Genomic DNA, 55,854 nt, shown 5'->3' on the forward strand with positions numbered 1-55,854 from the left:
GCATCTTTTTTAATTAAGCCTTCTGCCTGCAGGAGGTTAGTAAAATAGACAAAAGACTGTTTAATTAACTGATTGGCATGTTTACTAGACCTAAAGTTATTGATTGTGTGGTATGAAATATGCTTGCCGCCAGCAATTAATCATCATTGGCAAATTTCCCTCTAGCATCCGTTCAATCTTTCTGCCAGAGAAAACTCTCGTCTAGAATAAGCAAAAAGCAAAATTTTAAACATCATAGCTGGATAATATGCTGGCCGACCAGTAACTAACTTGTCTTCTAATAGTACTTTGTCAGGAATAGAATCAACAAAAGTGCTAATAACCTGAGCAAGATAATTTTTAGGAATAGAAAAATCTAAATTGAGTGTTAAAGCAGTTTGACCTGCGATATAATTTTGATACATGAAAAGCCCACCTTTTTATTTTTGGTACTGAATTAATAATATCAAGGCAAAAATGTATATGAAAAATCCGCTAGAACTTAAAGGTTCTAACGGATTTTTTGCTTGTTAGTGTCTAGTTTTTTTCCAGACTCTTTTTTATTATGGAGATGAGGAAAATTTTACAATGATAGCCAATAATTTGAGGCTTAAAACATGATAAAATCAACATTTTTATAATTGTGAGTCATAATTAATTTTAAAAAGTTAGTCCAAACTTTTCGAATTTTATTGATAAAAATAATACTCTCAGTAAGAGCACTTTATATTTAACTACTACGTTTAAAATCAATGCTTACATTTTGCTTTACAATAATTTTTATTACTTCTAATAAGCTCAGTCCATTGAAATTTTGTGATTATTTGTAATTGACTATTATCAAAAATATGTTCAAGGCTTTGTTTAATTCCATTACAACATTTACAAAGTGTCCATAGATTTGTTTCATCACACCACTGATCTGTTGGAAGTAATCTGCGAGGAACTATGTGATCAACGTTAAATTTGATAGTTTCGTTATACTTTTTGCCACAAATCTGACAAGTATTATTATCTCTTTCAATACATGAATTTTTTGTATTTTTCCATTTTGAACTACGATAGAATTTTTCTGCACTATTACAATTACATGGGACATCTTTAAAACTCATTTAAAATCATCTCAAAACAATCATACAAAAAACTATTCATTAAAGCTAGTTTGTTTGAGGTTAATTAATCAGTCCTTATGGAATAAGAATGTGCTATTTTTAATATAGAGTCATTAAGCGCTGATATTAACAGCATTTTTGAGATAATTGCTCGTCAAAATGCAAAATAGAGGCCATGGTTATGCCTCATTTTTCCTAATACCATTCAAGAAAGATTGGAGTTTCCCTATGCTGCTGATCATGTTACCAAAGTCTTGGTCGCCGAACCTGTACTCCCTTTGTCCTCTTGTCCTAATTGTCAAGCTACTTTAGTCCACAACGATCATTACGGCTTTATCTATCCTTAGATGCTTCTAAACCCTTGTTGCTTGAACTACCGTCTATATTGTTCAAATTTCCGTCATTCTTTTATGACAAATAGTTCCATAGTTGATAAGTATGTTTTATTACTAATCCTGTAAAACAAAAAGTAATTCACGATTTAACCGCTGACCGCTCCTTTAATCAATTGCACGTACAGCCTACGGTTATCGTAATCTTAGTAATCTGACTACAAAGATTATGTTAGAAGTAAAAAATGTTGTCCTAAAAGAAAATACTTTAAGCATGACTACTTAGAGTGCATATAATTCATTATTTATCTTCATCAACAGGATTTGACAAAGAGCCAATAAAATTAGACATAGATCTATCTTTTCTGTTGCAGTTTATGTAGTAATAATTTTTATAATAAAGTTCCTTGATAATTTATTGGATCTAAGTGAATACTTGAACATTCATCTAAAGGGCCAGAAATACAATAATATTTAAAACTTAATTTGTGCTTTTTGTTTACATTATACAGTCGTAACAAAATAAATTGTTTTCCATATTTCTTTGATGCATCTAACTCATTCCTTGATAAATAAAAAGGTTGGACTATAGAACCACTAGTAGTTTTAACTTCTATATACAAAGTTTGACCATTTTCATCTTTTGATTGAATATCATAGCCAGCTCCATCTCCTTGATCAACAGAAACATGAATTATACCATCTGTGGTTCCAAGATGTTTTTTTGCCCATTGCTTTTCATATTCAAAAACAATTTTCTCACCTAAAAATCCCAATTTTGAATTTTGCTTTTCTTTAGCCTGATAATCTATTTGCTTTTTAATTTTAACTACATTTTCTGTATTAGTGTTATATGTTAACTTATTATCTTCAACTAAATTTACTTTATCCAAATTATCAGAAACATACTTTATAAAATTAGAAGTTTCAATCTGCTTAATTTTACTTTTTGCCCTTTTTATCTCTGATGAACTATCATTGATTCTTAAAATATAATTTACTGTTTCATCTATATTATTAACAGAATATAATTTTGCTTTTAGCTCCTCATACAATATTAGCATTTTACGCAAATCATCCAGCAATTTATCATTAGATGGAAAACTGTCTTTTTTATATTCAAAAGCAAAGATATTTCCCTTTTCATATCCTTTAGCTAAATGTGTGTCATTAACAGTAGACTGATCAAGTAGGTTAATATTTCCTATCATGTCTTTGTCAATTAAAGTTAAATTTTCACAAAAATAATTTGATACTAACTGTATCTTTTTCAAAGCATCCTTTCTACCATACCTTTTAGTAAAAAAAGTATAGCCTTGATTTAAGGACAAATAAACTTTATTCATATTTGCCGAAAACAAGTATACAATATCAAATCCGCGTTCTGCAGTAGTGGTAATATCTTTATCAAAAATTGCTAACCATGGAATTAATGCCCATTTACTTTGTCCGGCGGAACCTCTCAGTTGAATAGAAGAAGAAAGCATACTTTTATCTATACAATTTTTTAAATCATTTCTTATTGATCCAGCTAATTTATTTCCTTTAAATTGTTTTTTACTTTCAGTTTTATATTGGCTTAGAATTGTTTCTAGTAATTTTTGTAAATTCATAATTATCTAACTCCAAAAATTCAATTTTTCAAGTTTACTATAAACTACTTTATAATATTTCTGACCATTATAATCAAAATTTAGAGCATCAAGATCCGAAAATTTATATTTTTCTACTTCTTCTTTTGGACACCCTTCTAAATATACCTTCCAAAAAGCTGAATATTCTGTATCTTTTAACTGTTCTATCGAACTTACTTTTGATTTAAAATTCGCCATTTTTGTTGGATTAATCGGACCATCCAACCAATAACGATAACCTAAACAAATTATTAAAGCCTCTGCATCATAATCTTTTTCCCCGAAACTTTTTGGATCTGAAATTTTTTTAGCTTTTTGCTTATACTGCTCTTGAACTTTTTCTTCATAGATAACAGACATTGAACGACCACTATATTTATCAAGTGTTCCATATAAATCTAAACAAGATCTCAAATAATACCATTTCTCAGTAATCGAAATTGTACAATTAATTTCTTTTGCAATGCCATCAATCCAGTTTTCAAATTTTTTAATTGCTTCCTCAGAAGAAATTCCTGTTCCCATTACCAAAGAATTTGTATTTAAACTTTTATTTTTCAAGTCTGCTTCCAGATAATCGGAAAATATTTGTTTTTCTTTTTGTTGAAATACATATTTTAACAATTGATTAGGCTCATAACGTATTTCAGAGAGCATAACTTTAATTGCTACTACTTCCAAATTTTTTTGGATTTCACTATATTTTTCGTTATCCATATTTTTAACATATACAAAAAATTCTTTATATGATGACATAGCCTGACTTGTACTATCATCTTTAATTTTAAAAAGCTTACCCAATCTATTTTCATCATATACATAGTTTTCAAATTCAATTATAGAATAATTACTGGCAAGCTCATTTATATAATAAACTGCACTATTATTAACAAAATCAGGAGGATTGCTTTTTCTTTTCTGAAACAAGGACATTATATAATTTTCAATCTTTGTTTCAATTATCGAAGTATCTACTTTTCCCTTGTCTTTATTGATACCAGCACTACCACTTTCTTTGAGTCGCGCTAGTATTTCTTTTTTTTCAGAAATATAATTAGGATCAATTAATTTTTGATAGAATTCTCTTTTAAACAGGTACAAGTATATCACCAGTAATTCTTGATCAATTTGAACATGAAATTTTTTTCTTTGATTATAAAACTCATTTTCCACATAAAACAAATATTGATTTGCATCCCTAGCAGTAAGCTTATCTGAAACAAATAAATCAGCGATAGCATAAAAATCGAATTTTAATTTCAATCTTTTTCTTATTTTATTTTCTATATTTATTGATATATTTTCAGAGTTTAGCAAATAAGGTATAGTTATTTTCTGATCAATTATTTTTCTAAGGTAACTTTCCTCAACATTTATATTATCTAAATCTCCACCAAATATAATTCGAGTTTTTTGAATGAATAGAGTTAAAAAGCATATAGAGTTCACTTTGCATGTTATCAGTTAATCTATCAAAATCATCAATGACAAGTACTTTAGGTTTTTTCTTAGACTTTAAAGAACGTAAAGACCAACGCATTAAAATACTATCAATATCAACCCATTTACTTTTTATAAAGTTACCTAAAGTTGTTAAGATAGTCACTATTGTAGTGCTAAGCAGTAACCATGTACTATCATGGATATTCCTAAATGTTCCAACATATGCAAGAGCACAACTTCCAATAATAGATAAAAAGATCAATATCCAATAAATAGATTCCAAAATTGGCGACCATTTAGAATGAACTACTCTAAATAGGTTTTTCGAAAATGAATTTTTATTTCTAGGCTCCCATAAATTTAAAAATATAAACTTAAAGTTATCATTAAGATTTGTTAATTGCTTCTCCACTTCTTTTAGATATTCTGTTTTTCCACTTCCCCACTTACCTTGAAGAAAATAAGTTTTAGGATATTTTATTATTTGCTTAGCCAAATTTTTAGCTTGTGCACTTGTATCTATATGATCAATTTTTAACATTTGCAGCACTTTTTCTAATCAACTCTATTATTAATTACTTAAATTATATTACCTTATACCACGTCTTCACAACTGAACATCTAAAAAAGTTAGCGTCAACTTTTTGTGGGTAATAAATTTTTAGCCTTAACCTACTGCTATTAGTAGCTTGACAGTTAGGACAAGAGGATAAAGGGAGTACAAGTTCAGCGACCAAGACTTTGGTAACATGATCAGCAGCATAGTAAAAACGATAAAAAAAAGATTAGGATCTTTAATATCAAGTAAAAGTTTAGTAGAATAGTTATCAATAGAGGACATAGGGAAAACTCCAATCTTTCTTGAATGGTATTAGGAAAAATGAGGCGCAATCATGGCCTCTATTTTTGTATAAAAAATATCCTGTTAAAGAATACCACAAGGTATCCATCAACAGGATAAAGTGTACAACCTTTATTTTAAGTAATAAGTAGGTTTAAAGATTAACTGAATATAAAGAATTTATTTAACACAAGTACGCTTGGCCTTAACAGCGTATTTTTTTGCCTGAAAAACTGCTATAACTCCTATCAAGCAAAAAAAGCTAGATTATCATGCGCTTTGCACATCACAACCCAGCTTTACTTTTAATCTTCTTTATCATCTTTTCCCCAAAACTTTTTCCAAAAGTCTTTGTCATATTGATTCATTCGTTCCCCTGAACAATACCCATCTTTAAAACCATGGTGATTAAATTGACAGTGAAAACCATTAGAATTACGTTCCGACATCCGATGACGAATAGTTTCAATTTCTTCCTTTGAAAATTCATGATGTACTGCACTACGCCATTGTCTAAATGCCTTCATCCGAAAAGTCGGATCAACAAATTTTTGGGCTTGATGCTTAAAGTCATCATCCCAGCCATTAGCAATTTTTTCTAATTTTCGACTAACCTCAATTTGTTCCTCCTCACTCAAGCCAGAGAAAAATGATGAAGTATCATATTCTTGACTTGTTTTTTCTAATTTTTCAGCTTCTGTTTTACCTAGCGCGGTCAAATAAACACGTTTTACCCTTTTATCATTTTCATCAGTATTACGTACTATATAACCTTTAATTTCCATCTTCTTAAGCAGTTCTGCTAGGGAACCCGGTTTTAGAGCTAAAATTTCTGCTAAATAATTCTGAGTTAATCCATCTTCAAGCTTAAGAACTGCTAGAACACGTTTCTGTCCGGAAATTGGCTGTTCGCCTTTAAACATGTAATAGCGGCCGGCCCGCATAATAAAATAAAGTTGTTTCATTAAATTATCACTTGTTTGACTCATTATAAAATCTCCTTTTTCATTTAGTTAGGTACCTAATTTTATAATTAAATTATAGTTTCTTAATAAATACATTGTCAAACAAAATCATACAAATTATTTAAGAGTAAGTTGAATTAATTTACCACCACAGTTTCCACAAACATAGCGCCTTAAATTGATCCGGCGCACTCGCATAAAGTTTTGTCCACAATCCTGACAAAAATAAGCATAATGCACTTTTTTCGTATGCCGTAATCCAATATCAGGAGTAAACTGATAACCACCTACTTGATTAAGTAAAACTTTAAAATCACGGTCTCGATGGCGGTATCCTTTGCCAGCTAGATGAAGGTGATAATGAGTTAATTCGTGCTTGATAATCCCAATTAATTCATCATGATATTCTGGTAGCAAAAAATGGGCATTAATTTCCAAATGATGATCGTTTAAATGGTAGCGTCCTCCGGTTGTGGTCATTCGGTAATTAATTTTAACTTGATGTAAAAATCTTTGTCCAAAAAACCTAAGAGAAATCTCTTTGACCAACTGTTCTAATTCACACTGTGTCATTATCTTAAAAGCCTAGCATAAAGTGATGCTTCTTTTGGTGTTTTAATTCTTGCCTTAAGTGCCGTTACAAGTTTGCGCTTTAGCGGCTTTTCTCCCTCCATCCAAGTTCCAGTAAAAACATGAATTGTTTTCGAAGCTGCTGATGGATTGCATAAAACACCGTCAGGATAGAGGTGAATACCATGTTTCAGCATTTGCTCTTGATTATTTGGTTGCGCACCGTACTTAGTTTTTAAAATTGTAGAAACAGAGAGAGTATTCACACCGGCAAGCTGATTGCCACAATCAAATGCAAAGTTACGATTATCATAATAATCAACCATATCTTTAAGAAGCGGATGCTTTTTTTCAGCACCAAAAACCGCAGTAAACGGATTGTCCTTGTTTTCAAACCCAACAAAAGCACGATCACCAAGTAACTCTTTCAGATTGTCTAAGACCAAAACGTCAGTATCAAGATAAATACCACCATATTCATAAACGGCTTTGGCACGAATATAATCAGATACAAAGGCCCACTTTTTTGCCTGATAAGCTTGCTCAATATACTTATTTTCATGAAGATCAAAATTATCTTCAGACCATTCTATAAATCGATAATCTTGTAAATGTTTATGCCACGTTTTCATGCAACGTTGAATATTTTTGGGTTTCGGATTCCCGCCAACCCAAACATAGTGAATAATTTTGGGAATCATTTTAACTTCTCCTAAAAAATTTTTTGAACAATATTATGATATCCTGATTAAAATCAAGCTTCATCAAAAACATCAAAGTAAAATATAAGCAAGCCATAATAATTGATCTTATTGCCATATTTAAGAAAACTGATGTCACAATTTGTGGTATAACCATTCCAACTATTAGCACAATCACAGAAATTAAAAAATATTTGGGAACTTCTCTAAAAGAGTATTTAAAATCATACCCATCGCGTACAATCCATAACCGCAAAATTAAAACAATCAATTCGGTCGCTAATATGGCAATCATCGCGCCCGTGGCTCCATAATAGCGATCAAGAAAATAACTCAAAATTACTTCCAAAATTGCGCCAACAATTACTGGTAAGGCATAGTCTTGATCACGATGATTAGCAAGTGCAAACTGATTGGCAAAGACTCCACCCATCGGAATCATAATAATTGTTAATGAAAAAAAGAACATTAGTGATGTCATTGGAATATACTTAGCACCAAAGAAAAATGGAACAAATTCTTTTGTATTCGCCATAATAATTACTGCAAACAAGGTTCCTAGCATTACAGTCGCTTCCAGTGATTTTTTTAAAATTATTCGTTGTTCTGCCTTACTCTCACTTGCCATTTTGGGCATAATAACTAAGGAAATACTGGTAACAATCCCTAACACCATGTTTGAAATTCGCTGTGAATTATCATAAAAAGCAACTTGAGTGGAATTTTGAAACAACCCGAGAATCGGTTTATCAAGTGATGTATAAACTTGCGTTGCTATTTGAGGAATCAATAAAGTAATGATTGCCTTAATTGTTGTCTGAAACTGATAAAAATGTTTAATCGGTACACCAATATAACGATGGATATCAAACCAAAAAACAAAGGATCCCAGCATCGTTGAAATAGACATTATCAACATATATTTCCAAAGGTCGTCTGGCTTTTTTACCCATAATAAAATTAGCACAACAGAAACCAGCTTAACAGCTGTGTTCTTTAAAACCACTCGTCCAAATTCCGCTAATCCTTGAAAAAACCACGATATATCAACCTGTGCTGAAATTAAATATGGAACCATTAATAATAAGTAATTACAATATTTAATGTGGAAAAAACTTACGGCTGTAATTAGAAATACAATTGTCACTACGCCAGCAATTGCTTGAAAATACCACAATCCCCAAAACGCATCTGTCAAATCTTTTTGATTGCCGCAAGAGCGCACTTGTGAAATAGTTCTCATTCCAATATATGACACAGATAGAGTACAAAAAATCATCAAAAATTGCACGATATTGTTCACATTACTATAAATACCATATGTTTTAGGACCCAAAATTCTTGACAGATAGGGTACCGTAATTAGCGGAACTAAAACGAGAAAGATCTGATAAATAGCATTATATAAAATATTTAAAAAAGTTCGTTTCACAACTTTCCTCTAATCTTTAGTCATCATCTTAAAAATGGCATCGCAAGCCGAAACGCCTTGAACCTGATTTGTTAAATTATACCAATAATGTCGTTTTGTTTGATAATTATTGGGAGCAGATAAAGCAGCTACCAACTCTTTTTGACTTTTAACACACGGTCCTGGAACTACCTTAGTGTAAGGACCTATTAGCAGTCCCCGTTTCTTTTGATACTGTGCCAAAAAATTAGTAATAAAAATTATAGGGCGATCAAACGCAAGATAATCAAAATAAATCGAAGAAAAATCGGTAATTAAAAATGAAGTAGAACCAAGAAGTTCATACAAATCACATTCATGTTCAAACAAATAATCATCATTGAGGAAGGCAATTTGGGAATATTGACTAGTAAAATTTCCGACTAGCTTCTGCTCATATGGATGTAATTTAACCAATAAATATTGATGCTGCCTTTTTAAATTTTGATTTAACGACTCAATGTCAAAATCCGGTAGCGCAAAAAAATTACCTGCTTTAATTTGATTTATTATTTGACTATCTTCAAGTTCATAGCGAAATGTCGGCATATAAATCCCAATCTGAGCTTGATCATCAATTTGCTTAAATAAGTCATACAAAAGTTGCTTTTTAGTGATCATTGGATTTTTTAAGGCATCGGTACGAGGAAAGCCGACCTTCTGATACTTACTAGTATCAATTGCGCAACATGCACTCATCATAGTTTCATATAAGTCAGAACTTGAACAAACAATATCCACATTTTTTTGCCATAATTTTACGTTGCGCAGATCAGCTTTTCGATCAGTATTATTTGCCATAATACCCATTCGTTTAAGTGGAACACCATGCCAAAATTGCACATTTATTTGCCTAGAATGAATTTTAAATGGCTGATGAGTTGTTACAATAAATTTAGCCTGTCCAATCTTACGCCAAATTGAAAAGGACAAATGTGAGGAAGGCCACGGCTCTACAACAGTGACTTTATATTCCGGATGTTTTTTTTGAAGATACTTCGCAAATATATAACCATTCGATCCAGATCGACCAGCACCATTCAAGATAACGACACTTTTGTTATTGATGCGCGTAAAGCGAGCAACTAGTTTCATTAGGTTTAAATATAGACGAAACAAAAATTTTTTCATTAATAAACTTTCCCAATCTTTATTCTAATTCCAAATTATAAGAAACAACAGACTTAACTCAAGCTTTTTAATGTTGCTTATTACTTTTTTAGCAATTGTAAACTAGTATGGCATGATTCAGATGTAATCTTCAAAATCATTGAATGTTTTAATTACCAGATTCTAATAGTATTGTCTATTTACTACTATATTACCCAAAAAAACAAAAGATGAAATACTAGAAAAACATTTTTTATATTTACTACAGTTGTAAGTCTTTAAATTGTTAAATTTATCAAAACCAGTTTTTTAACTTTCTTAATTAAAAGATACTTACTGAGTTAATAACAAACAGAACCAAATCTATTAGATCTAGTTCTGTTTGTTATAGTCCAATTTATTACCACCGAACTCGATAAATACGACTTCTCGTTGTAGTCCCAGCAGAATTATGATATGAAATTGTCAGGTATAAATCATTTTGAGCAATTACTTGGATACTTTCAAGCTCCGTTGCATAGCCTGGAATATCAATATCTGCATTATCAAAATCTAAAATTTCCCACTCACGCATATTTGATTGCCCCCAAACACCCCACGGCATTTTAATAATTCTTCTTGGCTTTTTACTGACGCCACCTTTTACTGGACCATACTCACTTGAAATATAAACATTATTATTATCATCCAAATCAAACCCTTGTAATGAGCCAATTTTACTCTTAGCAGTAATATGCTTAATATAAAATTCACTTAAATATGGTATTTCGCCCAAATTAACATAACTACCATCTGTATCATCGATAGCCTGATTAATCTCGTTTAAATCATATAAAATAAAATATCCATTATCACCTTTAATAAGATTATCTTTTTTTCGATCAACTGTAGCTAACAGAAAAGTTTTATATTGCGGTGAAATTGCCGCATCAAATCTTAGAAAGTCTTTTCCCGTGAACCTACTAAACTCATCTATTCCACTAGTATCATCAACTTTTAACCCCCGTCCGGCTCGGTTAAGATAAGCGAGTCGAGAAAATTCTGTATTACTAAAATGTTGATTTTTAGAAGGAATTTCCACTCTTGCAAGTTGTGTAGACCAGCCAGCTTGATTTTTTTTAGTACCAATAAACCATTTGCTTTTTTGATTAGCATACATAAATGTCTGTGTATGACCACCCGCAATTTTTGATGCACTGAAAACTTTTTTAAAAATAGGATAGCGACGTTTTTTTGCACGATAGACATAATTATGCGGGTCGTGTTGATTGTTATATTGCAAAGCATACACATACTTACTGCCGATATTGCCTTTTTGAATAACGTTATTATGCAAACCTTGAAATTTGTTAAAAATTTCATTAACAATTGTTAATGAGAACTCCGAATTGTCGAGTTTAATTGTGGCTCCCTCTTTTCTAAAAGAAACATCATCGCAAATGCAAGCAAATCTATCGCCTACTCTAAACTAGTTCTTGATGCTTTTGCTAAAAGGATTGATTAATTTAATTATAATACCCACTAATTATAACCTTACCCTTTGATTATTAGTAATCTCTAGCAGTAGCTTCTGCCATTCAAATAAAACAAATAAGGCTTTTACCTTAACAGCAAAAGCCTTATTTGTTTTATTATTATGTTAAATGTCTACCAATTATATTACCTATAACTGAAAGAGTAAAACAAACAATGAAATACAGCACTGCTAATGCAGCAAACATTGGCAAAATATAATTAGCATTTTGGCCATATATTACTTGTGCATGCTGCATCATTTCTGGAACCACAATAATCGTTGCTAATGATGTATCCTTAATCAAAGAAACAAATTGACTAATAATTGTTGGAATCATATTTTTATAAGCCTGTGGCAAAATAATATGCCATAATGCTTGGACAAACGACATCCCCGTTGAACGAGCGCCTTCCATTTGACCACTAGATACAGAATCAATTCCTGAACGAACAATTTCTGCAATCATACTAGATTCAAAAATTGTCATCGCAATAATTGCTGCAGGAATTGTTTCCGGCCTTAGTCCAAAGTTTGGTAATCCAAAATAGGTAAAAAAGATTATCAATAATAATGGAACATTACGAATAATATCAATAATAAACCCAACTATTTTTGATAAATATTTAATCTTAGAATAGCGAATAATTCCTAAAATTGAACCCAAAATAAAACTTAGAATAACCGATATCACGGAAATATATATAGTTACCCAGAGGCCCATCAATAAAAAGCGTAAATTAAGCCATGTAAAAGCATTAATCCAATTTTGCATTTGACTGCACCTCCTCTAAGCTAATTTCTTTTCTAGATGTTGCATATAGTAACTAATTGGTAGGGTAATAATCAAATATAATACTCCAACTACCAAATAGCTGTTAATTGTATCAAAAGTTGTTGATGCAATCGCATTTGCTTGATACATTAAGTCAAAACCTGCAACAAAAGCTAGTACTGAGGAATTTTTAACTAGATTAACAAATTGATTGCCTAAAGGCGGGATAACAATTTTGAATGCCTGCGGAAGGATAATATATCTCATTGCCTGCCAATAGGTCATCCCTGTTGAACGGGCCCCTTCCATTTGACCGCCTGAAACTGATTGAATTCCTGAGCGAATTGTTTCAGCAATGAATGCTGATGTGTACAGTGTTAGCCCAATTGTTCCTGCGGTAAATCCATTTACTTTAACGACATACATTGGAATAACCAAATAAAAAAACATCGTAATTACAAGCAAGGGGATATTTCGCATAATTTCAACATATGAACGTCCGATTATTCGTGCTACTCGGTTGGGAACCACTTCCATTATTGCAAAAATTGTACCTATGACTAAACTAAAAAACAATGCAATAATACTAGATAACACAGTCCAGCCTAATCCTACTAACAACTGATTGCTAAATTTAGAAAATATATTGATCATTGGCGATACAGCTCCTTATAATTAAATCCCGGAACATCGCCAAACCACTTTTTAATCAAGTGATTGTATTCACCACTATGCTGCATTTCAAGAACTGCTTTATCCACAGCCTTGGTGAATGAGGTTTGTCCCTTATTAACTGCAACTCCATACGGCTCAACAGTGAAAGTGCCACCGCGAACTTCATACCCAGGATTTTGAACTGCCAATCCAAATAAAATACCATTATCAGTTGTTAATGCATCACCCTGATGTGATTTCAGAGCATTCATTGCTTGAGCATAATCTTGAAGTTCAATTACCTTTGCTTTAGGTGCAACTTTCTTTATATTCTGGACCGAATTTGCACCAACAACACCAATGACCGTCTTACCATTAAGATCCTTGGTACCTTTTATTTTTGAATCCTTAGGGACTAATAATGATTGACCAGCATCAAAATATGAATTTGAAAAAGAGATTACTTTTTTGCGTTCTGGAGTAATCGACATGGTTGCAATTACTGCATCAACATTACCATTTTTAAGTAAAGGTATTCTTGATTGAGAAGTTGTAGTTACGAACTCTGCTTTACCATCTGGTCCCAAAATATGTTTAGTGATATGTTTAGCCATATCAACATCAAAGCCTTTTTGTTCACCATCTTTAACGTCAACTAGCCCAAATAATTTCACATCACCTTTGACACCCCAGGTAATTGTTTTGGTTTGTTGCACACTATTTAAAACAGATTGATCATTCATCTTTTGACCACAACCTGTCAAAAATAGTACCCAAAACATTAGCGGAAATAGCCAAAATTTCTTTTTCATACTTGGCCTCCTTAATGTGAAATGATTTTACTTAGAAATTGTCGTGCTCGTTCCGTTTTCGGATGCTTGAAAAAGCTATCACTATTATCATCTTCAACTATGGTGCCTTTATCCATAAAAATTACCCGATTGGCAACTTCTTTTGCGAAACCCATCTCGTGTGTCACTATTAATGATGTCATCCCGCTTTCACTTGTAACCTTTTTAATGACTTGTAAAACGTCATCAATCATCTCAGGATCAAGTGCGGATGTTGGTTCATCATATAAAATTAATTTTGGCTTCATTGCTAGCGTTCGGGCAATGGCCACACGTTGCTTTTGCCCACCAGAAATTTGTGATGGCATATTGTGTGCCCATTTCTCTAAACCAACCATTTCAAGAAGCTCCATGGCTTGCTTTTTGTTTTCTTCTTCAGGTATATGACTAACAATTCTTGGCGCCAACATAATATTCTCTAATACGTCTTTATTTTTATACAAATTAAAGTGCTGGAATACCATGCCAACATCACTACGTAGAATATTTAAATTAGTTTTAGGATCAGACAAATCGTGGCCATTAACTATCAATTTACCTTTTTGAATTGATTCAAGACCGTTTACAGTACGTACCAAAGTGCTTTTACCAGAACCTGAAGGTCCAATTAAAACCACCGTTTCACCTTGATCTATCTCTAAGTTAATGTCGTGTAATGCGTGAAAATGGCCATAATATTTTTGCACATCGTGGAATTCTATCATCGACACTGTTATCGCCCCTTTCATAGTCAATACAAATTTAAAAACTAAGTATTTAGTAAATTCTACTATAATCTATTAAGAACTTTAAAAAATAAGCTCAATTTTAACAAAAAATTATATGTAATACACAAAAAAATTTATAAAAAACGTTTAAACAGTACTTCTAAAAAACAGCCAGAACATTATTTACGGCTATACTAAACGATCTTAAGAAAAAGCACTGTTTTAAAATTCACATCAAAACAGTACTTTTTTTAGGTATATTTAATTTTTATCAGCTAGTCGTTGAGAAAACTTTACAATTTCTACGATCACAATCATGCAAACTCCAGCAAATAAGACAATTAACCATTGAGTGGCATTCAATTCAGTTACATCAAAGAATTTAGTCATAAACGGCAATTCAACGGCAGCCATTACAATTGCTGAAATCAGAATAGCCCAATTAAACCACTTATTAGCAAAAATATTCGTATTAAAGATTGATTGATGAATATACTTAGAATTAACTGCATGAAATAATTGAATTAATCCTAAAGTAAGAAACGCCATCGTCAGTGCATCTGCATGTTGCAAATTTTCATTGCCAGTATGCGGGCCAAAATTTAGTCCTAATTGGTAAGTTATTAAAACAAGGATACCTTCTAAAATACCTTGATAAATAATCGAACTCGAAACGCCCCCGCTAAAGAAGTTTGATTTTTTCCCCCGTGGCATTCGCTTCATAATTCCCTTCTCAACGGGTTCTAGCCCCAACGCAATCGCTGGCAATGTATCTGTTACTAAGTTAATCCATAATAATTGCACCGGTGCTAAAATGTCCCATCCTAACATTGTCATCATGAAGACAGTTAAGACTTCACCAACATTACAACTCATTAAATATAAGATCGCTTTTTGAATATTACTGAAAACTTTACGCCCCTGCTTGACTGCCTCAACAATTGTCGCAAAATTATCGTCAGCCAAAATCATATCACTGGCACCTTTAGATACTTCTGTCCCAGTAATCCCCATGCCAATACCTATATCTGCTTGCTTTAAGCTAGGAGCATCATTAACACCATCACCAGTCATTGCCACAATTTTTCCCCGAGCCTGCCAAGCTTTAACTATTCTTACTTTATGTTCTGGTGATACTCGTGCATACACACTAAAGTCTGGCACATGTTGCTCTAAGTAGTTATCACTAAACTCATCTAATTGACTACCTGTCACAACTTGTTCATCTTGGCCAGGCTTTAAAATTCCCAACCTTTCAGCAATTGCTTGAGCAGTTACCTGAAAATCTCCAGTTATCATAATAGTTCTAATTCCGGCTTGATGAGCTTCGATAATAGCCTCTTTTGCTTCTGGTCTTTCAGGATCAATCATTCCTACTAAACCAGCAAAAACCAAATCTTGCTCAACATTATTAGTTGTAGGTTCTTCATAAAGTTGATCAACTTTTTTATAAGCCAAGCCTAAAACACGTAACGCCTTTTGAGCCATCTCCTTATTACGAGTTAAAATCAATTGTTTTTGTTTTTGAGTAATTGGAACAATCTGCCCATTTTGTTCAACTTGCGTCACGCGCTCAAGTAATTGATCAGGAGCACCTTTTACTGCAACCAAATATTGTTCATCGTCTTGATTAATAGTACTCATCAACTTGCGGCTTGAATCAAATGGCACTTCTTGTCTTCTCTTGTGTTTCTTTAATAATTCAGGTACTGCAATCTGATGATCAATCGCGTATTGAATCAAAGCTGTTTCTGTCGGATCACCAAGCAATGTATTACTATCATCTAATTTTGAATCATTTGCTAATATCATCACCATTAGTGCATGATTAGATTCTTCAATTTTTTGAGTAGCTGTATGCTGTTGATTATCATAAAATACTTGCTCAACCGTCATTTTATTTTGAGTTAATGTACCAGTCTTATCAGAACAAATAATATCGGTTGCTCCTAAGGTTTCAACTGCAGGTAATTTACGCACAATTGATTTATGCTTTGCCATAACTTGTGTACCAAGAGCTAAGATAATCGTAACTATTGCTGGTAATCCTTCAGGTATGGCAGCAACAGCAAGTGAAACTGCAACTAAAAACATATCAATTGCAAGTTTATCAGTCGGTTCCGTTCCCTTTTTAGTAAAGAAACCGACCGCAAATACAACCACACAAATCAGCAAAATCATAAGTGTTAAAGTTTTACCCAATTGATTCAAGTTTTGCTTTAAAGGCGTATCAGTCTCATCAGCATTATTGAGCATTGCTGCAATTTTACCAACCTCAGTATTCATACCTGTCTGAGTAACAATTCCTTCGCCTCGCCCATACGTAACGTTTGTATTAGCAAAGGCCATATTAACTTGATCAGCTAATGCAACTTTTTTTTCATCAATTTGAGTATCCGATTTATCGACAGGTACTGATTCACCAGTCAAAGCAGATTCTTCAACCTTTAAACTTTTTGTAACCGATAAACGTAAATCAGCAGGTACAACGTCACCAGCTTCAAGTAAAACAATATCACCTGGAACCAAATCTGTACTTGGAATTTCAACAATTTGTCCATTACGCCGCACATGCGCATTGGGTGTTGCCATTTTCTTTAGCGCATTAATTGCCTCTTCAGAACGGGCTTCTTGAAACACACCAAGAACTGCATTTAAGATGACAACTACCATGATAATTGCTGCATCAGTCCACTCTCGAGCAACGAATCCCGAAAGTAAAGCAGCGATTATCAAAACGATTATCATAAAATCCTTAAATTGCGCAATAAAACGTTGCCAAATACTAATTTTTCTTTTACTGGCTAAACTATTGGGTCCATATTTTTCCCTCATTTGTTTAACCTGAATGTCAGTCAAACCTTGATTACACGAGGTGGCTAATTGTTTAGCTACTTCTTCAGTTGTTTCATTATAAAAACTTTGGGGCATTTTTGACCTCCTAATATAAAAAAAGAGACTCGTATGCCTGACACACAAGTCTCACTAATTAAGATAAGTCCAGAAGTATTTCTTCGGTTGTTGGGCTTATCGCAGGTAATGCTGTTACTCCCTTATGATTAATTTTATTATAAATAAATTTATTGTTTTTAACAAGAATAATGATAATTAAAATGAGTAAAATAGTCCCGCTAAAGCACCATTAATAATACTGACTGCCGTTGCAACCAAAAACAAACGTAAGGCATGACTTGCAATCGCCTCACCATGTTTGTCATCAACCATTGTATGCATAATTCCCAAAGTTGTTCCTAAATTTGGTAAATTGGCAAAGGAAATTAAAAATACACTTACAATTGCTTGAGTTTTTAGCGGTACAGTATTCATATTTATTTGGTTAATTGCAACAAAAATATTAGTAAAAGCCTTAGTTGCAATTACAGTACCAGCACTAACAATAGAGTGGACATCTATACCCATTAAAAATGCAATTGGAGCACATACATAGCCTATAAGAGCCGTCAACGTTTTACCGCAAACCGATTTAAAGATAATATTAACAAAGGTAATTAAAGAAACGAAACCAATAATCGAAATCGAAATATTAATTGCTAATTTAAAACCTAGATTCATGCTGTCTATCAGCCTAGTAATGAGAGATTTTTGATTCGTATTTTGAGTAGAAATTTCATAACTGACTTTTGATATATCATAGGGGGCAACGATTTTAGCAACGATAATCGAAGTAAATAGATTAAGGATTAACGCCACAATGATAAATTCGGATTTAATAATATGCATATATGAAGCAAGCATTGTCAGCGTCGTATTTGACAATGTGTAAATTGATAAAGTAAATAATTGATTAGGCGACATATCTTTCATTTGATCTTTAAATGGAACAAAGACACCATTACTTACAATCGGGTAACTTAAAATTGTAAATGCATTAATTTCATCAATATGAAATAGCTTTTTCAGTACTTTACCTACATATTTGATAATGAATGGTAAAATTCGTAGATATTGTAACAATTCAATCAATGCACAAATAAATATCAATGGCAGCAACACATCTAAGAAAAACTGTGAAGCTGCTGCTGGATTTTTTAAATTACCAAAAACAAAGTTAACTCCTTTGCTACTAGAAGCACTAATAATATTTAAGCTACTCGATAAACCCTTAATAATCCAGTCACCAACCGTTGTCTTTAATATTAAAAATAAAATTACAACTTCAGTAACAAATAAATATAAAATTGATTTATAATCAATCATTTTACGATCAAAACTGACCCAATAAAGCAACCCTAATACCAATATTATTCCAATTAATCCCATAATTTTCTCCTTAATTGTGTTGCTTCAAGTAGTGTGAATACTCATCAATAATATTATCTACAAATTGATCCGTTAAACGATATTCAGGTACATCATACGTATTAGTGAGAATAACATAATCATTGGCCCCCGGTTTATAGTTTTCTTGCTTCAAGGTCCAATTTTGCTTTGTAAATTTCTTATATTCCTGTTGATTTAAATGATAAATTCTAACGCCATATGGAATTGTAAAAGAATCAATTACCTGTTTTCTGGTTTTACCTTCTAATTTAATAAAAACTCCCATTTCATTTCTTGCAAATTTTTCTTGTAAAAATTTTATGAGGTAGTCAAGATTTAATGGTGTTTGTAGCCAAGACTGGTAGGCTTCTTCACTATAAAATTTGCCAGACTGCATAGGCAGAGTATCTGTTGCAATAACTTCTTCTTGACGAGCACTAATCTCTTTTTGATCATTAAATTCAAACGCCATATGACAAAAATAATTTCCACGATATCCTCCTTGAACAACTAAAGTTTGGTCGAGTTGTCCATGGTTAACGCGGTGTTGGTGTCCACAGCTAAACCCATCAATTCCAGGTGTATTTGTTACTAATTTAAAAGTTTCATCTTCACCAGTAGCATAATTAATTTCGTTATGGGTAGTAAGATCACGTTCAATTCCACCATGATAGCCAACCAGCACTAGATCAACTTGATCCCGTAAAATCGCAACTTGTTTTTGCAGCTCTGGTAACGCCTCTTTAACAATTAATCCTGATGTTACATCATAGTCACTAATCATAGACATTCTGCTTGTTAACAAGCCAATAACACCAACTTTAATACCTGCCACCTCTTTAATTGAAAACGGAGGAAAAAGCAACTCATCATTATCTGAAAACGCATTACAACAGACGTAATCAGCGGTTAAATGTTTAACTTGCTCTTTTAAATAACGAACACCATGATCAAAATCATGATTCCCCGGTACCATAACGTCAAAACCAACTTTGTTGGCGTACTCTACTAGCGGTGAGATTGGTAACTCATCGCAAAAAAAAGTTGTCAATGGGTTGCCGACAAAAAAGTCACCACTATCCATTAATAATGAATTAGGATATTTTTGCTTTAATCCTTGCAAAGCTAACGCTGGCGCTTGGGCATTGTTCGCAATAAAACCATGGATATCCGTTGTGGTTAACACATTAATTTTTTTAGTCATCATTTTTTCCTTTACTTTAGTATTAAAGTTAACATTTAATTAAATTCTATAATAAATCGTTCGTAAATATCAACAAAAATTTATAAAAATTACAATGTAAGATTTATTTCAAAACAAAAAGGCTAACTCCCTTAAGATAATAGGAGTTAGCCTCAATCAAAAATAATTAACCGATTTATTTTAATTAAACAAAATTTACTTTATTCTAAGCCAGTCCATTTCCACTCTGTCACTTCAGGAATATCCTTACCATTATCACGAATATAATCATGGTGTTTAGCTAAAAGCGTATCCATTTGATTTACAAAACCTGTACTCTTAGAAGCATATCGTGGGACACTTAAAATAGCATCTTTCGCTAAATGGAACCGATCAAGTTCATTGACAACACGCATATCAAATGGAGTAGTAATGTCGCCTTCTTCTTCATAGCAATGAATATGAACGTTGCTACGACCGCGACCAAACCAAATTGATTCCATCATTGCCTTATAACCATGCCATGCAAAGATAACGGGAACATCACTTGGGAATAGTTGCTCAAATTCTTCATCAGAAATAGCTTCTGGATTGTCCTTAGTATTCATCAATTTCATAACATCAATCACATTAATGTACCGAATCTTTAAGTCAGAGAAATTCTTATGTAAAATGTCAATTGCTGCTAATGATTCCATAGTTGGTTCTGTTTCTGTTGAAGCGAAAATCACATCTGGCTTAGAATTTTGATCGGTTGAAGCCCAATCAATATATGATAAGCCATGTTCAGCAATCCTAGTTGCTTCATCAATCGAGAACCACTGTGGGCGTTCCTGCTTAGATGTTACCAAAATATTGATGCATTCACGGTCTGTAAAGGCCTTTTTAGAAACAGCCAAAAGTGAATTAGTATCAGCTGGTAAGTATTCATGAACAAGATCTGGCCGATTCTTTTCATACATATGGGTCAATATGCCTGGATCTTGGTGAGTATACCCATTATGATCTTGTTGAAAAACGGTAGAAGTTGCAACAAAATTAAGTGATGGATAATCCTTACGCCAATACTGTTCTTTGGCTTTTCTTAACCATTTCATATGTTGAGTCAACATTGAATCAACAACCCTGCCAAACGCTTCATAAGTGGCAAAGAACCCATGGCGACCAGAAAGAACGTATCCTTCAAGCCAACCTTCATCTTGATGTTCAGATAATTGTGAATCAATTAAACGTCCACTCGTTGCCAAATTTTCATCATTTGGTGTATGAATTGAACTTTCCCATTGACGTTTTTGCTCATCAATAAATTTGAACAGCCGATTTGACTTTGTTTCGTCAGGACCAAAGCCGCGGAAATTATCTGGATTGAGTTCTGCAATTTCGCTTAAATACTTCGCCCATTCCGTCATGTCTTCTGCTTCAATTGAACCAGGTTGATCAAATTTTAAAGCGTATTTTCGATAATCAGGTAAACTTAGTCGCCTGGAATTTTTACCGCCATTAGTAATTGGATTCATAGCCATGCGACTTTCACCAGTGACATTATCAGCAGTAACCAATTCGGTTGGTACACCGTTTGAATCAAATAGTTCTTCTGGTTTATAGCTCTTTAGCCAATCAATCAACATATCTTTATGCGTCATATCATCTTGAGCTACAGGGATTGGAATTTGGTGGGCTCTAAATGAATTTTCGATTGGATTACCGTCAAGATCAAATTTAGGACCAGTCCATCCTTTAGGTACACGGAAAATAATCATTGGCCAATTAACAATCGAAGCATCATTATTTTCACGAGCATGTCTTTGAATGGCCTTAATTTCTTCAATCACGGTATCCATCAGCTTAGCCATTTCTTCATGAATTTCCATATGATCCTTATAGCCATCAAATTCACCGCCTTGATAGGCTGAAATGATATACGGATGCCAACCCATACCTTCAAAATATTTAGTCAGCTCTTCATCGGTCATCCTAGAAACGATAGTTGGATTCGAAATTTTAAACCCATTAATCTGCAAAATCGGTAAAATCGCACCATCTTTAATTGGATTGATAAATTTATCACTAAACCAACTAGCTGCTAATGGTCCCGTTTCTGCTTCGCCATCGCCTACTTCAACGGCGGCAATAACATCAGGATTATCCAAAATTGCACCGGTACCATGAGAAATTGAATAGCCTAATTCCCCACCTTCATGCATTGAACCTGGAGTTTCAGGAGCAGCATGAGACGCAGAACCGCCTGGAAAACTAAAGCGCTTAAATAGTTTAGTCATTCCAGCTTCATTTTGCTGAATTTCAGGATAAAGTTCACTATATGAGCCATCGAGGTATGAATTAGATACCATCACTTGACCGCCATGTCCTGAGCCTTCAATATAAAACATGTCCAACCCATACTTCTTAATAACCCGATTTAAATGGGCATAGATAAAGTTTTGTGGTGAAATTGTTCCCCAATGGCCAATTGGCTTAGGTTTAACATCGCTTGCTTTAAGATCATCTTTTAACAATGGATTGCTCATTAAAAAGAGCTGTCCGACTGATAAATAATTGGCTGCCCGCCAGTGAGCATCAACGCTTTTAAGAAAATCTTTTGAATCGTAATCAACTGCCATACTAATTCTCCCTTGTCTTGAAAATTATTTCTTTGTTTATACACAGTATTATAACAGCTTTTGATTAAAGTTCAACCATTTTATAAATTGGAACGAACCAATTTCTGGGATAGTGTTTATACTAATTGACTTCTAATAAGAGTTGAATTCATAATAAATAGTTTTTACACTTAAGCATTAATATGGCGAAATACTGAAAAATACTTAATTTAAACACTCGGTAGCTTTAAATCCATTAATCTTATCAAATTAAAATGTTAAATTAATTGTAGGAGAAGAAATATGACGCAAGAAGAACGACTTTATGAAGTCAAACAGCTTTTGAATCAAAAACATCATCTAGTTACCAAAGACTTGGCTGCTTATTTTAATGTTTCCTTCGATACAGCACGGCGTGATATTATACGTTTAACAACAACCGGTCAAGCCATTCGCGTTCATGGGGGTTAATTTCTGTTAATCGTGATGATGTCCCTAACTTTTTGACTAGAAATAAAATTGATTCACCACTTAAGATAAAAATGGACGAAAAGGCAAAAAAATTTGTTCATCCCAACCAGTGTGATTTTATCGGTCCATCAACAACGTTAAAAAAATTATGTGAACTCATTAACGGAATTGATGTGCAAATAGTTACTAATTTAATTGATAACACTCTTGAGTTAATGCGTTCAAATCTTCCTCAAGTTCGCTTACTAGGTGGCAAAGTTGATAAAGAACACCGCTTTAATTATTCAGTTACATCGTTATAATTATTAAAACGAATGAGTTTCAATACAGCCTTTATCGGAACTTCAAATGTTAAAAGTGATGGAATATATCTTACTAAAATGAGTGATGCAGAACTTATTCGGGTTGCTGCATCTAGGGCTAAACAAATAATTGTAGTAGCCGAAAAACATAAATTCGATAATCAAAATACTTCTCCTTATATGACTATTTCTCTTGATCAAATTGATGTCCTAATTACAGATGTTTCTTTACCACCAGAAATCAAAAATCAATTTTCACCAAAAACCCAAATTATTTCCATTTTGAAGAAGTGATTCTAAGATGTATCTACGCAATAACAAAAATGATGAACAAGCACTAAACGAGGTTTATCAAATATTAAAACAATTTTACCAAAGCTTTTTTAGCAATATTTATAATGAATTAAATATTTTGAAGTACAAGAAATTACGCGATTCAATCGGATTAGTAATTTATAAATTCGATACTCACGACCATCCTCAAGCATATTGTACAAAATTAGTAATGTTTATTCAGGCATATGTTACTATTCACCATCTTCATTTATCTTCAAAACAACAACATCTGCTAAGGTGCCTAAGTACCAAATCTAAGGGTGTCAGCCTTAGATTTCTTTATACTGGACCTATTATGGATGATCAACAATTTCTTGATAAATAGTTAACTATAACAAAAAAACAGGCAATTGCCTGTTTTATTTGTCTAAATTAACAAAGGTGTTAAATCGCATATATTGATAATGTATTCGCATACTTGAAAACTCAAAAGGAGTTCCATCATCAAGGAAAAAGATTCCTTCCATTACTCCAACAGGTTCAGTTGGCTTAAGTCTTAAACATTTCTGATCCTCAGAACTTGAAGGTTCAACCGTAATATTTAAAAAAGCTTTAGTAACAACCTTATTTTGAGTATCTTCTAAGTAATTAAATAACGAATTTTTTAAATGTTCTGGTTTCAATTCAGGCACCACTTTAATTGGCAAATATCCTGTTTCAATCAAAAAAGGTTGTTTGTTTAACAACCGTAAGCGGCGAAACTCATACACAAAATCATTTGGATTTAAAAACAAATCCTGAACTATAGCATCTGATGCCTTAATAACTTTAAAATTAAGCAACTTAATTCCTTGAGTTTTTCCTGGTACCTTCAAACTATCTGTTAAACCCAGATTTGATCCCTCATACCGAAAAAGCGACTGATTTTTCAAATATAAAGGGTTAATAAATGTGCCACTGCCTCTTTTTTTAAAAACAATGCCTTGCTGGGAAAGTAACTCCATTGCCCTCTTCATGGATGAACGACTGACCTGGTAATGTTCCGCAAGACTTCGCTCATCAGGTAGACGCATTCCATCGTACTTATTCTCTAATATGTTCTGCTTAATATCATGCATCACTGTTCGATAAACAAAATCTGCCATGCTTTACCTCAATTACTTCACTTTTCTGATTGCATCAATTAACCACTCTGCAAAAGCTACTTGATCTACTTGAACTCCAACCTGCACGTTAGCAGGCTTATTAAAGAAATTATCAAAGTCAATCACTGATGCACCATACGCATTGGGACTTTTTGTATCAACAATTACATATGCTGGCTTAAATTCATACATTTGTGGTTTAAGCAGCATTCCAACTGCCAGCGCGTCATAAATTTCACGTCCGTTGGTTTCAGTTTTATCATTTAACTTAGATAACAAATGATAGAGCATATCACCCGCACGACCAAGTTTTTTAACTTTTTCCATTGTAGTTTGGGTAACAAAAGCTTGGTGACCAAGTTCTAAGGGCGCCAATAAAATTTTAACATTACTTGAAAAAACAATTTGTGCTGCCTCTGGATCACCTGCAACATTATATTCACTATATGGACCCCAATTTCCTCGACCAATAGCACCACCCATAATTACTAATTGGTCAATTCTTGACAAGTCTTCCGGATATTGCCGAAAGTAAAGTGCATAATCTGTTGCCGGACCAATCTGCACAAGAGTAACTTTTTCTTGACTATTTGCTACAACTTCATGGATAGCTTCAGCTGCTAGCTTAGATTGCAACAAACTTGTATCAGGTTCAGGAAAATCATAGCCATCCATTCCACTTTTACCATGAACATCAGATGCATCAATCAAATTTCGTAGTAAGGGACGGGAAGCACCTGAAACAACGGGGACATTTGTTTTTAAAAAAGTTTCCAATTTCAAGGTATTATTCAAAGTTTTATCCAATGGAACATTACCCCAAGTTGCAGCAATCAATTTAACATCAAGTTCACCAGAAAAAAGCGCAATTGTAATTGCAACAACATCATCGATTCCGGGATCAGTACTAATAATTACAGGTTTTTTAGTCATTTGCTTCTCCTCTTTTAAAAAGTTTATAAAGTTATCATACCAAATCTATCACCTAAATGACGTGAGAATTTAAATACCATTTAATTATTAGTTCTAAATTTTATAGTTATTTAAATAAATCATTTTTTTCGATCCTCAATTTCACCATTTGCATGAGCAATAATTACTTCATCGCACATCTTTAAAAACAAACCATGTTCTACAACACCGACTGTTTGGTCCAAATAACAAGCTAGCCCCTCAGGAATTGGAATCGGATCAACATGTAAATCAATAATAAAGTTTCCATAATGGGTTACAAAACGCTTATTATTTTGCACCCGCCATTCTGGATTTAGACCCGCATTTTTAAAACGTCTAAAATTTTGTTCACATGAAATTGGTAAAACTTCAACTGGTAAAGCAAAGTCGCCTAACTGTGTACACAATTTAGATTCATCCACAATCCACATTACTTTTTGAGAATTAACAGCTACATTTTTTTCCATTGTTAAGGCGCCGCCACCGCCTTTAATGCCATCAAAATTAGCAGCAAACCGATCTGCTCCATCAATTGTCAGATCTAATTGCTCAACATCCGCTAGTTCATCAATTTTGAAGCCCCAACTTTCCATTTGCCTTTTACTTCGACTTGAAGTAGTAACAATGTTAGCTAGTTCTAGTCCCTCTTCTTTTTTACGTCTTCCCAATTCATCAATTAAAAATGCAACTGTTGATCCTGTACCGATACCCAACCGCATTCCAGGTTTAACAAAACTTGCCGCCTTGACTGCCGCTTGTTTTTTTAGATTATCTTGTTCTTGTTTATTCACTATACATACCCTCTTTTCTAACCAATTAAGTACCCGTAAATCATTCTTATTATAGCAAAGATTATGATTAATTAAGACACAAAAAAAGACAAGTAACTACTTGTCTTTGATTAAATTCCTATTCTGGATCAATTTCAGGTGCTTGATTAATTTCACCAGACATCATCCAAATCCGTTTTTCAATGTCAGTATGAAAACCTGTCAACATATCATTAGTTGAATAGTCGCCTTCATTATCACTAACTTCAATACCTTTTTCATAAAGTTTGTCAAGATATTTGTAACCGGCAATTATTTTGGCATAGCGCTGATCAATTGTCTCATTCCAGTTACCCTTTTCATCCTCAATCTTTGTCTTTTCAGCGATTTCACTTAAAGTCGAAACAGGCGAACCATCAAGTGTAATTAATCTTTCTGAAACTTGATCTAATTGATCAGCTAACTCATCCATTACCTTATCCAAGTATGGATGCAACTTTAAAAAGCGATTACCACGCATATACCAATGATGTTGATGAACAATCATATGCATCTGAGTTAAGTCAGCAACTAATTGGTTTAAAATTTCTTTAGTTTGAGTATATTTCATTTATGAGCCTCCATGTTAAGTTTATTACTGAACTAATCATAACAAGAAAGCGAACACATTACCAAAATTTGGTTTTATCAAGCCTTAACTCATTCTTTGCTTAATCATATTTAAAGCCTCTGTAGCCTTTATAGACGTATCTTCAGAATGATAAATTCGATCTCGAGCGATTGATAAATATATTTTTTGACCATTGACTAATTCCAATTCAAAACCGAATGGATTCAAGTGCATTGAAATAATTCCCATAAAATAAATATGCATCATATCAAAAGGTAATGGAAATGATATCTTCTTAATTTCATTTTTTCCAACAATTCGAACATTTTTAATATCAGCAAGTTTAATGTGCTTTTCTGGGGCATTATTACCTAAAAATAATAACTTAAACTTTTGATAGCGATTACCGTAATCATAAAATATTATTTCTTGATCAGAAATCGTGAAGTAATTGAATTCATCCTGCAAAACATTTGGGTAATAAATTAATGTAATAAATAAAAAGACCAAGATCCCCACTAATGCACTCCAAATAACTGTGCGAAAATTCCATCCTAACTCTTCCGAAGTCATTAATAGTATTAAGTTAGACAGGTATCCAAAAAACAAACAACAAAATAGAGCAATTAATAACGGACGAAAATTTAATTTTTTACCAAAGGTTAACATATATAACACACTCTCTTTTTTAATAAAGTAATATACTACATTTTGTTAAAATTAAAAAGTCACCTATAAATTATAGGCAACTCCTTAATTTTAAATAACCCTATTCAGCTGTTGCTGCCTGCTCTTTCTTTAATAACACATTATCATAGTGCTTAATGAATGGATACCAAACAAGGAAAGCAACAATTGCACACACAATCGCCAAAACCCCTCCTTGCCAACTAGCAGTGGCAATAAAACCACCTAAGCCAACAGGTGTAGGCCATGGCTGTTGCACAATAATTTTTGGCACCAAATGCGAGCTAATTCCCAAATATGCCACAATACCTGAAGCAAGCGGTGCACAAACAAATGGAATCATTAAATCGATATTATATACAATCGGTAATCCGAAAATTAATGGTTCGTTAATATTAAAAATTGCCGGAACAATTTCAACCTTTCCCAATTCCTTTAATTGAGCTGAACGTGCTCCTATTACTAACCAAATAGCAACACCTAACATCGCTCCAGAACCACCGATGGTAATAAATGAGTTGGTGGGATCACCCGCAAAAAAGTGATATGCTCCCTTATCGTTGGCAGCCAAGTTTGCTAAAACGATTGGCGTATAAAACGAACTGATAATTGTCGCCCCATGGATCCCAAACCACCATAAGAAATGAATTAAGAAGATGATAATCAAAAAGCCCCACCAAGTATCAGCAATATCACTGATAAAGGAAAATGGAATAAATAATAGTTTAAAGAGATCAGTCCCTGCCATAACGAGTGCAGCGTTAATTGCTGCAATAACTACAGAAATACAAAAAGCTGGGATTAAAGCACTAAAGGAGTTAGCAACGCCAGATGGAACTGATGCTGGCATCTTAATTTGCCAGTTATGCTTAATAGTATAGCGATAAATTTGGACAGTCAACCAAGCTACGACTAACCCAATAAAGATCCCAACTGCACCAATCCGATATATACCCGAGTTATTGGCCTCATAACCGCCAGCAACCATCTGAGTTTTACTGAAAACTTGCACGAATTCCATTCGACCGTTTTTCCAGACCAACTCGGCTACCGTGATAAAGAAGCCCATCAAAAACATCATTAAACCATTCATCGGGACTAAGTTAATTTTTTCCTCATCATGATAAATTTTAGTATACGAATAAGCAAAGGTGCCTGAGAAGACTAAGGCAATAATTCCCATTGTCGCGTTATACACAGATTGGAATAAATTTGAAAACCGGCCAATTGTATTCGCATAAAAGCTGACAAACCCCGGTGTTTTAATAATCTGTGGCAACACCGTTAAAATTAAGAAAAATGCTCCAACAATTGAAAACGAGATCACACTGTAACCAGCATCCATAATTGCCCGCACAAATCTTGTTGCCGCAAATTTTCCAGCTGCGGCGGCAATTCGCTCCTTAAGCGGTTTCTTATTTGCTTCTGTCATTTTTAAAACTCCCTTCAATATAGCATATCCTTAATATACTACATATAACTATTGTAATCGTTTTCTTGAAAAACACAAACAATTATTTAACTTTTTTAAATGTATCAATTGTTTTGATATATCTATCTTTTCCGATTCGAATGTTATGAATTCGCCTCTCACAAGCATAAGCCAAAAGTATTCCACCAAAAAGCAATCCTAAAACCAAATAGCGGGTATCACTTGTAGTAATAAATGGAAAAAAATTATCATTTATTGGCAAAAAGATAATAATTGCCAGTAAGCAGTTGAAAATAATTTGAATCATTAAATAATGCCGAGTCAGTGGCACATCTGCTTTACGATTGTGCATTTTAGTCAACTGCTCAAATGCAGCCATACCCGATAAAATAGTGTCTATGCCTGCGAAAACAATACCCAACCATTTTTGATATTGTATTAAAATCAAGAGCCAGATTAAATTAGTGAATAGAAAAATAACAACACTATACCGAATCATCAAATAACGGCTAAAGTACAAATACTTAATATTATCTTCTTGTTTTTTGCGTTCGTAATCTTTTTGTTTTGCCATAGAATATACCTCGCTTTGTCACTAATAACATTATAGCGCTATTTCTAATCTTTTAATCATTTTCATTTTAACTTGATGGATATATCATAATTGGTATAAAATATATTTGTTAGCGCTATCTATAATAGTTATAAAAAGGAGATACTTATGTATTCAGCAAAAATGCCAGAGGGATTTTTATGGGGCGGTGCCGTTGCTGCTCATCAATTAGAAGGTGCTTGGAATGTTGACGGCAAAGGAATGTCAATTGCCGATGTAATGACTGTGGGGTCAGCAACTAAGCCACGTGAAATTACCGATGGCGTCATTGAAGGAAAGAATTACCCAAATCATAGTGCCATAGACTTCTATCATCACTATAAAGAAGATATCAAATTAATGGCAGAGATGGGTTTTAAGGCTTTTAGAACTTCAATCGCTTGGACCAGAATTTTTCCTAATGGTGATGACGAAGAGCCTAATGAAGCTGGTCTGAAATTTTATGACGATTTGTTCGCAACTTGCCATCATTATGGAATTGAACCTGTAGTGACTCTTTCACACTTTGAAATTCCGTTCAATTTAGTCAAAAAGTATAATGGTTTTACCAATCGAAAGTTGATTGACTTCTTCATTCGTTTTGCCACCGTTTGTTTCAATCGATACAAAGATAGTGTCAAATACTGGATGACATTTAATGAGATTGATAATCAATCTGCATATAATGAAGACTTTTTAATGGCTACAAATTCAGGAATTATTCTTAATAATCTCAGTGAGAAAGAAAAAGAAGCAGCCATGTACCAAGCTGCTCACTATGAATTAGTAGCTTCTGCGTTAGCAGTTAAGGTTGGTCACAAGATCAATCCTAAGTTCGAAATTGGCTGTATGATTAATTATTCACCTGTTCGGCCATTAACGCCATCTTCAGATGATGTTCTCTTGGCAGATAAATTTGAACAACGCCGCGATTGGTTCTCAGATGTCCACGTTTTTGGTGAATATCCTAAAGAAGTTGAAGCTTATATTAACAGAAATGGTTATCGGACAGACATTACCGATGAAGATCGAATTGTCTTAAAAGAAGGAACTGTTGACTACGTTGGTTTTAGCTACTACCAAACAACTACTGTTTCCGCAAAAAACGTTGAACCAGATAAATTAAACGATTTATCTAAAGCCATTGCTAAAAATCCAACCTTAGAACGTAGCGATTGGGGTTGGGAAATTGATCCAGAAGGTTTAAGAATCGCCTTAAATCATTTAACAGATCGTTATCATAAGCCATTATTCATCGTTGAAAATGGTCTTGGTGCATACGATAAAGTTGAAGCAGATGGCTCTATTCATGATAATTACCGCGTTGATTATTTGAGAAAACATATTTCTGAAATGGAAAAAGCCGTAGAAATTGATGGTGTTGACTTAATGGGTTATCTTCCTTGGGGACCTATTGATCTTGTTTCTGCAGGTACTGGTCAAATGGATAAACGTTATGGCTTTATCTACGTAGATAAGAATGATGCAGGTGAAGGAGACCTGAGTCGTTCACGTAAAGATTCCTTTGCTTGGTACAAAAAAGTTATTACTACTAATGGCTTAGATTTAGATTAATTACCAGCATATTCGACTGAAGAAGACTCACAATTTTTTGCGAATGCAACAGGAAATAATTTTCTTTATTTGAAAATTATCTCCTGTTTTTTATTTAATGATGAGTTATTTAAATAATACAGTTAATGGTTTAAAACTACATAAACCTATTAATTTTGGCTCATCCTATTGATAGATATCTTAATCTAGTTTCTATGATTATTCTATATAATAGGTTTCTCTAGGCAAAAAAAGAGGTCCTAAGCCCTCAGCAATAAAATTCATTGACTCTACTCTTCAAATCTATTTAGTAGTTTGCTTATATCCTCTTTTTAATTGTATTGAACTTTTGCTCAACATTAAAAACCTTAACCTCGCAGTTACTAATTAGGTTGCCAAAACTGTTAACAGCATTGCAATAAATGTGATCTAATCGCCCAAGGTCATTCGACTCACGTTTGGCACAATGACCAAGTTTTATTGTTTGTATTTAATTTATTGGTCTAATTGTGAAATTAAAAACTAAAATAGGGCGGCTTACACCTTTGTATATATTATTTGCCAAAAACCATGTTGCCTGAAGCCCAAATAATATAAAAAAATAGAATAGCACAAATTATTAGAGCTAATAACTCACCTAAAAGTATACTTATAATACAAAGAACATGTTGGCGTTGAAAAAACGTCGTAAATAAGTCCCCTAAAGTTAGCCAATGAAAGCCTAAAACATCAACGCTTAAATCCATAAGCTTGAAAAGCGGTAAGATTAAAACTAGCAAGAGTTCGCATAGTGAAATAATCCTTACAACTTTATAGGCATGATCTGTTAACAGCTGTTCTCTCATCGTAGTCTTGTTTTTGGTCATTATTATTGATGGCTCTCCAATCTTTATATGCCAAGATCTAACCTTAACTATTCCCCAAATATTGTTTTAATTAAATTTTTGGCATTTGCATATGTTTTCATGATTTACCTTTCAGTAAAATAAAGTTTATCTACTTTCCAATAGAAGTTATTTTCTTTTTTCATATCAACCCCTATTGCTTTACCTTTAATTTCTGTACCATACCAATAAATATTTTTACTTCCACCTTGGTAATCAGAAGTGTTTTTGCAAGAATCATTTTTATTAAGATGTACTAAAAATAAATATATTTTTTTATTATCTGATACTTTTTTCATTTCTTTAATATCGTGATTTTTAATCATTGCATTAATTTGATAATCTAATTCATAAGAGATATAAGTTTCAGAACAAAAAATATATATTCCCAATAATATAATTATTGTAATCACAATATAAGTTAATTTATGACTATTATTTATCAGGATCACCACCAGTTAGAGCATATCTCTTTTATTTATAATGAAAGCAAGTTTTGGAATTTATTATATAATAAAAAATAACTTTTTACAATTAGTTTAGTAGGTAGTATGTGAAGCGTTAAAGCGGAGTATAATTACATTGATTGCTAAAAAAGCAATGTGTTTTAGTAATTTATAATTCAAAAATACTGAAGCAACCAACTGCCAAGTACAGGAAAGCAAAATATTTATGAATATCTACATCATTTGACAAAGAGCTTTAATTTGACACACAAAAAAACGAAGTCGTAAAAACTTCGCTTTTTAACTTTTATTCAACGTTTTTATTTTAATGCATCCGCTTTATACAATTTTTCATATAAGTCGACCATTTCACCAGCCAAGTCTCTAAAAGTAATTGCGTTCATCAAATGATCCTGTGAATGAACAACTAACAAAGTAACTTGTGTATGATTGCCTTGCGCTTCTTGCGTTAACATCGCAGTTTGAGAATTATGAGCTTCAGTTAATGAATCATCTGCTTCCTTTAATTTAGCACGTGCGCCATCAATGTCGCCCTTTTTGGCTAATCGAATAGCTTCAAAAGCCAGACTCTTCGCATTGCCACCATTTGCAATCAACCCCATCGCTGCTTGCAAAGTTTCCTGTTCTTTTTGTTCAGCTGTCTTTTGTTCTGCCATCATAATCCCCCAATTAGCCGTTAATTAAATCTTGAGCTTGTTGCAAAACCTTCTTGCCATCCATCATGCCATAGGCTTGCATATTGATAACACCAAGAGGAATATCTTTTCCGTCCTTACCTTTGCCCTTAACTTTATTAGCAAAATCATCTTTCATATAACTGACTTGCGGTCCCAGCAAGACACAATCAATTTCTTCTTGATCAAGATGCTGTGAAGCTTCTGAAGCTGGACAAGCAAAAATTTTAACATCAAGTCCTTGCTCCTCAGCAGCTTGTTGCATCTTAGTTACCAATAAAGACGTACTCATACCAGCACTGCAATTTAGCATAATTGTTTGTTCTGCCATAATAATATTTCCTCCTAAATGTATCATAAGTTTATTCTATTATATCACTTATATCACTTTTTTGGATAGCGCTTTCCATTTTTTTGATGATTAGTGCAATTATTTCTCAGCTCCGAATTACGCCCAGCTAAATATAAAAATTTAAAATGGATGAACGAGACCTGTAATTCCTATCCCCAATAAAATAATACCGAAAAAGAAAGAATAACCTATTGCTACTAAAGAGAATCCATTGTCCGTCCCTTTGTGTAAAATACCATTCGTGTACCGTACAGCATTAATAAGCTCATATACTGATAAACAAATAAATATAATTCCTACCATTCTACTAAAAATAAGACTATTAAAAAAGTTATTCATAAATATTACCTTCTCTCAATATGAAGAATCAGGCGTAATCTTAAATGCGTCTTTTCATTTATTATTGTATATAATACCACATTTTTTTAAATTATAGAACTTACCACAGTTTCAGAAACATAATTTCTTTTAGAATCCGTAATAAAACAATGTGTTTATACCACATCAATAAAATATTTAACTGGCATTAAATTATAGTTAATAACTATTCCTCTTTGTTTTTAAAATTATCTATTTCCCATATTATGATATATAAATCGATTTCAAACAAAAAATTTGTATTAACGTACTTATTGGAAATTCTTGATAAAGTAAAGTAAAATGTTATTTGATAAAAAGGAGTGTCTCAATGTCTCAACTTAAAAAACCTGTCGTAATCGGTATTACCGGCGGTTCAGGTAGTGGAAAAACTACCATTGCTCATAAAATTGTCGAACAGATGCAAGAAAATGAACATGTTTTAATCATGACACAAGATTCATATTATAAAGATAATACAGGGATTCCAATGAGTGCTAGACTCAATATTAATTATGATCATCCTAATGCTTTTGATATCCCGCTATTATCGAAACAATTACGCAGCTTACTTAATTATGAAGCTATTGAAATGCCTGTATATGATTTTAAAGAACATACCAGAAGCAAGGAAACCATTCATACTGATCCGGTTGATATTATTATTTTGGAAGGGATTTTGGTTCTATCTAACGAAGAAATACGTAATTTAATGGATATTAAAGTTTACGTTGACACTGATGATGATATTCGTTTCATCCGCCGATTGCAACGTGATCTTCAAGAACGTGGTAGATCAATTGAATCTGTTATTGAGCAGTATTTAGGAACAGTTAAACCGATGTATCATCAGTTCATTGAGCCCACAAAACGTTATGCGGATATCATTATTCCAGAAGGCGGAGACAATGATGTAGCCATTGACATGTTAACAACTAAAGTTCATTCAATTTTAAGTAAGGATATCAAATAAAAAACGAGAGCAAATTTTCTCTCGTTTTTATTTGTAATTAAACGTTTAATCGACTTTTGGCTTTAACGCACGGTCAAACAAATTGGTAATTAGCTTAACTAAAACACCATCAAAAACAATTGATGAAATTAAATTGGTAATAAACATAACCAGTTGAAGCTGAAAACTGAACTTATTCCAGCCATATATTATATAAGAAGATATAAAGCAAGCCAAGCCCGCAAACACTGCCCCTGTCAGTACACTTGTCCATGAGAATCTTTGATAACGACTTTTTTTAGGGAAAAAGCCTATTTCATTCGTTGCACCTTGCAGTATTCCGGAAATTAGTGTCATTGCACCCCATTGTCCGCCAATAGCCATTTCTACAATTGCAGCCAATAATTCACCAATTGTTCCTGAACCAGGTGCTGGAACAAAATAAATTGCTAACGATGCAGCTATTAACCATAATCCAGTAAACACAGTATCCGTCACAGGCGCAAAGCCAGTTGGAATTAATATTAACTTAATTAAATTGTATGCCCAGTTAAAACCATAAGTATAAACCACACCCATAATTATTCCAATGAGTGCGATTAAAATGATTGACTTAACATTCCATTTCGATGATCTTGTAAACATAAAAAATACTCCTATAACTTGAGTCAATAGGAGTACACGTTAAATTTTTTCTTTAACACTTCCCTAGCGCAGGTATTATCCCGTTCAGGTTCAGAGGGTATTTCTCAGCTATGTGGCACCCCTAGTGACTAACTATAATTTATTAAAGTATAACATAAAGAATATTATTTCACCAAATTAATTCTAGAATTTAGTAAAACTATTCAGTTTTTCTTTAGTCATATCGCGAATAATTGCAACAGCTAAATCTACTGAAGCTTTAAAATCATGATATGAACTAAAACAATATGGTGAATGCTCATATCGAACTGGAATTCCAATAACAATTGTAGGCGCACCATTTTCATAGTAAATGGCTGCACCATCTTGTCCCCCACCAGTCCGAACAGAACGTGTATATGGTAAGTGATTCTTATCAGCTAAATCACAAGCATACTGTTGGAATTTAGGATTCGGTAAAAATGTAGTATCCATATCCCTTAACATCGGTCCACGATTAAGACCGGTTTGTGACAACCATTCAGGGGTAAAAGTATCATCGGCTGGGCAAGATTCAAGTACAATTGCTAAATCAGGTTTGACTGCTCGAGCAGTCACATAAGCACCACGAAGTCCAACTTCTTCTTGACTAGAAAGAGCTGCGACTACATTAAAGTCAGTTTCTTCTTCTTTTAAAATTTCAAGAACATCTGCCATTGCTGCTGCACCAAAACGATCATCAAAATCTTTACCAAAGAATAATCCCGTTTTTTCGTTATACTCACACTTTACATCAACAAAAATTGGACAACCCGTATCAATTTTAAAATCATTGATGGTCTCTTCACGTGAACATGAACCAACATCAATTGACATATCAGCAACATCTGGAACATTATTCCTTTCTGCTTCAGTCATAAAATGTGGTGGCTTTGTTGCAACAACGCCGGGAATATATTCACCATCTTTATTTCTGATTTTTACTCGCAAGGCTGGTATATTATATTTTACCCATCCACCTAAGGGAACAAATTTAATCATTCCATTTGGTCTGACTGCCTGAGTAATGAAACCAACAGCATCCGAATGAGCATCTAACTGAATTACTGGCCGTCCAGCTTGATTTTCTTTCTTAGCTGCGTATACATTAAGCATACCATCAACTTTGATATCAGCAAAATCTTTGACAGTTTGCGTGAACAATTTAACAAATTCTTCTTCAAAGCCTGACGTCGCATTTGCATCCGCAAAGGCTTTAAGCATTTTTATTTCTTTTTCTTTTTTCATTTAAATGCCTTCTCTTTAATTTAATATCTTTCTTCATTGTAACAAAAACTTTAGGAATAACTCTATAAATTTAAGTTAATATCCAGTTAATCCTACTATTTTTATTTAATATAATAATTTTGTCCGTAATTTAGACAACTATTGGCAAAAAAAGTTTAAAACAGTCTGCTTTTTTAACCATAAAATGATATAATCGATACTATTAGTAATTCAAAAATTTTAAGGTAAAGGGTAAATCAATGCCGAAAAACGACAATATTAACAGTATTATTGACCATCAGTTGTTTACCGAAAACGACATTCATAAAATGTGCGTTAAACTAGGCAAACAGCTAACTGAAGATTATGCGGGAAAAAATCCTCTTATTGTAGGTGCACTTAAAGGCGCAATATTCTTTTTAACCGACCTGGTACGAGAAATGGATGTTAAAGAAGAAATTGACTTTCTTGATGTTTCCAGTTATGGCAATGGGTTTGAATCTTCTGGAAAAGTTAAGTTGATTTCAGATCTTACGACTGATGTCAATGGTCGCGATGTACTTATCGTCGAAGATATTGTTGATACTGGTCTTACTTTAAAGTATATGAAGAATCTGCTCAAAGAACGAGGCGCCAAAAGTGTCAAATGCTGCGTACTACTTAATAAAGAAACTAACAGACGAACCGATGTTGATATTGAATATTATGGTTCAAAAGTAGGCAATGAATTTGTTGTTGGTTATGGACTAGATTTTATGAATGCCTACCGCAATCTTCGCTACATTGGTGTACTTAAGCCTGAAATCATTGGACGCGTTACCAATAAATAAAATAATCAAATAAAAAGAAGACTGTTAAGTTAACCCTCTAGATGGATTTTGGTCCAATCTAGAGGGTTAATTTTATTTTGGCTAGTTATTGGTAGATACTTTCGTAAAACTATAATTGTCAGCCGCATTTAAAGCGGAGGCTTGATATTTAGAAGGGAAGTCTTGTTTTGCAAGATTTCTTTTTCTTTACAGCTATATTGTGTCATGAATAGCATATTAGTTTAAGGTCCAAGTCCTTGATTTCTAAGTTGTTTTTATTGTTTAATTAAAGATTTAAACTTATCAAAATTTTTCTTTTTGCTCAATACTATATTCGGTAGTATTGAACAAATTCTTCAAGAGACAATACTACAACAAAGTATTACAATGGAATCTAATAGGGCAACAATAATTTCAGTCAGTAATACACTTGATGCGGGTGTTTCTGTAATTGTTTTGTCAATTAATGGTTATATATCAGATAATTTTGGAATTGGTAGTGCTTAAATTTTTTTAGCAACTTTAGGGATAGTTTTATTTGGAATAAGCTATTTGTTAAATAGAAAGGCAGTAAGAGTTAATGGAGCATAACATTACATTAGATAAGTACGTCGATTCTAGAGGTAGAGTGAAAATTTGGCCGGGAAAAGAAAAAAATCGATTACTTGTCTTATCTTATTTAGCGACTAAATTTGAGCCTGAAAAGAAATACTCTGAACAGGATGTAAATCTCATTTTAATGGGACTTATAGATAATTATGTTACAAGAAGACGTGATTTAATAGAATATAACTTTTTGAATAGAACGGATGACGGTAGATTATATTGGAGAAGTAAATAAATTATTTGAAAGTAGTACTTTTGAAATGAACACCAAAAGCCTGCTTTTTCTATCGCCTTGTGATAATAGAAAGATTAATAAACGATTTCAATTTTTTTCTATATCGTATGAAAGTTGCGCGATTGATACCAGTTAATTTTACTACTCTGGTGTCGGTCATATCACTCTTATAAAGTCTAAAAACGTGTTGCAATTGTGGACTATCTTTAGAATATTTAGGCTTACGCCCATGATAGCGACCTTCTGCTTTAGCTATCTATTTCGATACCTTGACGTTGGCGCTCCTTAATTCGTTCATGATCACTTTCTGCCTGATATTTATATACTCAAGAATAAGATTATTTTTTAGTTGCCGCAAATTGGGATCTTCAATACCACATAAAGAGGGTAAATTTAAAATATTAAGTATTGCACCCTCATCTTTATTTTTGTACAAAAAAGCTAGAAACCACTCTCTTTCGCGGTGATTTTTAGTTTTCAAGTTTAAGTCATTATAGTCACGGATAAAATTAACAACCTCGCGTAGCCTATAAGCGACAAGTTTGTTAACATTTACAATATAAATTGTTGATAACAAGAGTACTTAACATAATCATGTGATTTATTAAAAAGCACTTATTGTACCCTTTTTATCTTTCCACCAAATAATTATTAACCACGGAATTAGTGTGACAACAAATGTTAAACATAGCAAGGCTAAATCCTTAACAAAGGATTGTCTAGTTAACAAATCATTGACTGCACTAAAGATATAGTGAAAGGGAAACATTTTTTGCAAGTTAGTGAGCCATTTAGTGAAAGTATCTTGTTTAAATAATTCAAAGGGACTAATCACCATCATCATAATTAGCATTAAGAAAAAAGTTAACTCATCAAGCGTGTCTTCTTGCAAGAGCATTCCTAATGTAAAGCCGATCACACTACTGTAAATACCAGCGCTGCTTAATAGCAGCATACAAATAATCAATTTATCATCAAATTTTATCTTAGAGCAGCCAACACCGATAATAATATTCGCCATAATGATAATTAGATTCAGAATTAATTGCAGCAATACCTGATCAAACAAATAATGTCCCAGGGAATAAAATGATGTTTTATCTTTTAATGCATAATACTGCTTGCCCGTATTGATTCTTTTGCCAAAAGTTACAACTGAGTTGCCGACAATCCCCCACAAACAGGCAATTAAGAAAATTGCATAATTGATACCAGTGTAAGAAGGAATTGCATTCAGCATCAATATATACCAGCAAATCGGAATAATAATTGTAAACACTATGAAGCGAGGATTGTGCAAAATATTTTTTAATTGTAGCCATTTAATCATTATTAGTCTCCTTGCCATCGTTAAAATGCCGGTACCACTGTTCAATTGTCTGATGATGCTGGTGAATTTCATCAACATTGACATTCTGAGCAATTTGCCCATCTTTGAGCAACACAACTCGAGAAAAATACTTATCAATCTGGTTAAAATCATGAGTTGTCGTTAAAACCGTGCTGTTAATATGATCCAGCTGCTGCCAAAAAAAATCGATTGTTTTTAAATCCATTCCAGCTGTCGGCTCATCGAATATAAAAAACTTACTCGGCTTAATCAAAGTTAACAAAAGAAGTAATCTGCGTTTTTGACCACCAGATAGCTTTTTAATAGCAAGTTTAGCCTGCTGCTTAAGATTAAATTTTTCGAGTAGTGCATCAATCTTCCACTCATCATAAACCTGATCGATTGCGGCTTCTAATTGCAGCTGTTCGGATACCTTTAGCGTGTCAATCAAAACATTTTCCTGAGGCATAATGCTTAAATCGGTCTTGGGATCATAAAACAATTCAACCTTACCACTGTCTGGCTGCAACAATTGGGTAATTATTTTAATTAAGGTTGATTTGCCCGCACCATTACTGCCCAACAATGCAATACGATCTCTCGTTGCAATCGTTAAGTTAACCTTCCTTAATACCGGATAGGCAAATGACTTATGCAAATCAGTAACTTTCAACAAAAGATCCCGTTTAGTTGATACACCTGCCAATAAATAATCCAGTGATACACCAAATATCTCGGCTAAGTTAATCAGCTTAGTAATATCCGGTTCAGTTTCTCCTAACTCCCACTTAGAAACGGATTGCCGCGAAACGTACAATTTTTGCGCCAAATCATTTTGGGATAATCTTTGTTTGCGTCTCAATTTATTTAATTGCTCAACAAAAATATTTTCCATCACAATCATCCTTTCAAATTTGTTAGCTTAATTATCTCCTAACCCTCCTTTTTGCCAAGCAAATTTGTGATGCGTAACTGACAACCTACAGTTGCCAAAGCTGCTACAAGTCTCGAAAAAAATTCATTACACAAAAAAACGCTCAGATTGATATCCAGCGTTCTTTCAATCTTCAGAATATATTTTAAAAATTTGCCCAAATCAAATATCTGTTAAATAAGATTCAAGTTCATTCAACACCTTGATAATTTTTTATAACCTGTATTAAACCATGGGCTAAGATATTTATTTTTGAATACACTTAATTGCATCGGCTAATTACCTCCAATTAACGAACTGACCGATACCTTCAACATCTTGTACTGACTGATTCAATCATTTAGTTGCAGGAAAAGATAAAATACCAAATTAAGCAAGTTTATATTTTGGCTTTTAATTAAATTTAATAGATAAACATTTTATTATGCAGTATATTCTATTCAACAAAATTTAAAAAGTGGGTTTTAGCTGCAATAAATATTTCATATAATACTCTATGTTGTATGCAAAGTTTCGGTAAACTCAATGCTTTTGCTATAATTAAAGTTGAATTGATAGCAAATTGTTTTGAGGGCAATCAGCTGTTTTACTTGAAAGAAAAGGGTGCTTATGGCACGAAATCTTTAGAAAGGTGTACATAACTGTGCGTTTATCATGCGCTAGAATTAGCCTTGACATTTGCCACGTTTATTATTGACTTGTAGACTTATATCAATCTACTTTTTATTTTAAGTAAACTGATCTGTTTGGTTAAGCTTTAATTGTTTAACGATAAACCAATTCATAAATCCCTGTTCACGTTTCTCTAACTTAAACTCAAAATTATCAAATTCAACAGTTTCATTTTCTTTTAAATCGGGATAATGCTCCATCATATAACCACCAAGAGTAATAATATCACTATCTTGGAATCTCTTTAAATCACTTCTAAAGTAACGTGCAAAATCGTATAGAGTTGTTTTACCAGAAATATGAATGTTGCCATCTTTATCCTTAATAATATAATCGTCAGAAACGTCATCAATTTCATCCTTAACCGTTCCAAACAGTTCTTCATAGATATCTTTATCTGTTACAATTCCACTTGTCCCCCCGTACTCATCAACGACTAGAACAATTGGGGTATGCTTTTTAATCATCAAATGCAAAATATCCTGAATAGGCATCGATTCTGGAACAGTGATCATGGTTCGTATAATTCTAGTCACTGGGACTTGAGCATCAACTTGACTCTGCTGAATGACATCAAAAGCATAAATATAACCCACAACATCGTCTTTATTGTTTTCACGAACAACCGGTAATCTACTAAAGCCATCATTTAAATACATGTTTAAAGCATGTTTAATTGATTCAGTCGAATTGATCGCTAAGATTCTTGTACGATCTGTCATAATATCTTTAGCTATTTTATCGTTAAATTCAAATGCTCTTGTCATATAAGTAAGATCATTTTTATCCAGTGATCCACCATGAACAGCCTTGCGTGATAATTTAATAATTTCAGATTGTGAATAAATTTGATTTTCTTCATCAGCAGGCTCAAAACCTAATATTTTTAATAAACCATTAGAGCTTATATTAAGAAGCCAAACAAATGGATAAACCAAAGTATGAAAAAATTGTAGTGGTGAGGTAATTCCAAGTAAAATCTTAACCGGCATATCAATAGCAATATTTTTAGGTACTATCTCAGTGATAACAACTTCTAAATAGGTTAGCAAAATTAGACCTAAGATTGCACTGATAGACCGTAAAATCGAATAATTTACCTGCGTCAAATTTAATAGTCTTTCAAAAAGTGTCGCAAATGTATCTGCAGAAAACCACCCTAAAACAACTCCCACTAAAGTTGTACCGACCTGCGTTGTCGATAAATATTCATTCAAATTATGGGTCATGTGCAATGCACGCTTAATTTTACGACGGTTGCCCTCGTTATTTGCTAGCATATCCTCAAGCTGACTTGATCTGGTTTGAACCAAAGCAAACTCAGCTGCCACAAAAAACGCTGCAAAAGCAAAAATGACTAAAGTAGCTATCAAATTAATAACTATACGGGTATTGTTCAAAATTTATATCACCTTTTAATAAAACTTCTACCATATATCTTAACATCAATACCCCTGTTTTTATAAAAAATCCTCAAACTACTTAACCAATTTATAAATTTCCTCAAATGGCAATCGAGCAGGAATATATTTATCATCATTTACTTCAGCAGTATTATCTTTATATCCTAATCCAATAGCCATTCCAATTAACTCATCTTCGGAAATATGACCATACTTACGAACTAATTCTGGATACGATACCATTGAATGTGCTGGCATAACAGATAATCCTTCATTAATTGCCAACAACATTATACTCTGCGAGAAAATTCCCAAATCATAAACCGACCAGACAGGAGACGCCTTAGGAATAGTAACAAATACAACATCCTGAGCATTAAACATAGTATTATTAGCATCAGTAAATAAATCCATTTTATTATTAAAAAAGTATGGTTGTGATGCTCCTAAAGCTGCCATATTTTGACTAGGATATGGATCCCAATTAAGTGATAGCATTCGCGCAAAATCTTCATGTGGTTCAACTTTTAAATCAAGCTGTTTTTTTACTTCTTTCTTTAAGCCACTGAGGGCATTACCAGTCAATGTATATGCCTTCCAAGGTTGAGAGTTAAGCAGTGATGGTGATTGTTGTGCCCGCTCAACTATTTGAGCAATCATTTTTTCATTAACTTTACGATTAGTAAACTTTCGCGTTACTCGTTCATGATTATAAACGTCATTAAATTTCATTTTGCCTCAATTCCTTACACGTTAGCAGATCTTAGATTTCTGCCGTGCTACCCAAAAAAGTTAATTCTAAGTGATAGTGTATCAATCTATTATACTAAATATATCTATTTTAATAATACGCAAAATTAAAAATGTAATCAATACACTTAGCTAAATTTTTCACAATTAATTTGTTTACCTCCATTTTAACAGAAATAATTATGTGATCAAAATTTGATATATTAAAAAGGTTTGACTATAGATATAATCAAACCTTTTTTTAAATCTTATACTGTCTTCGTAAATCTCGTTCTTGATCGCGCTTTTTGATGGTCTCACGCTTATCATATTTTTTCTTTCCTTGACCCACACCAATTAATACTTTAGCAAAACCATGCTTCAAATAAACTTTAAGTGGAATGATTGCAATTCCACGTTCAGCCTGCTGTTTTGCCAAACGAGTAAGCTCTTTTTTATGTAAAAGTAACCGTCTACTCCGAACCGGTTCATGATTATAACGATTCCCCTGTTCATATTCACTAATATGTACATTTTCTAAAAAGGCAGAACCTCTAATAATTTGAACATAACCATCACGTAAGTTGATCCGCCGTGCTCGTACTGATTTAATTTCAGTTCCAGTTAAGGCTATCCCTGCTTCAAACGTTTCTTTAATGAAATAATCATGATGTGCTTTTTTATTTTGAGTAATTAAATTGTCATTTTTTTCGTTTTTCAATTTTCTAACCTAATGCTTATATTTACTAAAATGAGGATGATTAGTATTTTGATGAAAATTGCTTCGATTGCTATTACGCCGACCACGATCATTGTTAAATTTACGTTTATTACCCCCATGATCATTTTTTGAATGTATCTTTTGGGACGAATTAGGGTCATAAATTTCAAAATCTAGCTGATGTTGATCAACATTGGCATTGATTAATGTAACTTTTATTGGCATCCCCACGTGATATTGCTTATGAGTTCCCCGCCCCGTCAAAGTCATATTCTTTTCATTAAAACTATAAAAATCATCGTTTAAATTTGAAATATGTATCAGACCTTCAACTGTGTTAGGTAACTGTATAAACATTCCAAAGCTTGTCACTGAAGAAACCACTGCCTCGAAATGTTGACCAACCTGATCAGCCATATATTCGGTCATTTTTAAATCATTAACTTCACGCTCAGTATCAATTGACACCCGTTCTTGTGTTGAAGTTTGATCAGCGACGTCAGGCAAGTAATTAGCAAAATGGTCTTGAACATCCTTACTCAATCCTTGTTCACTGTAAAAATGTATCATTCGATGAACCATTAAATCAGAATAACGCCTAATTGGCGAAGTAAAGTGTGTATAAAACTGTGCTGCTAATCCAAAATGACCAAGTGGCTCTTCAGAATAATGTGCTTGTTTCAGACTACGTAACATCATCATTTGAACAACTGCTTCTTCTGGTGTACCTATTGTTTTAGTAACCACTTTTTGTAAGTCAATTGGTTTAACATGGTTAGGATCAGCTGTAATATTCAGCCCAAATGCACTACAAAATTCAAAAAAGCTCTTAATTCTTTCACCATCAGGCGTTTCATGAACACGATAGAGAAATGGCACATGCTTTTTATAAAAGTCTTCAGCAACCGTTTCATTGGCCATCAACATAAATGATTCAATCATTTTCTCAGCTGTTCCCCGATCATGAAGAACAATATCTAAGGGTTTACCATTCTTATCAACAACTATTTTAGCTTCTGGCTCCTCAAAATCGATTGCCCCACGTTGATGTCTCTTTTGATAAAGCACATTATGTAATTCTGCCATTTCTTGCAACATTGGTGCAAGGTCTTGATATTTTTTCTCCAGTACCTCGTGGTTTTCTGGGTCCAAAACCTTGTTAACATTCTTATAAGTCATCCTGCCATGTGAGCGCATAACTGACGGATGAATTTGATAATTTACTCGGTCACCTTCTGATGTGATTTCCATTTCACACGATAAAACTAACCGATCTACACCTTCGTTTAAAGAACAAATTCCATTAGATAGTCGAAACGGTAACATTGGAATTACCCGGTCAACAAGATAAGTACTATTACCCCGTGTAAAGGCTTCTTTGTCAAGTGGTGTATTTTCCCGAACATAGTGTGCTACATCAGCAATGTGTACTCCAAGATGATAATTACCGTTAGGCAATTTCCACAAAACGACCGCATCATCAAAATCTTTAGAATCATCCCCATCAATTGTCACTGTTGGTTGATTTCTAATATCTTCACGGTTAACCATTTCACTTTCAGTAACGTGATCTGGAATTTCATTAGCTTGTAATTGGGCTTCCTCATCCCATTCAGTTTTAACATCATGATCAGCAACAATTGCCATAATGTCAACACCGGGCATATTTTTATTACCAACAATTCCAATGACTGCTCCCATCATCGCATCAGGATTATCTGCATTTGGATAATCGCTGACTGTTACTTTAACAATATCCTTTGGTTGGGGATGTAAACCATTCTCACCCACGTACACACGATAATTAGTTAATTTTTTATTCGTACTTGAAACATAACCAATGAAGTGGCTAACTTTAACTTGAGCATCTGTTAAAGCATAAAATTCACCAACTAAGGTCTTAAGCCCGTGTTCGATAATTGCCTCAACCTGTCCTTCAGGACCTTTACCATTCCAAGGATTGCCCCCAGCTGTAATTTTAACTCTAACTTGGTCGCCATCAATTGCGTAGTTAGTGTAATCTCTTGAAATAAAAATATCATCTGTATCCTCATCATCAAGTTTAACAAAGCCAAATCCCTTACTATTAGCCTTAAAAGTTCCTTCTACAATGATATTTTCTTGAGCTAATTGATAGTGTCCATGACCATCAGTAATAATTTTCTTTTCCTGTTCCAAAAAAGATAGAGCCTTAACAATGTCAGAGAATCCCCCTAAACGATCACGTCGCAGAAGACGTTCAATTTGTTCTACTTGATATTGTTTTTTAGGATTATGGCGAAAGATTTCTAAAACATTAGCTAAAATTTTCTCATTTTGTGCCATGCACTTAAATCTCCATTTCTTATAAATAGATAAAAAAAGTCCTCCCATCACTTGATCGGGAGGAACTGAAACTTACTTTGAAGACAAATAAGCTAATACAATAGCAAAAGCGAAAAAGAGAACCAGTAAAACGGCTGTCACCTTTTCCATAAATGCCTCAAAACCACGTTTTTTCGTTTGACCACTAAAAACTGCACCGCCAGATAAGGCGTTCAATGCATCTTGCTGCTTTTGCGGCTGCATCATTGTCACAATAACAATTAAGATTGAAACAATAATTAGTAGCGTCATAAATAAGTTATACAATACGCTGCCTCCAATATACAGATACGATTACTGATAAATTTTAACACAAAATATATATTATTTCGAGTTTTATTTTTCTAACTCTGGTGCATTAGTTTTAAACATCTTTTGTGTCGTTTTTTTATGGTGACGATACCACAGCGATGTCTTATCTTTAGAATATAAATTTTTTAGCGCCACTTCTTCATTATAATCATAATCATGCGATTTAACCCGTTTAAACCACTTGGGTTTATAAAAACGCAACAAGTTTCCAGTAATTACACGATCTGACAAAGACAATTGTGTTGTTACTTTGTTTGAAAGCGCAATTAACTTTTTCTTTAATTTGGAATCAGGGTCAACAATTTCATCACCTGTTTTTGTGTAAAAATAGGCACTGCCAACTTTAGCATATTGCGGAGTAATAAAATCACCATTTCGTTGAGCTACTATTTGCGGGGCTTCAGAACTAAGTAAATCATGACCAAATTGAATTGTAGAGTAATTACTAATTCCTAATAAATTGAGTAGCGTTGGTAAAACATCTATTTCTCCACCATAAGTTTTACTAATCCCTCCTTTCAAACCCTTCATATGAAACATCAAAGGTACACGTTGAAACTTTAAATTATCAAAATTGTTAAATTCATCTTGACCTAGTAATTCTGCACTAGCCTTATGATGATTACCTGAAATACCATAATGATCACCATACAATACCAGAAGTGTATTTTTATTAAGCCCCGTTTTCTTTAACCAACTGAGAAGTTCACCAATTGCTTGATCCAAATAATGAGCGGTTTGCACATATCCATCAACTGTTTCATCACCTGTATCAGTACGTGTAATTGTTTGATTCTTTTTATCTAAATCATATGGGTAGTGGTTTGTCACAGTAATCAGCTTAAGATAAAAAGGTTGTGGTAAACGTTCTATATATTTAATTGATTGAGAAAAGAAAATTTTGTCCTTTAAACCGTAACCAATATAATATTTAGGTTTATTTTCATAATATGAAAGTGGCATAAAATATTGATAACCAAACTGCTTGTAAGCATTATTACGATTCCAAAACGAACCGGCACCACCATGCATTACTGCTGTTGTATAACCTGATTTTTGTTGAAGAATCGCTGGAGCACTTTCAAACGTATTAGAAGTACCATAACTTGACATAGCCGAGCCGGATTGTAAACCATACAGCGAGTTTTCCAACATCATTTCAGCATCAGATGTCTTACCTTGCCCTACTTGATTATAAAAATTTGCAAAACTTAGCGTACTTTTGGAGTGGTATAATCTATTCAGATTAGGGGTTACTTCTTTACCTTTCCACTTATAGCCAATCAAAAACTGTTGAAAACTTTCAAGGTGAATAACTAGAACATTTTTACCTTTTGCAACTCCAGTGTATTCTGCATTTGGCTTAATGTAGTTTATTTTTAAGTATTTTTTTACTGAACGCAAATCTGAAACGTTTGCCTTTGCCATTTGTTCACTAGTTTGAGCTGTTTTAAAACTATCATATACCGCATATTCGTTAATACCGAGGTACTTAACAATATAACTATTATCAAAAGTTCTCGTTAGTAATCCTGAGCGATCTTTTTGTGCCATCAACAAGTTAATTCCAATTAATACTATAGCTAAACTTTCGACTAACAAATTAAACTTGACTTTTAATGGTCGTAAATCGTAGTGGATAATCTTACTACATAAAAGAGCAAAAATTGCCACAACATCCAGAAAAGATAGAAAATCAGTCGCATGTGTAATTCCCACTATGCTCTTACCTAAATTATCAGCTGTTGAACCAGAAGTTTTAATAATTGAAAATGATAAAAAATTAGAAAATTCGCGATAATACAAAATATTTGCAAATAGCCATAAACTTAACAAAAAATCAATTATAATAATAATCCAATATGACTTACGTCCCTTAAAGAACAGCCCTATTCCTAATAGAAGTATTCCCGTTGGAAGAGGATTAAGTAATAAAAGGAAATTTTGCATTGACCCGACTGCACCCAAATTAAATTTGGTTAAGTATATTACGTAAGATTTTATCCAAAATGATATTAAAACAATGGTAAAAAAGCCTAATTTGTTTTTGGTTAACCATTGTATAAAAGACTTAGTCCGTGTCATCCTTTTATCTCCCCATCTTGCTAAGATACTACATCAAGTAAAATTAAGGTTAGTAATTTTAGTGAAAATTAATCATTTTGTTGATCTACGACCCTTTTGGGTTTAAAAATCCATCCCCCAATCCCGAGAATCATTCCAAAAAAATACGTAACAAATCGCCAAAGAAACATTCCCACAATTAGCGATTCTTTAGAACTAACAAAACTTGCAAAAAGCTTTTGGAAGCTATATTCCGCTCCTCCCGATGCTCCTGGAATTGGGACAACTGCCATTAACATAGTAATCATAATATTCATTTGGGTCACATTGATCCAATCTGCTGAAATATTAAGTGCTACCAAAATCATGAAAGGAATTGAATAAAAGCAAAGTAGCTGTAATATCGTCAACCCACAACACAAAAGTAATTTCTTTTTTTCTTTTTTTAATTTTTGACTTTCTTGATAAAAAGAATCAATTTTGGCCATAACATTTTTTTGCCAACTTGCGACGCGTTTAGCATCAACAAATTTTGCCAAAAAAGTCATTAACACATTGGTAACCTTTTTTGTCCACGTATACGCAAAAAGTGTTGCCAATAAAAAAGCAATAGAACTAATATGAATTAAAAAACCAATTGCAATTAAAAGGGCTAGCCCAGCAAATTTAGTCGCTACCATCTGAAAGCCAGTAATAATAGTCACTACATAAGCGAAAAAAACCACAACCTGATAAATAATAAACTTCATCACTAATAAAGAGGTAGCACGTCCGCCTTCAATACCCATTTGGATCATTGCAGCTAATTGCGACGGTTGACCACCAGTTGACATTGGGGTTATTGCATTAAATAAAGCTTGAATAATTGGAATTCTAAAAAATGCCCACTTTGAACGCTGCGGTTCATTTTGACTTTTTGCTAAAACTGCTAAAGTAGTTGCTTCAAACAAGTAAGAAGCAAGCATCAGGCCAAATACCAATAGTAAACCAACTGGATTAATATTTTGAGCAACATGTTGTAATTGTCTAATTGGAATATTGCGTAAATCAAAATATAAAACCCCAGCACTGATCGATAAGACAATAATAATTCCCCACAGATATTTTTTATTCATCAGCGAATCTGTCCCAATTTGCGACCAAGTTCATACTGTTCATGATAAAAATTACTCCAAATTCGAGCCAAATTATCTTCTGAATATTTCTCACTAGCCATATTAGATAAATTACTATATTTATTCAAAAGCGTCTTATCATTGGCAACCTGACGCAATCGCGCGTTCATCTCAGAAAAATCATTACCCTTTAAATAATATCCGCTGATAATTGCTTTGTATAACTCAAGGTCACGAAGCAAGACAGGTGTTCCGCAACTAAAAGCTTCCAAAACGGACATTGGAAATAATTCATCAAATGATGGCAAGACAAAGAGGTCAGCAATATTTAAGTAATCCACCAATTGTTCACGATCAATAATCCCTGTAAACTTTAAGTTCTTCGGCGGATGATCAACCAATTTTTTAAAGTGATCATAGCCGTCAGTAATTTTACCAAAGGAAAATCCACCAGCCCAAATAAACTGCATTTCAGGATTGGCCTGAGCCATTCGAGCAAAGTCATCAACACCTTTACGTTCCTGAACTTGACCATCACCAAAAACCACAAATTTATCTAATGGTATTTTTAATTGATGACGAAAGGCATTCTTTTTTTCTTGGCTTTCAATATAAAATTCACTTTTTGCAACAAAATTGGGAATATACTGAACATTTTCACGTTTAATTCCATATTTGACTAATTTATCAATAAAAATTGGATTAACTACAACGATCTGATCCATTCGTTTATAGAAATTAATCACATAATTGTAAAAAATATTCTTGGCACATGAGGGTAATTTAACTGAACCCTCAAGTGTTTCTGGTAAAAAGTGAACGTAACCAATTTTGCGGCCACGAGCGGGTGAAAAACTATTAACGAAATAAGTGGGATTAATCGTGTGATAATGAGTCAAATCACTCTCACCATACTTATTATTTGTTACATAAAACTGATCCACTAAGCGCTTTCTAAGCAGACTAATAAGTTCGTTATAAGCAGAGCCCACACCTTGACCTTTAACAGAAGCAGCCTGTGAAAACATATTAATTCTAATCATTGCTATCCTCTTTGAGATTTACTTGGTAGTTTTTAATTACGTCTTTATAAAATTGGTGAACCTCACTTCCAAATCGTTTGGCGGAAATTTGTTCAAGTTTTTTAGATAATTTCTTTTCTGGAATTTTTATGGGATCTTCCCTGAGATATGACAATATCTCATCCCTCATTTGATCAGGACGTGTAAAAACCTGTCCAAAATCCTTATCATCAAACACATGCTCTGTGTAATCTGTATCATAAACAACACATTTAGTTCCAGCAGCCAAAGCTTCTATATAGGTTAAACCTTGTGTTTCTGTATCACTAGCCGAAATGAATAGATCGGCCATTTTATAAAAGGCACCTACATCTTCATGTAAAACATCTCCAGCAAAAATGACATTATCCTCAAGCGTTAATCGTTCTACTTGTTCATTTAGAGTTTCCACATCAGGACCATCTCCGGCAATCACCAAACGCAGCTGAGGAAATTCATCGATAATTTCTGGCATCACATTTAAAATTCGGTCAATCTTTTTTTCTCCAGCAATTCGGCTTAACGTTAATAAAACGGGGGCATTGTCCGCTATTCCCAATTCATGACGAACATTGCGGTTAACTGGCGTATTAAGGCTTTTAATATCAACTCCAGTAGGAATAATTTTTAGTGGAATAGCAACTTTATACCGTCGTAAAAGCTCCTCAACGCGCTTACTAGGAGCAATTACACCATCCATACTTTTAAGAAAGACATTCGTAAACTGCTTAACATGGTAAGGCCGCAACAAATGACCATTTAACACGTAGTGCAAATAATCTTCATACATTGTGTGATATGTATGAATTGCTGGAATTTTTAGTTGGTGTGCAACATATTTGCCAATCATTCCTAATGCAAATTCTGTCTGTGTATGAACGATATCCAGTTTAACCTCTCGGGCAACTTTTGTTGCCTCAAAAAAGCCTCGATAAGCAATTCGGCGATCTGTAAACGAAATAAATGGCATACTACTAAAACGAAAAACATTTGCCTCGACTGTCCCTTTAGCTACGTGTGGATCAGTTGTTGTAAAAATAAATACATTATGGCCTTGTTCTTCAAGGGAATCCTTCAGCGTCTTGATAGAAGTGGCCACACCACTAATCTGTGGAAAATATGTATCGGTAAAAATACCAATATTCATTTGAATACCTCCGTATAAAGGTATTATAAAGATTCCACATAACATGTGCAATTTTTATAAAGAAAAATTTATAAACAAAAACAGCTCCCTATGGAGCTGTTAAAAATAGCGGTGATCGGGGTCGAACCGATACGTCCTAAACGGACACCAGATTTTGAGTCTGGCGCGTCTGCCAATTCCGCCACACCGCCATCGTCTAATATTATTAACTAATAGTTCAATGACTGAACCTTAAGGCGGGGATCGGATTTGAACCGACGATTAAGGTTTTGCAGACCTCTGCCTTACCACTTGGCTACACCGCCATTGAATATTTTATTAATAGATTGGGATAGCTGGATTCGAACCAGCGCATAATAGAGTCAAAGTCTAGTGCCTTACCACTTGGCTATATCCCAATGCTAGGGCGGAATATGGGATTCGAACCCATGTATGCCGGATCCACAAACCGGTGTGTTAACCCCTTCACCAATTCCGCCATGAAGTTAAACAGGGATAGTAGGAATTGAACCCACACTAGCGGTTTTGGAGACCGATGTACTACCTTTATACGATATCCCTATTATGGAGGAGGGTGGATTCGAACCGCCGAACTCAGAGAGAGCGGTTTTACAGACCGCCGCGTTTAGCCACTTCGCTACTCCTCCAGGCTGATGGCGCGGGACGGAATCGAACCGCCGACACAAGGAGCTTCAATCCTTTGCTCTACCGACTGAGCTACCGAGCCATCTTACGGTCCATATCAGATTTGAACTGATGATCTTCTCCGTGACAGGGAGACGAGATAAACCACTGCTCCAATGGACCATATTGCGGGAGGTGGATTTGAACCACCGACCTTCGGGTTATGAGCCCGACGAGCTACCATACTGCTCCATCCCGCGATGTTATTAAAGGAGGATGTGGGATTTGAACCCACGCACGGCAAGACCGTCTAACGGTTTTCAAAACCGTCCCCTTAAGCCACTTGGGTAATCCTCCAAATGTAAATGTACCAACTTAATGGTAATGACCCGTACGGGATTTGAACCCATGTTACCGCCGTGAAAGGGCGATGTCTTAACCACTTGACCAACGGGTCATGTTCGTTATTATTAACGTCACATGACGCTTAATTATAATACCTAACTTAGCTGAATTTGTCAACTACTTTTTATTCCTGATTTCAACACTTAACTGCTTTTTTGAATCAACAACGTTATTTATAATACAGGAATAATTTGAATCTTGCAAGAGTTTTTCACAAAAAAGTTAACTTTTTTTATTTTACATAAAAATAATGTAGCAATAACGTCTCTTATAAAGTTTATAACATATAAAACCTCAATTTTTTAACTTTTCTGATAATGATTAATATCCCGATAGCTATACCACAGAATATTGATAACTAACTTCAACAGGATCATTGAACTGGATACCTTATCTCCTAAGTTAAAATAGGTTTTAGAATCAAAACTAGCAATTTGCCAAAATTATTATTGTGTAAAAAAAGGCACAAACAAAAAAGCAACTTAAGTTACAATATTGTTGTGATAAAATGAAAACATTTGAAATACAACCTGTCGTTGGGATATAAAGCAATAATGGCAACATGAAAGACAGATTGTTAGCTAAAGATAAGCTTAGAAATAAACTTTAGAATAAAAAACAATTATCTTACTTTCTCAAAGAATTAAATTAAGAACAAAAAAAGACTATTAAAGAATAAACTTAATAGTCTTTTTTGTTCTTAACGGAGACTGAGGGATTCGAACTCTCGCACCGGAATAACCCGATCTACACCCTTAGCAGGGGCGCCTCTTCAGCCACTTGAGTAAGTCTCCATAAATATATATGGGCCTAAATGGACTTGAACCATCGACCTCACGCTTATCAGGCGTGCGCTCTAACCAGCTGAGCTATAGGCCCCTATAAAGCGGGTAACGAGAATCGGACTCGCGACTAAAGCTTGGAAGGCTTTCGTTTTACCACTAAACCATACCCGCACTTAAACTAAAATGGCGCGGGACGGAATCGAACCGCCGACACAAGGAGCTTCAATCCTTTGCTCTACCGACTGAGCTACCGAGCCATCTTACGGTCCATATCAGATTTGAACTGATGATCTTCTCCGTGACAGGGAGACGAGATAAACCACTGCTCCAATGGACCATATTGCGGGAGGTGGATTTGAACCACCGACCTTCGGGTTATGAGCCCGACGAGCTACCATACTGCTCCATCCCGCGATGTTATTATTAAATAAATGTACAAAACCTACATTGGTTATGGACCTTGTAGGACTCGAACCTACGACAGGACGGTTATGAGCCGTCTGCTCTAACCAACTGAGCTAAAGGTCCAAGCTCTAGCGAATAGCGGCGGGGGGGATCGAACCCTCGACCTCCCGGGTATGAACCGGACGCTCTAGCCAGCTGAGCTACACCGCCAACAAATGTAACCATAAGATATAAAGATTACAAATCGGGAAGACAGGATTCGAACCTGCGACCCCCTGGTCCCAAACCAGGTGCTCTACCAAACTGAGCCACTTCCCGTAAATATGCGCCCTGAAGGATTTGAACCTTCAACCTTCTGATTCGTAGTCAGACACTCTATCCAGTTGCGCTAAGGGCGCATCATTAAATGCCGAGGACCGGAGTCGAACCGGTACGGTTGAAACCAACCGCGGGATTTTAAGTCCCGTGCGTCTGCCAATTCCGCCACCCCGGCAAGTAATGAAAGCGGAAGACGGGATTCGAACCCGCGACCCCCACCATGGCAAGGTGATGTTCTACCACTGAACTACTTCCGCGTAACTATGTATGCCGATTATACGATTTGAACGTACGACCCCCTGTTTACAAGACAGATGCTCTACCAACTGAGCTAAATCGGCATGATGTAAATATGGTATAAATATTGGCGAATACGGGTGGTGGGACTTGAACCCACACGTCCGAGAACACTAGAACCTAAATCTAGCGCGTCTGCCAATTCCGCCACACCCGCAAAATGGGGTCATGAGTCGTGACGGGCTTGAACCGTCGACCCTCTGATTAAAAGTCAGATGCTCTACCGACTGAGCTAACGACTCGGTATGGAGGATACAGGGCTCGAACCTGTGACCTCCTGCTTGTAAGGCAGATGCTCTCCCAGCTGAGCTAATCCTCCATAAGCACGGCAGCTTCCTACCCTCGCAGGCAGTCTCCCACCAACTACTCTCGGCGTTAAGAAGCTTAACTGCTGTGTTCGGCATGGTTACAGGTGTTTCCTTCTTGCTTTTGCCACCGTACTTTCTCT

47 protein-coding genes, 27 tRNA genes, 1 rRNA gene, 3 pseudogenes and 1 riboswitch are annotated in these 55,854 nt (G+C 34.0%); of the genes and pseudogenes, 6 read left to right on the forward strand and 72 right to left on the reverse strand.

Annotation, left to right across the window (positions count from 1 at the left end; genetic code table 11):
- From ACYIAQ_RS06850 to ACYIAQ_RS06940, 19 genes and pseudogenes are all read right to left on the reverse strand, one after another.
- A pseudogene (locus ACYIAQ_RS06850) lies at positions 1-404 on the reverse strand (transposase); the annotation flags it as partial.
- 324 nt (positions 405-728) lie between these two features.
- On the reverse strand, positions 729-1,091 hold the full coding sequence (locus ACYIAQ_RS06855) for an HNH endonuclease (RefSeq protein WP_483563169.1): 363 nt from the start codon (positions 1,089-1,091) through the stop codon (positions 729-731).
- A 724-nt stretch (positions 1,092-1,815) separates the two neighbouring features.
- Complete coding sequence (locus ACYIAQ_RS06860) at positions 1,816-3,036, reverse strand: MrcB family domain-containing protein (protein ID WP_483563168.1); 1,221 nt, start codon at positions 3,034-3,036, stop codon at positions 1,816-1,818.
- Between the two features lie 6 nt (positions 3,037-3,042).
- A complete protein-coding gene (locus tag ACYIAQ_RS06865; protein WP_483563167.1) occupies positions 3,043-4,506 on the reverse strand; it encodes a hypothetical protein in 1,464 nt (487 codons plus the stop codon).
- Positions 4,436-5,041: a P-loop NTPase fold protein gene (locus ACYIAQ_RS06870; RefSeq protein WP_483563166.1), complete on the reverse strand. Its 606-nt coding sequence runs from the start codon at positions 5,039-5,041 to the stop codon at positions 4,436-4,438. Before ACYIAQ_RS06870 ends, ACYIAQ_RS06865 begins: the two co-directional genes overlap by 71 nt.
- Positions 5,042-5,646: 605 nt before the next feature.
- Positions 5,647-6,330 carry a MarR family winged helix-turn-helix transcriptional regulator gene (locus tag ACYIAQ_RS06875; protein WP_483563165.1) on the reverse strand — a complete coding sequence of 228 codons (684 nt, stop codon included), beginning with the start codon at positions 6,328-6,330 and terminating at the stop codon, positions 5,647-5,649.
- A 93-nt stretch (positions 6,331-6,423) separates the two neighbouring features.
- Complete coding sequence (locus ACYIAQ_RS06880) at positions 6,424-6,879, reverse strand: SprT family protein (protein WP_483563164.1); 456 nt, start codon at positions 6,877-6,879, stop codon at positions 6,424-6,426.
- Positions 6,879-7,577, reverse strand: coding sequence for a glycosyltransferase family 32 protein (locus ACYIAQ_RS06885; RefSeq protein WP_483563163.1), 699 nt, complete (start codon positions 7,575-7,577; stop codon positions 6,879-6,881). The genes ACYIAQ_RS06880 and ACYIAQ_RS06885 overlap by 1 nt, the downstream gene beginning before the upstream one ends.
- 1 nt (position 7,578) lies before the next feature.
- The gene (locus ACYIAQ_RS06890; RefSeq protein ID WP_483563162.1) at positions 7,579-9,009 is read right to left on the reverse strand and encodes an oligosaccharide flippase family protein; all 1,431 of its coding nucleotides are present in this window, start codon (positions 9,007-9,009) and stop codon (positions 7,579-7,581) included.
- A 9-nt stretch (positions 9,010-9,018) separates the two neighbouring features.
- On the reverse strand, positions 9,019-10,158 hold the full coding sequence (locus ACYIAQ_RS06895) for a CDP-glycerol glycerophosphotransferase family protein (RefSeq protein WP_483563161.1): 1,140 nt from the start codon (positions 10,156-10,158) through the stop codon (positions 9,019-9,021).
- Between the two features lie 379 nt (positions 10,159-10,537).
- Positions 10,538-11,473: a helveticin J family class III bacteriocin gene (locus ACYIAQ_RS06900; RefSeq protein ID WP_483563160.1), complete on the reverse strand. Its 936-nt coding sequence runs from the start codon at positions 11,471-11,473 to the stop codon at positions 10,538-10,540.
- A 298-nt stretch (positions 11,474-11,771) separates the two neighbouring features.
- On the reverse strand, positions 11,772-12,425 hold the full coding sequence (locus ACYIAQ_RS06905; RefSeq protein WP_122017866.1) for an amino acid ABC transporter permease: 654 nt from the start codon (positions 12,423-12,425) through the stop codon (positions 11,772-11,774).
- Positions 12,426-12,440: 15 nt separating this feature from the next.
- On the reverse strand, positions 12,441-13,079 hold the full coding sequence (locus ACYIAQ_RS06910; protein ID WP_122022693.1) for an amino acid ABC transporter permease: 639 nt from the start codon (positions 13,077-13,079) through the stop codon (positions 12,441-12,443).
- The gene (locus tag ACYIAQ_RS06915; protein ID WP_122017864.1) at positions 13,076-13,891 is read right to left on the reverse strand and encodes a glutamate ABC transporter substrate-binding protein; all 816 of its coding nucleotides are present in this window, start codon (positions 13,889-13,891) and stop codon (positions 13,076-13,078) included. The genes ACYIAQ_RS06910 and ACYIAQ_RS06915 overlap by 4 nt, the downstream gene beginning before the upstream one ends.
- A gap of 11 nt (positions 13,892-13,902) precedes the next feature.
- Positions 13,903-14,640, reverse strand: coding sequence for an amino acid ABC transporter ATP-binding protein (locus ACYIAQ_RS06920; protein ID WP_483563159.1), 738 nt, complete (start codon positions 14,638-14,640; stop codon positions 13,903-13,905).
- A 258-nt stretch (positions 14,641-14,898) separates the two neighbouring features.
- Positions 14,899-17,568, reverse strand: a complete 2,670-nt coding sequence (locus ACYIAQ_RS06925; RefSeq protein ID WP_483563158.1) for a calcium-translocating P-type ATPase, PMCA-type — start codon at positions 17,566-17,568, stop codon at positions 14,899-14,901.
- 177 nt (positions 17,569-17,745) lie between these two features.
- Positions 17,746-18,918 carry a nucleoside transporter C-terminal domain-containing protein gene (locus ACYIAQ_RS06930; RefSeq protein WP_483563157.1) on the reverse strand — a complete coding sequence of 391 codons (1,173 nt, stop codon included), beginning with the start codon at positions 18,916-18,918 and terminating at the stop codon, positions 17,746-17,748.
- Positions 18,919-18,928: 10 nt separating this feature from the next.
- Positions 18,929-20,125 (reverse strand): metallophosphoesterase, encoded by a 1,197-nt coding sequence (locus tag ACYIAQ_RS06935; RefSeq protein ID WP_483563156.1) that lies wholly within the window; start codon positions 20,123-20,125, stop codon positions 18,929-18,931.
- A 197-nt stretch (positions 20,126-20,322) separates the two neighbouring features.
- The gene (locus tag ACYIAQ_RS06940; RefSeq protein ID WP_122022689.1) at positions 20,323-22,722 is read right to left on the reverse strand and encodes a phosphoketolase family protein; all 2,400 of its coding nucleotides are present in this window, start codon (positions 22,720-22,722) and stop codon (positions 20,323-20,325) included.
- Positions 22,723-23,004: 282 nt separating this feature from the next.
- On the opposite strand from ACYIAQ_RS06940, the pseudogene ACYIAQ_RS06945 reads away from it, so the two are divergent.
- Positions 23,005-23,768, forward strand: a pseudogene (locus ACYIAQ_RS06945) (DeoR/GlpR family DNA-binding transcription regulator).
- A 7-nt stretch (positions 23,769-23,775) separates the two neighbouring features.
- The gene (locus ACYIAQ_RS06950) at positions 23,776-24,135 is read left to right on the forward strand and encodes a bacteriocin immunity protein (protein WP_483563155.1); all 360 of its coding nucleotides are present in this window, start codon (positions 23,776-23,778) and stop codon (positions 24,133-24,135) included.
- A gap of 34 nt (positions 24,136-24,169) precedes the next feature.
- Here ACYIAQ_RS06950 and ACYIAQ_RS06955 read toward each other — a convergent pair whose 3' ends face one another.
- The 7 genes from ACYIAQ_RS06955 to ACYIAQ_RS06985 form a co-directional block, all read right to left on the reverse strand.
- Complete coding sequence (locus ACYIAQ_RS06955) at positions 24,170-24,895, reverse strand: GntR family transcriptional regulator (RefSeq protein WP_122017857.1); 726 nt, start codon at positions 24,893-24,895, stop codon at positions 24,170-24,172.
- Between the two features lie 12 nt (positions 24,896-24,907).
- Positions 24,908-25,828, reverse strand: a complete 921-nt coding sequence (locus ACYIAQ_RS06960) for a nucleoside hydrolase (RefSeq protein ID WP_483563154.1) — start codon at positions 25,826-25,828, stop codon at positions 24,908-24,910.
- Positions 25,829-25,947: 119 nt separating this feature from the next.
- The gene (gene rpiA, locus ACYIAQ_RS06965) at positions 25,948-26,640 is read right to left on the reverse strand and encodes a ribose-5-phosphate isomerase RpiA (protein ID WP_483563153.1); all 693 of its coding nucleotides are present in this window, start codon (positions 26,638-26,640) and stop codon (positions 25,948-25,950) included.
- A gap of 118 nt (positions 26,641-26,758) precedes the next feature.
- On the reverse strand, positions 26,759-27,229 hold the full coding sequence (locus ACYIAQ_RS06970) for a Dps family protein (RefSeq protein WP_122017854.1): 471 nt from the start codon (positions 27,227-27,229) through the stop codon (positions 26,759-26,761).
- An 84-nt stretch (positions 27,230-27,313) separates the two neighbouring features.
- The gene (locus ACYIAQ_RS06975; protein WP_483563152.1) at positions 27,314-27,898 is read right to left on the reverse strand and encodes a hypothetical protein; all 585 of its coding nucleotides are present in this window, start codon (positions 27,896-27,898) and stop codon (positions 27,314-27,316) included.
- A gap of 100 nt (positions 27,899-27,998) precedes the next feature.
- Positions 27,999-29,348, reverse strand: coding sequence for a PTS cellobiose transporter subunit IIC (celB, locus tag ACYIAQ_RS06980; protein ID WP_483563151.1), 1,350 nt, complete (start codon positions 29,346-29,348; stop codon positions 27,999-28,001).
- Between the two features lie 82 nt (positions 29,349-29,430).
- Positions 29,431-29,922 carry a PTS cellobiose transporter subunit IIA gene (locus tag ACYIAQ_RS06985; protein ID WP_483563150.1) on the reverse strand — a complete coding sequence of 164 codons (492 nt, stop codon included), beginning with the start codon at positions 29,920-29,922 and terminating at the stop codon, positions 29,431-29,433.
- 147 nt (positions 29,923-30,069) lie between these two features.
- Between ACYIAQ_RS06985 and ACYIAQ_RS06990 the strand changes: the two genes are divergently transcribed.
- Positions 30,070-31,515 (forward strand): 6-phospho-beta-glucosidase, encoded by a 1,446-nt coding sequence (locus ACYIAQ_RS06990; protein WP_483563149.1) that lies wholly within the window; start codon positions 30,070-30,072, stop codon positions 31,513-31,515.
- Between the two features lie 533 nt (positions 31,516-32,048).
- Here the strand turns inward: ACYIAQ_RS06990 and ACYIAQ_RS06995 are convergent.
- The 4 genes from ACYIAQ_RS06995 to ACYIAQ_RS07010 all read right to left on the reverse strand — a co-directional run bounded on the left by ACYIAQ_RS06995 (position 32,049) and on the right by ACYIAQ_RS07010 (position 33,850).
- The gene (locus tag ACYIAQ_RS06995) at positions 32,049-32,360 is read right to left on the reverse strand and encodes a hypothetical protein (RefSeq protein ID WP_483563148.1); all 312 of its coding nucleotides are present in this window, start codon (positions 32,358-32,360) and stop codon (positions 32,049-32,051) included.
- Positions 32,361-32,464: 104 nt separating this feature from the next.
- Positions 32,465-32,833 (reverse strand): hypothetical protein, encoded by a 369-nt coding sequence (locus tag ACYIAQ_RS07000; protein WP_483563147.1) that lies wholly within the window; start codon positions 32,831-32,833, stop codon positions 32,465-32,467.
- A gap of 311 nt (positions 32,834-33,144) precedes the next feature.
- Positions 33,145-33,504: a PTS sugar transporter subunit IIA gene (locus ACYIAQ_RS07005; RefSeq protein ID WP_483563146.1), complete on the reverse strand. Its 360-nt coding sequence runs from the start codon at positions 33,502-33,504 to the stop codon at positions 33,145-33,147.
- Positions 33,505-33,514: 10 nt separating this feature from the next.
- Positions 33,515-33,850, reverse strand: a complete 336-nt coding sequence (locus ACYIAQ_RS07010; protein ID WP_122017846.1) for a PTS sugar transporter subunit IIB — start codon at positions 33,848-33,850, stop codon at positions 33,515-33,517.
- 709 nt (positions 33,851-34,559) lie between these two features.
- Between ACYIAQ_RS07010 and udk the strand changes: the two genes are divergently transcribed.
- Positions 34,560-35,201 carry a uridine kinase gene (gene udk, locus ACYIAQ_RS07015; protein ID WP_122017844.1) on the forward strand — a complete coding sequence of 214 codons (642 nt, stop codon included), beginning with the start codon at positions 34,560-34,562 and terminating at the stop codon, positions 35,199-35,201.
- A gap of 45 nt (positions 35,202-35,246) precedes the next feature.
- Here the strand turns inward: udk and ACYIAQ_RS07020 are convergent, their stop codons facing one another.
- Both ACYIAQ_RS07020 and ACYIAQ_RS07025 read right to left on the reverse strand, forming a co-directional pair.
- Entirely contained in the window at positions 35,247-35,825 is a 579-nt protein-coding gene (locus ACYIAQ_RS07020) for an ECF transporter S component (RefSeq protein ID WP_483563145.1), read from the reverse strand.
- Between the two features lie 43 nt (positions 35,826-35,868).
- Positions 35,869-35,958, reverse strand: a riboswitch (TPP riboswitch).
- Between the two features lie 50 nt (positions 35,959-36,008).
- Positions 36,009-37,091, reverse strand: a complete 1,083-nt coding sequence (locus ACYIAQ_RS07025) for a M42 family metallopeptidase (protein WP_483563144.1) — start codon at positions 37,089-37,091, stop codon at positions 36,009-36,011.
- Positions 37,092-37,330: 239 nt separating this feature from the next.
- Here ACYIAQ_RS07025 and hpt point away from each other — a divergent pair, with 239 nt between their 5' ends.
- Together hpt and ACYIAQ_RS07035 are read left to right on the forward strand one after the other, a co-directional pair.
- Positions 37,331-37,900, forward strand: coding sequence for a hypoxanthine phosphoribosyltransferase (hpt, locus tag ACYIAQ_RS07030; RefSeq protein ID WP_122017841.1), 570 nt, complete (start codon positions 37,331-37,333; stop codon positions 37,898-37,900).
- Positions 37,901-38,507: 607 nt separating this feature from the next.
- Positions 38,508-38,720, forward strand: a complete 213-nt coding sequence (locus ACYIAQ_RS07035; protein ID WP_158592467.1) for a DUF2087 domain-containing protein — start codon at positions 38,508-38,510, stop codon at positions 38,718-38,720.
- A 49-nt stretch (positions 38,721-38,769) separates the two neighbouring features.
- Here ACYIAQ_RS07035 and ACYIAQ_RS07040 read toward each other — a convergent pair.
- The 40 genes and pseudogenes from ACYIAQ_RS07040 to rrf all read right to left on the reverse strand — a co-directional run.
- A pseudogene (locus ACYIAQ_RS07040) lies at positions 38,770-39,144 on the reverse strand (helix-turn-helix domain-containing protein); the annotation flags it as partial.
- 180 nt (positions 39,145-39,324) lie between these two features.
- Positions 39,325-40,050, reverse strand: a complete 726-nt coding sequence (locus ACYIAQ_RS07045) for an ABC transporter permease (protein WP_122017839.1) — start codon at positions 40,048-40,050, stop codon at positions 39,325-39,327.
- A complete protein-coding gene (locus ACYIAQ_RS07050) occupies positions 40,043-40,945 on the reverse strand; it encodes an ATP-binding cassette domain-containing protein (RefSeq protein ID WP_483563143.1) in 903 nt (300 codons plus the stop codon). The genes ACYIAQ_RS07045 and ACYIAQ_RS07050 overlap by 8 nt, the downstream gene beginning before the upstream one ends.
- 767 nt (positions 40,946-41,712) lie before the next feature.
- Positions 41,713-43,056, reverse strand: a complete 1,344-nt coding sequence (locus ACYIAQ_RS07055) for a hemolysin family protein (protein WP_483563142.1) — start codon at positions 43,054-43,056, stop codon at positions 41,713-41,715.
- Positions 43,057-43,134: 78 nt separating this feature from the next.
- Positions 43,135-43,791 carry a nitroreductase gene (locus ACYIAQ_RS07060; RefSeq protein WP_483563141.1) on the reverse strand — a complete coding sequence of 219 codons (657 nt, stop codon included), beginning with the start codon at positions 43,789-43,791 and terminating at the stop codon, positions 43,135-43,137.
- 259 nt (positions 43,792-44,050) lie between these two features.
- Positions 44,051-44,509: an SsrA-binding protein SmpB gene (gene smpB / locus ACYIAQ_RS07065; RefSeq protein ID WP_122017836.1), complete on the reverse strand. Its 459-nt coding sequence runs from the start codon at positions 44,507-44,509 to the stop codon at positions 44,051-44,053.
- Between the two features lie 9 nt (positions 44,510-44,518).
- Positions 44,519-46,834 (reverse strand): ribonuclease R, encoded by a 2,316-nt coding sequence (rnr, locus tag ACYIAQ_RS07070; protein ID WP_483563140.1) that lies wholly within the window; start codon positions 46,832-46,834, stop codon positions 44,519-44,521.
- Between the two features lie 72 nt (positions 46,835-46,906).
- Complete coding sequence (secG, locus tag ACYIAQ_RS07075; protein ID WP_122017834.1) at positions 46,907-47,140, reverse strand: preprotein translocase subunit SecG; 234 nt, start codon at positions 47,138-47,140, stop codon at positions 46,907-46,909.
- A 69-nt stretch (positions 47,141-47,209) separates the two neighbouring features.
- Entirely contained in the window at positions 47,210-49,270 is a 2,061-nt protein-coding gene (locus tag ACYIAQ_RS07080) for an LTA synthase family protein (protein ID WP_483563139.1), read from the reverse strand.
- Positions 49,271-49,338: 68 nt separating this feature from the next.
- Complete coding sequence (locus ACYIAQ_RS07085; RefSeq protein ID WP_483563138.1) at positions 49,339-50,364, reverse strand: lysylphosphatidylglycerol synthase transmembrane domain-containing protein; 1,026 nt, start codon at positions 50,362-50,364, stop codon at positions 49,339-49,341.
- Positions 50,364-51,407 carry a glycosyltransferase family 4 protein gene (locus ACYIAQ_RS07090; RefSeq protein WP_483563137.1) on the reverse strand — a complete coding sequence of 348 codons (1,044 nt, stop codon included), beginning with the start codon at positions 51,405-51,407 and terminating at the stop codon, positions 50,364-50,366. The genes ACYIAQ_RS07085 and ACYIAQ_RS07090 overlap by 1 nt, the downstream gene beginning before the upstream one ends.
- Entirely contained in the window at positions 51,400-52,572 is a 1,173-nt protein-coding gene (locus ACYIAQ_RS07095) for a glycosyltransferase family 4 protein (protein ID WP_483563136.1), read from the reverse strand. Before ACYIAQ_RS07095 ends, ACYIAQ_RS07090 begins: the two co-directional genes overlap by 8 nt.
- Before the next feature lie 106 nt (positions 52,573-52,678).
- Positions 52,679-52,763 (reverse strand) — tRNA-Leu (locus ACYIAQ_RS07100).
- Positions 52,764-52,806: 43 nt separating this feature from the next.
- Positions 52,807-52,877: transfer RNA gene (locus tag ACYIAQ_RS07105), tRNA-Cys, on the reverse strand.
- Positions 52,878-52,898: 21 nt separating this feature from the next.
- Positions 52,899-52,970 (reverse strand) — tRNA-Gln (locus ACYIAQ_RS07110).
- 7 nt (positions 52,971-52,977) lie between these two features.
- Positions 52,978-53,050 (reverse strand) — tRNA-His (locus ACYIAQ_RS07115).
- Between the two features lie 12 nt (positions 53,051-53,062).
- Positions 53,063-53,133: transfer RNA gene (locus ACYIAQ_RS07120), tRNA-Trp, on the reverse strand.
- Between the two features lie 4 nt (positions 53,134-53,137).
- Positions 53,138-53,219: transfer RNA gene (locus ACYIAQ_RS07125), tRNA-Tyr, on the reverse strand.
- Positions 53,220-53,226: 7 nt separating this feature from the next.
- Positions 53,227-53,299, reverse strand: a tRNA-Phe gene (locus tag ACYIAQ_RS07130).
- Between the two features lie 6 nt (positions 53,300-53,305).
- Positions 53,306-53,379: transfer RNA gene (locus ACYIAQ_RS07135), tRNA-Asp, on the reverse strand.
- A gap of 3 nt (positions 53,380-53,382) precedes the next feature.
- A tRNA-Met gene (locus ACYIAQ_RS07140) sits at positions 53,383-53,456 on the reverse strand.
- A gap of 10 nt (positions 53,457-53,466) precedes the next feature.
- A tRNA-Ser gene (locus ACYIAQ_RS07145) sits at positions 53,467-53,553 on the reverse strand.
- Positions 53,554-53,581: 28 nt separating this feature from the next.
- Positions 53,582-53,653 (reverse strand) — tRNA-Glu (locus ACYIAQ_RS07150).
- Between the two features lie 652 nt (positions 53,654-54,305).
- A tRNA-Ser gene (locus ACYIAQ_RS07155) sits at positions 54,306-54,395 on the reverse strand.
- An 11-nt stretch (positions 54,396-54,406) separates the two neighbouring features.
- Positions 54,407-54,480: transfer RNA gene (locus ACYIAQ_RS07160), tRNA-Ile, on the reverse strand.
- Positions 54,481-54,486: 6 nt separating this feature from the next.
- Positions 54,487-54,557: transfer RNA gene (locus ACYIAQ_RS07165), tRNA-Gly, on the reverse strand.
- A 13-nt stretch (positions 54,558-54,570) separates the two neighbouring features.
- A tRNA-Phe gene (locus ACYIAQ_RS07170) sits at positions 54,571-54,643 on the reverse strand.
- A gap of 6 nt (positions 54,644-54,649) precedes the next feature.
- A tRNA-Asp gene (locus ACYIAQ_RS07175) sits at positions 54,650-54,723 on the reverse strand.
- A gap of 3 nt (positions 54,724-54,726) precedes the next feature.
- Positions 54,727-54,800: transfer RNA gene (locus ACYIAQ_RS07180), tRNA-Met, on the reverse strand.
- 40 nt (positions 54,801-54,840) lie between these two features.
- Positions 54,841-54,914 (reverse strand) — tRNA-Ile (locus tag ACYIAQ_RS07185).
- A gap of 13 nt (positions 54,915-54,927) precedes the next feature.
- A tRNA-Met gene (locus ACYIAQ_RS07190) sits at positions 54,928-55,001 on the reverse strand.
- A gap of 34 nt (positions 55,002-55,035) precedes the next feature.
- Positions 55,036-55,109, reverse strand: a tRNA-Pro gene (locus ACYIAQ_RS07195).
- A 6-nt stretch (positions 55,110-55,115) separates the two neighbouring features.
- Positions 55,116-55,189, reverse strand: a tRNA-Arg gene (locus ACYIAQ_RS07200).
- 9 nt (positions 55,190-55,198) lie between these two features.
- Positions 55,199-55,284 (reverse strand) — tRNA-Leu (locus ACYIAQ_RS07205).
- Between the two features lie 10 nt (positions 55,285-55,294).
- Positions 55,295-55,366, reverse strand: a tRNA-Gly gene (locus ACYIAQ_RS07210).
- Between the two features lie 11 nt (positions 55,367-55,377).
- Positions 55,378-55,450, reverse strand: a tRNA-Thr gene (locus tag ACYIAQ_RS07215).
- Positions 55,451-55,481: 31 nt separating this feature from the next.
- Positions 55,482-55,563, reverse strand: a tRNA-Leu gene (locus ACYIAQ_RS07220).
- A 12-nt stretch (positions 55,564-55,575) separates the two neighbouring features.
- Positions 55,576-55,648, reverse strand: a tRNA-Lys gene (locus ACYIAQ_RS07225).
- A gap of 4 nt (positions 55,649-55,652) precedes the next feature.
- Positions 55,653-55,725, reverse strand: a tRNA-Val gene (locus tag ACYIAQ_RS07230).
- 4 nt (positions 55,726-55,729) lie between these two features.
- Positions 55,730-55,846 (reverse strand): 5S ribosomal RNA (gene rrf, locus ACYIAQ_RS07235).
- Between the last annotated feature and the right edge of the window lie 8 nt (positions 55,847-55,854).

This window comes from Lactobacillus sp. X-49 (assembly GCF_057063645.1).

Bases quoted from the DNA above. Each gene is read 5' to 3' on its own strand.
- ACYIAQ_RS06855 (WP_483563169.1), bottom strand. From the start codon at position 1,091: ATGAGTTTTAAAGATGTCCCATGTAATTGTAATAGTGCAGAAAAATTC.
- ACYIAQ_RS06860 (WP_483563168.1), bottom strand. From the start codon at position 3,036: ATGAATTTACAAAAATTACTAGAAACAATTCTAAGCCAATATAAAACT.
- ACYIAQ_RS06870 (WP_483563166.1), bottom strand. From the start codon at position 5,041: ATGTTAAAAATTGATCATATAGATACAAGTGCACAAGCTAAAAATTTG.
- ACYIAQ_RS06875 (WP_483563165.1), bottom strand. From the start codon at position 6,330: ATGAGTCAAACAAGTGATAATTTAATGAAACAACTTTATTTTATTATG.
- ACYIAQ_RS06880 (WP_483563164.1), bottom strand. From the start codon at position 6,879: ATGACACAGTGTGAATTAGAACAGTTGGTCAAAGAGATTTCTCTTAGG.
- ACYIAQ_RS06885 (WP_483563163.1), bottom strand. From the start codon at position 7,577: ATGATTCCCAAAATTATTCACTATGTTTGGGTTGGCGGGAATCCGAAA.
- ACYIAQ_RS06895 (WP_483563161.1), bottom strand. From the start codon at position 10,158: ATGAAAAAATTTTTGTTTCGTCTATATTTAAACCTAATGAAACTAGTT.
- ACYIAQ_RS06905 (WP_122017866.1), bottom strand. From the start codon at position 12,425: ATGCAAAATTGGATTAATGCTTTTACATGGCTTAATTTACGCTTTTTA.
- ACYIAQ_RS06910 (WP_122022693.1), bottom strand. From the start codon at position 13,079: ATGATCAATATATTTTCTAAATTTAGCAATCAGTTGTTAGTAGGATTA.
- ACYIAQ_RS06915 (WP_122017864.1), bottom strand. From the start codon at position 13,891: ATGAAAAAGAAATTTTGGCTATTTCCGCTAATGTTTTGGGTACTATTT.
- ACYIAQ_RS06925 (WP_483563158.1), bottom strand. From the start codon at position 17,568: ATGCCCCAAAGTTTTTATAATGAAACAACTGAAGAAGTAGCTAAACAA.
- ACYIAQ_RS06930 (WP_483563157.1), bottom strand. From the start codon at position 18,918: ATGGGATTAATTGGAATAATATTGGTATTAGGGTTGCTTTATTGGGTC.
- ACYIAQ_RS06935 (WP_483563156.1), bottom strand. From the start codon at position 20,125: ATGATGACTAAAAAAATTAATGTGTTAACCACAACGGATATCCATGGT.
- ACYIAQ_RS06940 (WP_122022689.1), bottom strand. From the start codon at position 22,722: ATGGCAGTTGATTACGATTCAAAAGATTTTCTTAAAAGCGTTGATGCT.
- ACYIAQ_RS06950 (WP_483563155.1), top strand. From the start codon at position 23,776: ATGTATCTACGCAATAACAAAAATGATGAACAAGCACTAAACGAGGTT.
- ACYIAQ_RS06955 (WP_122017857.1), bottom strand. From the start codon at position 24,895: ATGGCAGATTTTGTTTATCGAACAGTGATGCATGATATTAAGCAGAAC.
- ACYIAQ_RS06960 (WP_483563154.1), bottom strand. From the start codon at position 25,828: ATGACTAAAAAACCTGTAATTATTAGTACTGATCCCGGAATCGATGAT.
- ACYIAQ_RS06970 (WP_122017854.1), bottom strand. From the start codon at position 27,229: ATGAAATATACTCAAACTAAAGAAATTTTAAACCAATTAGTTGCTGAC.
- ACYIAQ_RS06975 (WP_483563152.1), bottom strand. From the start codon at position 27,898: ATGTTAACCTTTGGTAAAAAATTAAATTTTCGTCCGTTATTAATTGCT.
- celB (WP_483563151.1), bottom strand. From the start codon at position 29,348: ATGACAGAAGCAAATAAGAAACCGCTTAAGGAGCGAATTGCCGCCGCA.
- ACYIAQ_RS06985 (WP_483563150.1), bottom strand. From the start codon at position 29,922: ATGGCAAAACAAAAAGATTACGAACGCAAAAAACAAGAAGATAATATT.
- ACYIAQ_RS06990 (WP_483563149.1), top strand. From the start codon at position 30,070: ATGTATTCAGCAAAAATGCCAGAGGGATTTTTATGGGGCGGTGCCGTT.
- ACYIAQ_RS06995 (WP_483563148.1), bottom strand. From the start codon at position 32,360: ATGACCAAAAACAAGACTACGATGAGAGAACAGCTGTTAACAGATCAT.
- ACYIAQ_RS07005 (WP_483563146.1), bottom strand. From the start codon at position 33,504: ATGATGGCAGAACAAAAGACAGCTGAACAAAAAGAACAGGAAACTTTG.
- ACYIAQ_RS07010 (WP_122017846.1), bottom strand. From the start codon at position 33,850: ATGGCAGAACAAACAATTATGCTAAATTGCAGTGCTGGTATGAGTACG.
- udk (WP_122017844.1), top strand. From the start codon at position 34,560: ATGTCTCAACTTAAAAAACCTGTCGTAATCGGTATTACCGGCGGTTCA.
- ACYIAQ_RS07020 (WP_483563145.1), bottom strand. From the start codon at position 35,825: ATGTTTACAAGATCATCGAAATGGAATGTTAAGTCAATCATTTTAATC.
- ACYIAQ_RS07025 (WP_483563144.1), bottom strand. From the start codon at position 37,091: ATGAAAAAAGAAAAAGAAATAAAAATGCTTAAAGCCTTTGCGGATGCA.
- hpt (WP_122017841.1), top strand. From the start codon at position 37,331: ATGCCGAAAAACGACAATATTAACAGTATTATTGACCATCAGTTGTTT.
- ACYIAQ_RS07045 (WP_122017839.1), bottom strand. From the start codon at position 40,050: ATGATTAAATGGCTACAATTAAAAAATATTTTGCACAATCCTCGCTTC.
- ACYIAQ_RS07050 (WP_483563143.1), bottom strand. From the start codon at position 40,945: ATGGAAAATATTTTTGTTGAGCAATTAAATAAATTGAGACGCAAACAA.
- ACYIAQ_RS07060 (WP_483563141.1), bottom strand. From the start codon at position 43,791: ATGAAATTTAATGACGTTTATAATCATGAACGAGTAACGCGAAAGTTT.
- rnr (WP_483563140.1), bottom strand. From the start codon at position 46,834: ATGGCACAAAATGAGAAAATTTTAGCTAATGTTTTAGAAATCTTTCGC.
- ACYIAQ_RS07080 (WP_483563139.1), bottom strand. From the start codon at position 49,270: ATGACACGGACTAAGTCTTTTATACAATGGTTAACCAAAAACAAATTA.
- ACYIAQ_RS07085 (WP_483563138.1), bottom strand. From the start codon at position 50,364: ATGAATAAAAAATATCTGTGGGGAATTATTATTGTCTTATCGATCAGT.
- ACYIAQ_RS07090 (WP_483563137.1), bottom strand. From the start codon at position 51,407: ATGATTAGAATTAATATGTTTTCACAGGCTGCTTCTGTTAAAGGTCAA.
- ACYIAQ_RS07095 (WP_483563136.1), bottom strand. From the start codon at position 52,572: ATGAATATTGGTATTTTTACCGATACATATTTTCCACAGATTAGTGGT.